General features: G+C 73.4%; 56 protein-coding genes (2 of these 56 cut by a window edge). 33 read left to right on the forward strand and 23 right to left on the reverse strand.

Annotated features, from left to right (window positions below):
- Window positions 1-149, reverse strand: partial view of a maleylpyruvate isomerase family mycothiol-dependent enzyme gene (locus HCN51_RS02490; protein WP_168006460.1) — the 5' end (the start) only. 643 nt of this gene lie to the left of the window's left edge; 149 of the gene's 792 nt are visible here — the first part of the coding sequence; it begins with the start codon at window positions 147-149; its stop codon lies off the left edge, out of view.
- 66 nt (window positions 150-215) lie between these two features.
- Here HCN51_RS02490 and HCN51_RS02495 point away from each other — a divergent pair, with 66 nt between their 5' ends.
- Window positions 216-1,130: a MerR family transcriptional regulator gene (locus HCN51_RS02495; RefSeq protein ID WP_206066413.1), complete on the forward strand. Its 915-nt coding sequence runs from the start codon at window positions 216-218 to the stop codon at window positions 1,128-1,130.
- Here the strand turns inward: HCN51_RS02495 and HCN51_RS02500 are convergent.
- On the reverse strand, window positions 1,120-2,097 hold the full coding sequence (locus HCN51_RS02500) for an NADP-dependent oxidoreductase (RefSeq protein ID WP_168006244.1): 978 nt from the start codon (window positions 2,095-2,097) through the stop codon (window positions 1,120-1,122). The genes HCN51_RS02495 and HCN51_RS02500 overlap by 11 nt on opposite strands.
- Window positions 2,098-2,390: 293 nt before the next feature.
- Here HCN51_RS02500 and HCN51_RS02505 point away from each other — a divergent pair, with 293 nt between their 5' ends.
- Window positions 2,391-3,353 (forward strand): ArsR/SmtB family transcription factor, encoded by a 963-nt coding sequence (locus HCN51_RS02505; RefSeq protein WP_168006246.1) that lies wholly within the window; start codon window positions 2,391-2,393, stop codon window positions 3,351-3,353.
- 113 nt (window positions 3,354-3,466) lie between these two features.
- Here the strand turns inward: HCN51_RS02505 and HCN51_RS02510 are convergent, their stop codons facing one another.
- Window positions 3,467-4,840, reverse strand: coding sequence for an MFS transporter (locus HCN51_RS02510; RefSeq protein WP_346433504.1), 1,374 nt, complete (start codon window positions 4,838-4,840; stop codon window positions 3,467-3,469).
- 66 nt (window positions 4,841-4,906) lie between these two features.
- Here HCN51_RS02510 and HCN51_RS02515 point away from each other — a divergent pair, with 66 nt between their 5' ends.
- The 3 genes from HCN51_RS02515 (at window position 4,907) to HCN51_RS57940 (ending at window position 7,515) form a co-directional block, all read left to right on the forward strand.
- Complete coding sequence (locus HCN51_RS02515; protein WP_168006248.1) at window positions 4,907-5,875, forward strand: LysR family transcriptional regulator; 969 nt, start codon at window positions 4,907-4,909, stop codon at window positions 5,873-5,875.
- A 29-nt stretch (window positions 5,876-5,904) separates the two neighbouring features.
- Window positions 5,905-6,243, forward strand: coding sequence for a hypothetical protein (locus HCN51_RS02520; protein WP_168006250.1), 339 nt, complete (start codon window positions 5,905-5,907; stop codon window positions 6,241-6,243).
- Between the two features lie 210 nt (window positions 6,244-6,453).
- Window positions 6,454-7,515 carry an AMP-binding enzyme gene (locus HCN51_RS57940; RefSeq protein ID WP_346433505.1) on the forward strand — a complete coding sequence of 354 codons (1,062 nt, stop codon included), beginning with the start codon at window positions 6,454-6,456 and terminating at the stop codon, window positions 7,513-7,515.
- Window positions 7,516-7,543: 28 nt separating this feature from the next.
- Here HCN51_RS57940 and HCN51_RS02530 read toward each other — a convergent pair whose 3' ends face one another.
- The 8 genes from HCN51_RS02530 to HCN51_RS02565 all read right to left on the reverse strand — a co-directional run bounded on the left by HCN51_RS02530 (window position 7,544) and on the right by HCN51_RS02565 (window position 15,039).
- Window positions 7,544-8,113: an SAM-dependent methyltransferase gene (locus HCN51_RS02530; protein WP_168006252.1), complete on the reverse strand. Its 570-nt coding sequence runs from the start codon at window positions 8,111-8,113 to the stop codon at window positions 7,544-7,546.
- Window positions 8,114-8,310: 197 nt separating this feature from the next.
- Window positions 8,311-9,831, reverse strand: a complete 1,521-nt coding sequence (locus HCN51_RS02535; protein ID WP_168006254.1) for an acyl-CoA synthetase — start codon at window positions 9,829-9,831, stop codon at window positions 8,311-8,313.
- A 33-nt stretch (window positions 9,832-9,864) separates the two neighbouring features.
- Entirely contained in the window at window positions 9,865-10,857 is a 993-nt protein-coding gene (locus tag HCN51_RS02540) for an LLM class flavin-dependent oxidoreductase (protein WP_346433506.1), read from the reverse strand.
- Between the two features lie 14 nt (window positions 10,858-10,871).
- On the reverse strand, window positions 10,872-11,630 hold the full coding sequence (locus HCN51_RS02545) for an aminotransferase class IV (RefSeq protein ID WP_168006256.1): 759 nt from the start codon (window positions 11,628-11,630) through the stop codon (window positions 10,872-10,874).
- Between the two features lie 6 nt (window positions 11,631-11,636).
- Window positions 11,637-12,638: a hypothetical protein gene (locus HCN51_RS02550; protein WP_168006258.1), complete on the reverse strand. Its 1,002-nt coding sequence runs from the start codon at window positions 12,636-12,638 to the stop codon at window positions 11,637-11,639.
- Between the two features lie 13 nt (window positions 12,639-12,651).
- The gene (locus HCN51_RS02555; RefSeq protein ID WP_346433507.1) at window positions 12,652-13,089 is read right to left on the reverse strand and encodes a sigma-70 family RNA polymerase sigma factor; all 438 of its coding nucleotides are present in this window, start codon (window positions 13,087-13,089) and stop codon (window positions 12,652-12,654) included.
- A 166-nt stretch (window positions 13,090-13,255) separates the two neighbouring features.
- Complete coding sequence (locus HCN51_RS02560) at window positions 13,256-14,257, reverse strand: adenylate/guanylate cyclase domain-containing protein (protein ID WP_080040499.1); 1,002 nt, start codon at window positions 14,255-14,257, stop codon at window positions 13,256-13,258.
- 29 nt (window positions 14,258-14,286) lie between these two features.
- Window positions 14,287-15,039, reverse strand: coding sequence for a FadR/GntR family transcriptional regulator (locus tag HCN51_RS02565; RefSeq protein WP_080040498.1), 753 nt, complete (start codon window positions 15,037-15,039; stop codon window positions 14,287-14,289).
- A gap of 87 nt (window positions 15,040-15,126) precedes the next feature.
- On the opposite strand from HCN51_RS02565, the gene HCN51_RS02570 reads away from it, so the two are divergent.
- Genes HCN51_RS02570 through HCN51_RS02605 form a run of 8 tightly spaced genes read left to right on the forward strand, consistent with a single transcriptional unit; the run spans window position 15,127 to window position 23,877 of the window.
- Window positions 15,127-16,623: an ABC transporter substrate-binding protein gene (locus tag HCN51_RS02570; RefSeq protein ID WP_168006260.1), complete on the forward strand. Its 1,497-nt coding sequence runs from the start codon at window positions 15,127-15,129 to the stop codon at window positions 16,621-16,623.
- Window positions 16,620-17,558: an ABC transporter permease gene (locus HCN51_RS02575; RefSeq protein ID WP_080040496.1), complete on the forward strand. Its 939-nt coding sequence runs from the start codon at window positions 16,620-16,622 to the stop codon at window positions 17,556-17,558. The genes HCN51_RS02570 and HCN51_RS02575 overlap by 4 nt, the downstream gene beginning before the upstream one ends.
- Window positions 17,555-18,388, forward strand: a complete 834-nt coding sequence (locus tag HCN51_RS02580) for an ABC transporter permease (RefSeq protein ID WP_168006262.1) — start codon at window positions 17,555-17,557, stop codon at window positions 18,386-18,388. Before HCN51_RS02575 ends, HCN51_RS02580 begins: the two co-directional genes overlap by 4 nt.
- Window positions 18,375-19,289 (forward strand): oligopeptide/dipeptide ABC transporter ATP-binding protein, encoded by a 915-nt coding sequence (locus tag HCN51_RS02585; protein ID WP_168006264.1) that lies wholly within the window; start codon window positions 18,375-18,377, stop codon window positions 19,287-19,289. Before HCN51_RS02580 ends, HCN51_RS02585 begins: the two co-directional genes overlap by 14 nt.
- Entirely contained in the window at window positions 19,258-20,058 is an 801-nt protein-coding gene (locus tag HCN51_RS02590; protein ID WP_168006266.1) for an ATP-binding cassette domain-containing protein, read from the forward strand. Before HCN51_RS02585 ends, HCN51_RS02590 begins: the two co-directional genes overlap by 32 nt.
- Complete coding sequence (locus tag HCN51_RS02595) at window positions 20,055-21,233, forward strand: ArgE/DapE family deacylase (protein ID WP_168006268.1); 1,179 nt, start codon at window positions 20,055-20,057, stop codon at window positions 21,231-21,233. The genes HCN51_RS02590 and HCN51_RS02595 overlap by 4 nt, the downstream gene beginning before the upstream one ends.
- On the forward strand, window positions 21,233-22,459 hold the full coding sequence (locus HCN51_RS02600; RefSeq protein WP_206066415.1) for a P1 family peptidase: 1,227 nt from the start codon (window positions 21,233-21,235) through the stop codon (window positions 22,457-22,459). Before HCN51_RS02595 ends, HCN51_RS02600 begins: the two co-directional genes overlap by 1 nt.
- A complete protein-coding gene (locus HCN51_RS02605; protein WP_168006270.1) occupies window positions 22,456-23,877 on the forward strand; it encodes an aldehyde dehydrogenase family protein in 1,422 nt (473 codons plus the stop codon). Before HCN51_RS02600 ends, HCN51_RS02605 begins: the two co-directional genes overlap by 4 nt.
- 196 nt (window positions 23,878-24,073) lie before the next feature.
- Here the strand turns inward: HCN51_RS02605 and HCN51_RS02610 are convergent, their stop codons facing one another.
- The 4 genes from HCN51_RS02610 to HCN51_RS02625 form a co-directional block, all read right to left on the reverse strand.
- On the reverse strand, window positions 24,074-24,646 hold the full coding sequence (locus tag HCN51_RS02610) for a DUF4142 domain-containing protein (RefSeq protein ID WP_168006272.1): 573 nt from the start codon (window positions 24,644-24,646) through the stop codon (window positions 24,074-24,076).
- Between the two features lie 58 nt (window positions 24,647-24,704).
- Window positions 24,705-25,466, reverse strand: coding sequence for an SDR family NAD(P)-dependent oxidoreductase (locus HCN51_RS02615; RefSeq protein ID WP_168006274.1), 762 nt, complete (start codon window positions 25,464-25,466; stop codon window positions 24,705-24,707).
- 143 nt (window positions 25,467-25,609) lie between these two features.
- Entirely contained in the window at window positions 25,610-26,155 is a 546-nt protein-coding gene (locus tag HCN51_RS02620) for a GNAT family N-acetyltransferase (RefSeq protein WP_168006276.1), read from the reverse strand.
- A 10-nt stretch (window positions 26,156-26,165) separates the two neighbouring features.
- A complete protein-coding gene (locus HCN51_RS02625; protein WP_206066416.1) occupies window positions 26,166-26,846 on the reverse strand; it encodes an HAD-IA family hydrolase in 681 nt (226 codons plus the stop codon).
- 71 nt (window positions 26,847-26,917) lie between these two features.
- On the opposite strand from HCN51_RS02625, the gene HCN51_RS02630 reads away from it, so the two are divergent.
- Entirely contained in the window at window positions 26,918-27,442 is a 525-nt protein-coding gene (locus HCN51_RS02630; RefSeq protein ID WP_168006278.1) for a type II toxin-antitoxin system prevent-host-death family antitoxin, read from the forward strand.
- Between the two features lies 1 nt (window position 27,443).
- Here the strand turns inward: HCN51_RS02630 and HCN51_RS02635 are convergent, their stop codons facing one another.
- Window positions 27,444-27,635 (reverse strand): DUF1918 domain-containing protein, encoded by a 192-nt coding sequence (locus HCN51_RS02635; protein WP_080040485.1) that lies wholly within the window; start codon window positions 27,633-27,635, stop codon window positions 27,444-27,446.
- A gap of 91 nt (window positions 27,636-27,726) precedes the next feature.
- Entirely contained in the window at window positions 27,727-28,368 is a 642-nt protein-coding gene (locus tag HCN51_RS02640; protein WP_206066417.1) for a TetR/AcrR family transcriptional regulator, read from the reverse strand.
- A 59-nt stretch (window positions 28,369-28,427) separates the two neighbouring features.
- Between HCN51_RS02640 and HCN51_RS02645 the strand changes: the two genes are divergently transcribed.
- From HCN51_RS02645 to HCN51_RS02660, 4 genes are all read left to right on the forward strand, one after another.
- A complete protein-coding gene (locus HCN51_RS02645) occupies window positions 28,428-29,396 on the forward strand; it encodes an NAD(P)-dependent alcohol dehydrogenase (protein ID WP_240972311.1) in 969 nt (322 codons plus the stop codon).
- Between the two features lie 74 nt (window positions 29,397-29,470).
- Window positions 29,471-29,977 (forward strand): methyltransferase family protein, encoded by a 507-nt coding sequence (locus HCN51_RS02650; RefSeq protein ID WP_168006280.1) that lies wholly within the window; start codon window positions 29,471-29,473, stop codon window positions 29,975-29,977.
- A gap of 114 nt (window positions 29,978-30,091) precedes the next feature.
- Entirely contained in the window at window positions 30,092-34,093 is a 4,002-nt protein-coding gene (locus HCN51_RS02655; RefSeq protein ID WP_168006282.1) for a hypothetical protein, read from the forward strand.
- 58 nt (window positions 34,094-34,151) lie between these two features.
- The gene (locus tag HCN51_RS02660; protein ID WP_168006284.1) at window positions 34,152-34,610 is read left to right on the forward strand and encodes a pyridoxamine 5'-phosphate oxidase family protein; all 459 of its coding nucleotides are present in this window, start codon (window positions 34,152-34,154) and stop codon (window positions 34,608-34,610) included.
- Between the two features lie 27 nt (window positions 34,611-34,637).
- Here the strand turns inward: HCN51_RS02660 and fxlM are convergent, their stop codons facing one another.
- The gene (gene fxlM / locus HCN51_RS02665) at window positions 34,638-35,789 is read right to left on the reverse strand and encodes a methyltransferase, FxLD system (RefSeq protein WP_168006286.1); all 1,152 of its coding nucleotides are present in this window, start codon (window positions 35,787-35,789) and stop codon (window positions 34,638-34,640) included.
- Window positions 35,790-35,929: 140 nt separating this feature from the next.
- On the opposite strand from fxlM, the gene HCN51_RS02670 reads away from it, so the two are divergent.
- Window positions 35,930-36,217, forward strand: coding sequence for a HesB/IscA family protein (locus tag HCN51_RS02670; RefSeq protein ID WP_080040479.1), 288 nt, complete (start codon window positions 35,930-35,932; stop codon window positions 36,215-36,217).
- Window positions 36,218-36,281: 64 nt separating this feature from the next.
- Here HCN51_RS02670 and HCN51_RS02675 read toward each other — a convergent pair whose 3' ends face one another.
- The gene (locus HCN51_RS02675; protein ID WP_168006288.1) at window positions 36,282-37,268 is read right to left on the reverse strand and encodes an acetylxylan esterase; all 987 of its coding nucleotides are present in this window, start codon (window positions 37,266-37,268) and stop codon (window positions 36,282-36,284) included.
- Between the two features lie 113 nt (window positions 37,269-37,381).
- On the opposite strand from HCN51_RS02675, the gene HCN51_RS02680 reads away from it, so the two are divergent.
- The 4 genes from HCN51_RS02680 to HCN51_RS02695 all read left to right on the forward strand — a co-directional run bounded on the left by HCN51_RS02680 (window position 37,382) and on the right by HCN51_RS02695 (window position 41,077).
- Window positions 37,382-37,657, forward strand: a complete 276-nt coding sequence (locus HCN51_RS02680) for a hypothetical protein (RefSeq protein WP_168006290.1) — start codon at window positions 37,382-37,384, stop codon at window positions 37,655-37,657.
- A 376-nt stretch (window positions 37,658-38,033) separates the two neighbouring features.
- Complete coding sequence (locus HCN51_RS02685; RefSeq protein ID WP_168006292.1) at window positions 38,034-39,308, forward strand: alpha/beta fold hydrolase; 1,275 nt, start codon at window positions 38,034-38,036, stop codon at window positions 39,306-39,308.
- A gap of 148 nt (window positions 39,309-39,456) precedes the next feature.
- A complete protein-coding gene (locus tag HCN51_RS02690; protein ID WP_168006294.1) occupies window positions 39,457-40,005 on the forward strand; it encodes a DUF4142 domain-containing protein in 549 nt (182 codons plus the stop codon).
- Window positions 40,006-40,135: 130 nt separating this feature from the next.
- Entirely contained in the window at window positions 40,136-41,077 is a 942-nt protein-coding gene (locus tag HCN51_RS02695) for a DUF2382 domain-containing protein (protein ID WP_168006296.1), read from the forward strand.
- A gap of 74 nt (window positions 41,078-41,151) precedes the next feature.
- On the opposite strand, the gene HCN51_RS02700 is transcribed toward HCN51_RS02695, so the two are convergent.
- Entirely contained in the window at window positions 41,152-42,849 is a 1,698-nt protein-coding gene (locus tag HCN51_RS02700; RefSeq protein WP_168006298.1) for an exo-alpha-sialidase, read from the reverse strand.
- A gap of 251 nt (window positions 42,850-43,100) precedes the next feature.
- On the opposite strand from HCN51_RS02700, the gene HCN51_RS02705 reads away from it, so the two are divergent.
- The 6 genes from HCN51_RS02705 to HCN51_RS02730 all read left to right on the forward strand — a co-directional run bounded on the left by HCN51_RS02705 (window position 43,101) and on the right by HCN51_RS02730 (window position 49,943).
- Complete coding sequence (locus HCN51_RS02705) at window positions 43,101-44,018, forward strand: hypothetical protein (RefSeq protein WP_168006300.1); 918 nt, start codon at window positions 43,101-43,103, stop codon at window positions 44,016-44,018.
- Window positions 44,019-44,087: 69 nt separating this feature from the next.
- Entirely contained in the window at window positions 44,088-44,342 is a 255-nt protein-coding gene (locus tag HCN51_RS02710) for a hypothetical protein (protein WP_168006302.1), read from the forward strand.
- Between the two features lie 67 nt (window positions 44,343-44,409).
- Window positions 44,410-45,810: an FAD-binding oxidoreductase gene (locus tag HCN51_RS02715; protein ID WP_168006304.1), complete on the forward strand. Its 1,401-nt coding sequence runs from the start codon at window positions 44,410-44,412 to the stop codon at window positions 45,808-45,810.
- 73 nt (window positions 45,811-45,883) lie between these two features.
- On the forward strand, window positions 45,884-47,476 hold the full coding sequence (locus tag HCN51_RS02720) for an MFS transporter (RefSeq protein WP_155128006.1): 1,593 nt from the start codon (window positions 45,884-45,886) through the stop codon (window positions 47,474-47,476).
- 26 nt (window positions 47,477-47,502) lie between these two features.
- Window positions 47,503-48,678 carry an FAD-dependent monooxygenase gene (locus HCN51_RS02725; RefSeq protein ID WP_168006306.1) on the forward strand — a complete coding sequence of 392 codons (1,176 nt, stop codon included), beginning with the start codon at window positions 47,503-47,505 and terminating at the stop codon, window positions 48,676-48,678.
- A gap of 227 nt (window positions 48,679-48,905) precedes the next feature.
- Window positions 48,906-49,943: a fatty acid desaturase family protein gene (locus tag HCN51_RS02730; RefSeq protein ID WP_346433508.1), complete on the forward strand. Its 1,038-nt coding sequence runs from the start codon at window positions 48,906-48,908 to the stop codon at window positions 49,941-49,943.
- Here HCN51_RS02730 and HCN51_RS02735 read toward each other — a convergent pair.
- A complete protein-coding gene (locus tag HCN51_RS02735; protein WP_168006308.1) occupies window positions 49,933-50,223 on the reverse strand; it encodes a hypothetical protein in 291 nt (96 codons plus the stop codon). The two genes, HCN51_RS02730 and HCN51_RS02735, sit on opposite strands and share 11 nt — an antisense overlap.
- A gap of 182 nt (window positions 50,224-50,405) precedes the next feature.
- On the opposite strand from HCN51_RS02735, the gene HCN51_RS02740 reads away from it, so the two are divergent.
- From HCN51_RS02740 to HCN51_RS02750, 3 genes are all read left to right on the forward strand, one after another.
- Entirely contained in the window at window positions 50,406-50,945 is a 540-nt protein-coding gene (locus HCN51_RS02740) for a hypothetical protein (RefSeq protein WP_168006310.1), read from the forward strand.
- Between the two features lie 126 nt (window positions 50,946-51,071).
- Window positions 51,072-51,689, forward strand: a complete 618-nt coding sequence (locus HCN51_RS02745) for a copper resistance CopC family protein (RefSeq protein WP_168006312.1) — start codon at window positions 51,072-51,074, stop codon at window positions 51,687-51,689.
- Window positions 51,679-52,680 carry a hypothetical protein gene (locus HCN51_RS02750; protein WP_168006314.1) on the forward strand — a complete coding sequence of 334 codons (1,002 nt, stop codon included), beginning with the start codon at window positions 51,679-51,681 and terminating at the stop codon, window positions 52,678-52,680. Before HCN51_RS02745 ends, HCN51_RS02750 begins: the two co-directional genes overlap by 11 nt.
- A gap of 40 nt (window positions 52,681-52,720) precedes the next feature.
- Here HCN51_RS02750 and HCN51_RS02755 read toward each other — a convergent pair whose 3' ends face one another.
- Entirely contained in the window at window positions 52,721-53,713 is a 993-nt protein-coding gene (locus HCN51_RS02755) for an aldo/keto reductase (protein WP_168006480.1), read from the reverse strand.
- Window positions 53,713-54,312, reverse strand: a complete 600-nt coding sequence (locus tag HCN51_RS02760) for an NADPH-dependent FMN reductase (RefSeq protein ID WP_168006316.1) — start codon at window positions 54,310-54,312, stop codon at window positions 53,713-53,715. Before HCN51_RS02760 ends, HCN51_RS02755 begins: the two co-directional genes overlap by 1 nt.
- 103 nt (window positions 54,313-54,415) lie before the next feature.
- Here HCN51_RS02760 and HCN51_RS02765 point away from each other — a divergent pair, with 103 nt between their 5' ends.
- A protein-coding gene (locus HCN51_RS02765; protein WP_168006318.1) for an MmyB family transcriptional regulator crosses the window boundary here: on the forward strand, window positions 54,416-55,141 show its 5' portion. It continues 132 nt past the right edge of the window; only the first 726 of its 858 coding nucleotides appear in the window; the start codon lies at window positions 54,416-54,418; its stop codon lies off the right edge, out of view.

Genomic DNA, 55,141 nt, shown 5'->3' on the forward strand with positions numbered 1-55,141 from the left:
AGCCCGATGTGCGCGACCAGCGTCCGCAGCCGCCACTCGGGACACGTGGGCACGACCGCCTCAGGATCGCCCCCGGCCACCGCCTGCGCGAACCCCTCCGTCTGCTTCCGCAGCCCCTCCATGAGCCGCCCAAAACCCAGCCCCGGCATCGACGTCACCCCTTTCCTGTCGGATCACGCCGCTACCGTAGGAACTCCAGTCCAGTGGAGGTTCAAGTGCCGCTGCGCGAAGAAACGCTCGGGATCGGCGAGCTGGCCCGGCTGACCGGCGTCCCCGTGCGCACCATCCGCTTCTACTGCGACGAGGGCATCATCGCGTCGGTGCGCAGCACGGGAAACCACCGCAGGTTCGACGGGGCGGCCGTGGAGCGGCTCGCCCTCATCAGGCGGCTGCGCGGCCTCGGGGTCGGCCTCGCCTCGATCGCGCAGGTGCTCACCGGCGAACGCTCCATCGCCGAGGCCGTCTCCGCCGAACGGGCCGCGCTCGACGAGCGGCTGGCCGAGCTGGCCTGGCGGCGCGCCTCGCTCCGGGCCGTCGAGGAGGCCGGGCCGGGCGAGCGTACCGGCAGGCTGGAGCTGCTGGCCGCCGTCGAGGACGCCGGCGCCGCACGCGAGCGGCTGCTGCGGTTCTGGCGGCAGCAGATGGTCTCGCCCGTCTCCGACGGGGTCTACGCCGCGTTCCTGTCCATGGCCGTCCCCCAGCCGCCCGCCGACCCCACCCCGCTCCAGGTCGTCGCGTACGCCGAGCTCGTCCACCTGGTCGGTGACCGCTCGCTCACCTCCGGCCTGCGCACCAGAGCCCTGGCCAACGCCCGCACCATCGGCGACGAGGACACCCTGATGCACGGCGTCGGCGAGGCCGTCACCCTGGCCGCCCCCTGCGTGCTGGCCGGCGAGCCCCCGCGCGAGGGGCCCGAGCTCGACCGCTTCGTCGCCGCCCACGCGACGGTCCGCCGCAGCACCGACACCCCGGCCTTCCGCCGCGAGCTCCTCGGCCGCGTCGCCGCCGACCGCGACCCGCGCGTGCGGCGCTACTGGCGGCTGGTGGGGGAGGTGAGCGGCGAGCCCGCCACGATCGGCACCATGCTCGCCTGGCTGACCGACTCCCTCGAACGCTCCGTCACACCTTGACGATCATCTTGCCCGTGTTGCCGCCCCGCAGCATGGTCAGGAACGCCTCCACCATGCCGTCCAGCCCCTCGGCGACCGTCACGTCCGCGACGACGCGGCCGCTGCGCAGGTGCGGGAGCAGGAACTCCTCCAGCTCGGGCTGAAGATGCCCGTGCTCGCGGACGAGGAAGCCCTCCAGGCGCGCCTGCTTGCCGACGATCTCGTACAGGTTGCGCGGCGCGGGCGGCGGGGCCGCCGCGTTGTACTGGCCGACCGCACCGCACCAGGCGATGCGCCCGCGCTCGCGCAGCACGCCGATCGCGGCCTCCAGGTGATCGCCGCCCACGTTGTCGAGGTAGACGTCGATCCCGTCCGGGGCCGCGGCGGCCAGCCGCTCGGGCAGGTCGCCCGCCGTGTAGTCGAGCGCCACGTCATAACCCAGGCGGGCCGTCAGGTGCGCCGCCTTGGCGGCCGAGCCCGTGCTGCCGATCACGCGGCCCGCCCCGAGCAGCCGGGCGAGCTGACCCGCGGCGCTGCCCACCCCTCCGGCCGCCGCCGAGACGAACACCGTCTCCCCGGGAGCCAGCCGGGCGACGTGCTTGAGCCCCACGTAGGCCGACAGGCCCGTCCCGCCCAGCACGCTCAGGTACGCCGTCAACGGCACATCCGGCTCCTCCGGCACGATCCGCGCGTCCTGCGGCCTGACCACCGCATGACTGCGCCACCCCTGCCGGTGCAGCACCACGTCCCCCACCGCCAGCCCGGGGGCCCGCGAATCGACCACCCGGCCCAGCGACCGCCCCTCCATGGGCACGCCGAGGCCGGTGAAGTCCATCAGCTCCCGCATGTACGGGTCCACCGACAGGTAGAGGTTCTCCACCAGCGCCTCACCCGGACCGGGCACCGGCATCGGCACCTCGACGTAGACGAACTGGTCGGCGCTCGGCCACCCCTGGGGCCGGGCCACTTGATGCACAACGACAGCCATGGCGGAGCAGTCAACCCGGGGCGCCCGCACCGGCACCAGTGATTTAGCGTATGCCTCAATGATTACGTATCGGCTGTCCGTACACGATCTCGCGAGCCTCTGTCGATGATCACCTACCGGCTGTCTGTGAACGGCCCCGCTAGCGTCCGCTGATGATCACCTACCGGCTGTCTGTGAACGGCCCCGCTAGCGTCCGCTGATGATCACCTACCGGCTGTCTGTGAACGGCCCCGCTAGCGTCCGCTGATGATCACCTACCGGCTGTCTGTGAACGGCCCCGCTAGCGTCCGCTGATGATCACCTACCGGCTGTCCGTGGACGACCTCGCCGGCGTCCGTTTCGCCTGCTCACCGCTGCTGGAAACGGTCACCAGCCTGTGGGCGCTGCGCCGGCCGGAACGCCACACCGTCCACCTGCCGTGGATCAGGCGGACCCGCGCCGCGCTGGCCGACCTCCCGCCGGCCGACCTCGCCGTGCTCGACAGCCTCCTCGGCCCGCAACGCGACTGGCTGCCCGACTTCCTCACCCCGCGCCCCGGCACCCCGCTGCCCGACCTAGCCGACGAGCTCGACCGCCTGCGCGCCACCCCACCGGACACCGCCCTCGCCGACTTCAGCGCCGTCTACGGCCCGCACCCGCTGCCCGCCACCACGAACCCCGAGATCATCGCCGCCGTCCTGGAGCGGTACTGGCGGCTGGCCATCGCCCCCCACTGGCCGCGGATGCGGGCGGTCCTGGAGTCCGACCTGCTGTACCGGGCCCGCCTCCTGAGCAGGGACGGCGCCGCCGCCATGCTGCACGAACTCGACCCACGCGTCCGCTTCGCCAACGGCGAGCTACGGGTCTACGCCGGCCACGCGCTCAGCTACGACGCGACCGTGGCGGGACGCGGCCTGTGGCTGGTGCCCGCCCTGTTCGTGCCCCAGACCATCGCGCCGGTCGGCCCCGACGAGCCGCCCACCGTGATCTACCAGTGCCGCGGCATCGGCACCCTGTGGCAGTCACCCACCGCCCGCCCGCCGCAGGCACTCGCCGACCTGATCGGATCGGCTCGCGCCGCCCTCCTGGCCACCCTGGACGGCCCCACGTCGACCACGGAACTGGCCCACCGCCACGGGGTCACACCCGGCGCCATCTCCCAGCACCTCGCCGTACTCCGGCGAGCCGGCCTGGTCTCCCGCACCAGGGCCGGCCGCCTGGTGCTGTACGCCCGCACGGAACTGGCGGACCTCCTCATGGCCGAGCACACCGGCTGACCCCTCTGGCCCTGCTTCCCCACCCCGTGCCCGGTACTCGACCTCAAGGCCACGCGCGTGCGGCGACCGGCCAGCCCGACCGGCCAGCCCGACCGGACCGACGCGGTGCGGGATCACGCTTGGCCTGCGGGCGCGCTGGTCGGTGCGTGATCGCCTTCGGGCAGCGGGCGCCGTCGGCGGTGAGGGCCGCCTTCGGCTACCGAACGCCTCCCGCGGTGCAGGAGCACTGCCAGGGCGGCCAGCAGCAGCCAGGCCGACGTCATGGCGACCAGCCACGTCCAGCCCGCGCGGCCGTACACGAGCGCGCCCGCCGTGCCGCCAGCGCCGCTGCCCAGGTAGTAGCAGAGCGTGTACGTCCCCGCGGCCCTCCCCCTGGCGGCCGGGGGTGCGTCGGCGGTCACCCAGGCGTTGGCGATGGCGTGCGCGGCGAAGAACCCGGCGGTCAGCACCCCGAACCCGAGCGCGATCACGGGCAGCGACGGGTGCACGGTCAGCGCGGCCCCCACCACCGTCACGATCAGCGCCGTGACGAGCGCCGCCGTCCGCCCCAGACGCGCGGCCAGCCGACCGGCGGCGGCCGAGGACGCGGTGCCCATGGCGTACGAGAGGAACACCAGCGAGGCGGCGGCCGGGCTCAGCGAGATGGGCGGCGCGGCCAGCCGGAACCCGGCGGCGTTGTACAAGGCCACGAACGCCCCCATGGCCAGCGCCCCCACGGCGAACGGCGCCACCGTCCCCAGTTTGCTGGCGGTGCTCGGTGTGCTAGTGACGCTCCCTGCGCGAGCGGTGCTCCCTGCGCGAGCGGTGCTCTCTGCGCTAGCGACGCTCCCCACGCTAGCGGCGCTCCCTGTGCTAGCGACGCTCCCCACGCTAGCGGTGCTCTGTGCGCTAGCGGTGCTGGGCGTTGCTGGGCGGGGGAGGGTCGCGGTCGTGAAGAGGGCGCATGCCAGGGCCACTGCCGCCACCGCGATCAGCGCGCCGTGCCATCCCAGGGGTTCGGCGGTGAAGCCTGCGCCGAGGCGGCCCAGCATGCCGCCGACCGAGTTGCCGGCGATCATCGCCCCCACCGCGGCGGCCAGGCGGGAGGTGCCGAGGTGGTCGGCCAGGTACGCCGCCGCCACCCCGGCGAAGCCGGCGATGGCCACGCCCTGGACCCCGCGCATTGCCAGGAACACGGGGAAGGACGGTGCCAGGGGCAGCAGGAGCCCGAGCACCGCTGACACCACTACCGACCACAGGATCACCCGCCGACGGCCTACCACGCCGGCCAGCCAGGCCAAGGGGAGCACTGCGACGGCCAGGCTGGCGGTCGCTACGCCGATCGCGAGTGAGGCGGTGCCCGGGTCGAGCCCGTATGCGGTTGCGAGCTGGGGCAGCACCGGTTGCGGGGCGTACAGGAGGGCGAAGGACGACAGCCCGGCCGCTGCCACGGCCGCGCTGACGCGCCGGGTGTCGACGGTCGGGTCGGAAGCCTGGAGAACCACCACCTCACAAACGCTAAGCAAGGCTAATAAATACGTCTAATACGTTGATGGGCGATAATTCATACGGTGATGGATGAATCCGATGACCGGCTGGCCGCGCGGCTTGCGCCGGCGCTCGCGTTGCTGGCCGCCGTGGGGGAGACCCGGCACGTGACGCGGGCGGCCGAGTTGCTCGGTATCCCGCAGCCCACCGCCAGCCGGCGCCTCGCCGCGCTGGCCGAGATCGTGGGTGCGCCGCTCGTTCTCCCGTCCGGGCGGGGGATCCGGCTGACCAGGGCGGGGCGTACCCTCGCCGCCGCCTCCACCCGTGCGCTGGGCGGTATGACCGCGGCCGCCCGCGAGGTGCGGGAGGAGATCGATCCGGGCAGCGGGCGCATCGTCCTCGGGTTCCTGCACCTGCTGGGGCGGACGCTGGTGCCGTCCCTCATCGGCGGGTTCCGCGAGCGGAACCCGGGCGTCCGCTTCAGCCTGGCGCAGGGGTCGCGGCAGGACATGCTCGACGCGCTCCGCGACGGCGAGATCGACCTGGTGTTCGTGGCGCCCATGCCGCTCGACGACCCGGCCCTCGTCAGCCGCCCGCTCGCCGACCAGGAGCTCGTGCTGTGCGCGCCGCCGTCCCACCGCCTCGCCCGCCGGGCGCGGGTGCGGGCCGCTGAGCTGGAGGGGGAGGAGCTGGTGACGCTGGAGCACGGGTACGGGCTGCGGCAGATCACCGACGACCTGTGCGCGGCGGCGGGGTTCGAGCCGAGGATCGCGTTCGAGGGGCAGGAGTCGGAGACGGTGCGGGGGCTGGTGGCGGCCGGGCTCGGCGTGGCCGTCCTGCCGCGGTCGGATCAGCCGGTGACGGGCGGCGTGGTGGAGATCCCGCTGTCACCGCCGCTGTTCAGGACGGTGGGGGTGAGCTGGCCGGCGGGGGAACGGCTGACGCCCGCCGCCCGCGCCTTCCGCGACCATGTCTGCTCCCACTCCACCGACCTCGGCCCCGCCTTCCGCCCGCCCCGTCACCCTCCCGCCCGGGGCGGCGGGAAGTCGCCCTAGCAGGGGTGATGCTGCGCCAGACTGGGCGCATGACACATGACGGCGATGCGGGAGTGCCGGGGTCCCTGGCGCGGGTCCTGGCGGAGGTGGCGGCTGAGCGGGCGGCGCAGGACGCTCGGTTCGGGATGCAGTTGCTGCCCGACGGCACCGGCGGTGAGGGGACGGTCGATGCTTCCGACCTGGCCAGGGATGCGACGGATGCGGCGGCCAGGGGAGGGGCGCTGACCTGGCGGCACATTCTGGCCGAGGAGGTCATGGAGGCGTTCGCCGAATCGGATCGGGACCGGCTGCGGGCGGAGCTCATCCAGGTCGCGGCCGTGGCCGTCAAGTGGACCCAGGCTCTCGATCGCCGCCCGCCCCAGTCCTGAAGTGAAGTCCACCGCGCCTCCTTGATGTCCAGGCCCAAGCCCAGGCCAGGCCCAAGCCCAGGCCCAGGCCCAGACCCAGGTTTGGGTGCGGGGCCAGGTTCGGGCCGGGGGCTGAGGTCGGGGGAGGGTCGTGGTGCCGGCCCTTTCCCGCCGTCCTCTCACGTTCTACAGAAGCTTGACGCAGCATGCGACGGTTGTTGAACTTGAGGGGTGACCGGACAGCCGCAGGTGTCCTTCGACACCGATCCCGGCAGGTACCGTCACCTCCGCCTGGAGATCGACGGGGAGATCGCCTGGATCGTGCTGGAGGTGGACGAGGGCGCCGGCATCGTCCCCGGGTACGACCTCAAGCTCAACTCCTACGACCTCGGCGTCGACATCGAGCTGCACGATGCCGTGCAGCGGCTGCGGTTCGAGCACCCGGAGGTGGGTGCGGTCGTCGTCACGGGTGCCCCGGGTGGGGTGTTCTGCGCGGGGGCGAACATTCGGATGCTCGCCCGGTCCGACCACTCCTGGAAGGTGAACTTCTGCAAGTTCACGAACGAGACGCGCAACGCCATCGAGGACGCCACCGCCCATTCCGGCCAGACATGCCTGGCGGCGATCAATGGGACGGCGGCCGGTGGCGGAAAGACCTCGCCGACGTGTTCGCCACGCGCAGTGAGGGGATGCGCGGTCGGGTGGCGGAGGAGTGGGGGCTGGTGGACGAGGTGGTGCCGCGCAGCCGGTTCGAGGAGGTCGTGCGGGTGCGGGGCCCGGGAGGCGGCCGCGCGGTCGCGGTCGGTCAGGCCCGCTGGAGTAGAGCCGGTTCCCCTGCCGCCGGTGCGGAGCGAGGGTTACGTGTACGGGACGGTCGCGGCGGAGCCGGGCGAGCACGCGGTCGCGATCAGGGTGCGCGGGCCGGAGGCGGGGGACGAGGGCTGGTTCCTGCGGATGACGAGGGAGCTCGACGACATGAGCAAGGGGGGCGGGATCTGGGTGTCGCCGATGGAGGTGGAGGCGCGGCTGCTCCAGCACGAGTCGGTGGGGGAGTGCGCGGTGGTGGCGTACATCGACGGTGACGGGCTGGAGAAGCCGGTGGCGTGCGTGGTGCCGGCGGCGGGCCGGGTGGTGGACGCGCGGGAGCTGATCGCGTTCTGCCGGGACGGGCTGGCCTCGTTCAAGCAGCCCCGTGAGGTGGTGGTGCTGGAGGAGCCGCCGAAGACGGCCACGGGGAAGATCCAGCGCGGGGTGGCCCGCCGCCTGGCCGCCGACCGTCTGGGCAAGGACTGATCCCGCACCACCCGCCTCGCGAGGAGGATCAGACGGAAGAGGCGCCGTAGACGGTGACGGCGAACGGCCGGGGCGAGGCCTTGTAGACCTCCTCCCCGATCCGCTTCAGCCCGTGGTGCGCGTCCAGGTACCCGTGCAGCCGGTCGGCCTCGGGCCACGGATGCACCGCCACCAGCACCCCGCCGGGCGCGAGCAGCGCGCCGAGCTGCTCGGAGGCCCGTTGCAGCCGCTCGTGCCGCCCGAGGTAGTAGAGCGTCTCGGAGCAGAACGCCAGGTCGAAGTGCGGCTCCGCAGGATGGGTCAGGATGTCGGCCTGGACGAACCGGACCCGGCCGCCCTCCTCCGGCACCCGTTCGCGGGCCCGGGCGAGGGCCCGCCCGGAGACGTCCATGCCGGTGATCTCGGCGTCGGGGTAGGCCGCCGCGAGCGTTCGGGTGAAGACGCCCTCGGCGCAGCCCACCTCGACGATCCGCCGATACGGCCGGGCCGGAACATGCTTAAGAGTAGAGCGATATTTGTCCTGCTCGTAGCTGTCGGATGCCAGTTTCCAAGGATCGGGGGTTCGGTGCCACCAGTCGAAATAGCGCTGCAGGATCACACCCTGTTTCTTCGGTGACAGCAGCGACAACGTCCGGAACAAGGTGCGATGGGCAAGCTCGGGCAGACTGGGCACAGGCGGCCTCTCCGGGTCGGGGACAGGGGGTCGTCCATGACGTGAGGTGCGGTCGTCGTCAAGGGGAAATGCCCGTTGAACGAATGGACAATGCCCAATCGTGCCCGAAAACAGGACCGGAATTAGGAAATGCTGCTTCTCAGTTCGCGCTTCAGTACTTTCCCCGAGGCATTTTTAGGAAGTGATTCCAGGAAAACCACGCGTTTGGGCGTTTTGAAGGGCGCCAGCCGTTCCCGCAGGAATGCGATCAGCTCCTGCTCCGTCACCCCGCCCCCGTCGCGCAGCACGACGGCGGCGGTCACCGCCTCGATCCACTTCTCGTCCGGCACCCCGAACACCGCCGCCTCCGCCACCGCCGGATGCTGGTAGACGGCCTCCTCCACCTCCCGGCTGGCGACGTTCTCCCCACCGGTCTTGATCATGTCCTTCTTTCTGTCGACCACCGACAGGTAGCCGTCCTCGTCCATGACGCCCAGGTCGCCGCTGTGGAACCAGCCGCCACGGAACGCCTCGGCGGTCTTGTCCGGGTCGTTCCAGTAACCGAGCATGGCGTGCGGGCTGCGGTGCACGATCTCGCCGACCACGCCGGGCGGCACCGGCTCGCCCGCGTCGTCCACGATCCTGGTCTCGACGTTCAGCGCGGGCCGCCCGGCCGAGCCCAGCCGGGTCAGCTGCTCCTCCGGGCCGAGGATGGTCGCGACCGGCGCCATCTCGGTCTGGCCGTAGAAGTTGAACAGGCGCACGTCCGGCAGCCGCGTGGCGATCTCCTTGAGCACCTCCACCGGCATGATCGAGGCGCCGTAGTAGCCCTTGCGCAGCGACGACAGGTCGCGGCGGTCGAAGTCGGGGTGGCGCAGCAGCGAGATCCAGACCGTCGGCGGGCAGAACAGCTTGGTGGCCCGCTCGCCCTCGATCGTGGCCAGGATCGCCGCCGGGCTCGGGCCGGGCAGGATGATGTTGGTGGCGCCCAGGAAGATCCCTGGCGTCAGGAAGCAGTGCAGCTGCGCGCAGTGGTAGAGGGGCAGCGCGTGCACCTCGACGTCGCCGGCGCTCATCTCGCCGTCCACGACGCACGTCACGTACTGGGCGATGAGGCTGCGGCTCGACAGCGTCGCGCCCTTGGGGCGCGCCTCGGTGCCGCTGGTGTACATGAGCTGGATCGGGTCGTCGTCGGCGATCTCCACCTGAGGCTCGGAGGCGTCCTCGAAGGCCGACCACGCGGTGAACGGCTCCCACCCGTCGCGCCCGGCGCCGATCACGCCGCGCACCCGCACGTCGTCGGTGACCGCCGCCCGCGCGACCGGCAGCAGCGCCTCCTCGGCCAGGATCCCGCTCGCGCCCGAGTGCCCCAGGATGTACGCGACCTCCTCGGCCCCCAGCATGAAGTTGACCGGCACGGAGATCGCCCCCAGCCGGGCCAGCGCGAAGTACGCCACCACGAACGCGTGGTTGTTGTGGCTGAAGACGGCGAACCGGTCGCCCTTGGTGACGCCCCTGGCGGCCAGCGCGTTGGCCGTCCTGTTCACCGCGAGGTCGAGGTCGGCGTAGCTCTGCCGCAGGTCGCCGAAGACGACGGCGGTCTTGGAGGGGTGCCGGGCGGCGGTGCGCCGCAGAAGGTCACCGATGGCGTGCTGACGGATCATGCGAACACCCTTCAGAACGATGTTCGGGTGATCCTAACCCGGGAAGACCGCCGCGAGGCGCCGGTAGGAGTCCAGCCGCCGGTCGAGGTCGTAGGTGTTCATGGTGACCAGCACCTCGTCGGCGCCGCTCGTCGCGACCAGGGAGCCGAGCGTCACCGCGACCTCGCGCTCCGTACCGCTGATCCTGCCCTTGAGCGCCTCGTCCAGGTACGCGCGCTCCCGCGCGGTCAGCTCCTTGCCGGCGATCTCCTCGGCGGGCTCCAGCGGCGGGAAGGAGCCGCCCGTGCGCGAGCGCACGGTGGCCCACGCCTCGGGGAGCTGCAGCAGCGCCGCCTCCTCCGCGCTCGCGCCGACCGCGACGTCCACCGCGACGATCACGTACGGCCGCGCCGCCCACGCCGACGGCCGGAACGCCGCCCGGTAGCGCGCCACGGCGTCGTGCATGCGCGGCCCGCCGCCGATCACCATCGGCAGCCCGTGCTCGGCCGCCAGCTCCGCCCCCGCCCCCATGGCCAGCACGAACACCTGGGGCCGCAGCCCCTCGGCGGGCAGCGCGTGCACGCCGGGGTACGCGTTTTGCGTGCCGTCGAAGTACCCGAGCAGCTCGGCGAGCTGGTCGCCGAACCGGTCCGCGTCGTCCTTGCCGTGGCCGAGCGCCCTGCGGATGCCCCCGGTGAAACCCACCGAACGCCCCAGCCCCATGTCCACGCGGCCCGGATACAGCGACTCCAGCACGCCGAACTGCTCGGCCACGACCAGCGGCCGATGGTTGGGCAGCATCACGCCGCCGGTGCCCACCCTGATCCGCGACGTCGCCGCGGCGACGGCCGCCGCCAGCACGGTCGGGGCCGACCCCGCGACGCCGGGCACGCTGTGGTGCTCCGACACCCAGAACCGGTGGTAGCCCAGCTCCTCCGCCCGCCGCGCGAACTCCACGGTCTCGCGCAGCGCGGCGGCCGGGGTCGAGCCACGGCGGACGAGTGAGCGGTCGAGAATCGAGTAGGCGGTCATGTACGGGTGCAACACGCCCGCCCCCCGGATCAATCCACCGGCTCGCCGGGAACGCCCTCGTAGTGCTCGACCAGCCGCGCCAGCAGCCCGGCGTCGTGGCGCAGCGGCACGCCGCCGACCCTGCCGACCGGCATGATCCCCCACGAGTTGCAGAGGAACACCAGGTCGAAATCGGGCAGGTCGGACACCCTGACCGGGCGCCGCTCCTGCGGCACGTCGAGGTCCTGCAGCAGGCTCATCGTGACGCCGCGCAGCATCGGCGCGTCCGGCCACACCAGCCGGCCGCCGGCGAACCCGCCCAGGTTCGTGATCGCGCCCTCGCTGATGAGGCCGTCGGCGGTGGTGAGCAGCGCCTCGTCGAAACCCTCCGCGCCGGCCACGCGCAGGATGTGGGCCTGCTGGAAGCCGGACGCCTGCTTGATGTGCGGCAGGTAACGCTGGTAGACGACCGGTTTGACGTGCAGCGGCCCGGCCAGCGGGGCGTGCGGCGGGTACGCGGCGGCCACGATCCTGGGCCGGCCGCCGTGCTCCACGACGTACACGCGCACCCCGGCGTCGCGCACGCCGCCGTCGAGCACGGTCTTGATCGAGGCCAGCACCGCCGCGTCGTCGAGGCCGGTGCCGAACAGCTCGCGGTTGGCCGCCTCCAGCCGGGCGAGGTGCCGGCCGAGCCCCTTGACCCGGCGATCCCGCACCTGCATGGCGGTGAAGTGCCCGTAGCGGGCATCCAGCATGAGGCGCGCCTCGGCGCCGACCGGCTCGCCGTCTACGGCAGTGCGTCCCGTCACGGCGACCTACTTTACGTACAGGCCGATCGACCAGCGAACCGGGCGGTTCGTCCCCGCGCCCCACATCCCCGTCCGCACGGTCACCGTGACGCGCTCGCCCTGCTTGGTGCCGAGGTCGAGGCCGGCCTTCGGGAACGGGCCGTCCGTCCAGACGGGGCAGCCCTGCTGCGTCCGGCTCAGTCTGCCGTTCACCCGCACCTCGAACCACATCCGCGGGGCCAGGTCGCCCGAGCAGACCACGTCGAGGGTCGTGGCGCCCCGGCCCGACAGGGTGACGGTGGCGGCTCCCGGCCACCTGCCCGACGCGCTGTCCGCCAGCCGCCCGCCGTCGAGCCGGCGGGGCAGCGCCTTGACGCGCGGGGGCTCGATCGTCATGGCCGGCGGCGTCCACTCGTAGACGGCCACCTCGCGCGCGCCGCGCTCCGGCCCGCACGCCCCCGCCGGCGCGTCGCACCCCCGCTCGGCGAAGGTGAGCGTGACGTCGGCGGCGCCCTGCGGCACGTCCAGCGGCAGCAGGTGCAGGCCGCTGTCGCCGCAGGAGTCCTCGCGGCCGTTGACGCGGCGGGAGTCGACAAAGACCTCCGGCATGGAGCTGAAGACGCCGTCGCACGGCGTGGCCACCTCCAGCGGGTTGCCGGAGACCGGGACCGTGACCGACGCCCGCGCCTCGGTGAGGGTGGCCAGGCCGATCCGGCGGTACTCCGTCCCGTCCCGCGTGACGAACCGCTCGGGCAGCCCGGCGGCCGGCTGCGCCGCCGGCGGAACCTCGCCCGGCACGAGCCCGTCCCGGCCGGGCAGCAGCCCCGGCGCCGGCAGCGGCCCGTCCTGGCCGGGGACCAGCAGGGCGGCCACCACGACGGCCGCCAGCGCCGCCGCGCCCGCCGCCGCCCTGCGGCGCCGCCGGACCCGGCGGACGCGCGCGTGCACCTGGTCGTGGCGGTGCGGGTTCGCGGGCGCCGGGCCCTCGGCCCGCTCCCGCAGGACGTCACGCAGATCCTGGACGCTCATCGGCGCGTCTCCTTCACGATCGACTCGTCCACTCGCAGCTTCGCCAGGGCCTTGGCCGTCTGGCTCTTGTGCCCTCCTGGCAGCCCAGCAGCCTGGCCACCTCGCCGACCGGCAGGTCCTCGTAGAAGCGCAGCACGATCACGGCGCGCTGCCTGGCCGGCAGCCGCCCCACGGCCCGCCACAGCTCCTCGCCGTCACGAGCCAGGTCGAGGGCGGCGTCGAGGGCGGGCCGCTCCGGCAGGTCGTCGCTGGGCAGCTCCCTGCGCCAGCGCCGCCGCCACCAGGAGACGTACGTGGTGACCAGCACCCTGCGCACGTACGCCTCGGGCTCGTCGATGCCCGGCCACGCGAACCACGCCTTGGTCAGCGACTCCTGCAGCAGGTCCTCCGCCACACCCCAGTCGCGGGCCAGCAGGTACGCCGTCCGTAACAGCCGGTCCGACCTCGTCACCACGAAGTCCTGAAAAATTGCCCTGTCCGCCAACTTCGGCGATCCTCCTGTGAGAGCGGCTAGCTGACGCTAGTGACGCATCGTCGTCCCGCTCAGGTTGCCGCCGATGAGAAAGAGCCGATGAGAAAGAGCCGCTGACGACGAGCCGCTGCCAACGAGCCGGCGGTCAGGCGCTGCCCGCCCGCATCACCGTGTACGGCGCCAGCTCGCCCAGCCCGCGCACCGACAGCCGGTTGACCTCCCGCAGCCGGAAGGCACGATCGCCCTCCAGCTCCTCGGCGAGCTGCGGGTCGGCCAGGATCGTTCCCGGCAGGGACAACGCGGTCAGCCGGCTCGCCAGGTTCACCGTCGTGCCGAAGACGTCGCCCATGCGCCACACCACCGGCCCGGAGGCCAGCCCCACGCGCAGCTCCGGCATGTCCCTGCCGCGCGCGTGCGTCTCCACCAGCCGCAGCGCGATCTCCGCCGCCACGTGCGCCTTGTCGCTCACGAACAGCACCGAGTCGCCCAGCGTCTTGACCACCCGCCCGCCGGAGGACGTCACGATGTCGGCCGAGCGCCCCTCGAACCTGTCGATCAGCCGGGCCAGCTCGCTGCCGGTGATCTGCCTGCTCAGCCGGGTGAAGGCGACGAGGTCGGCGAACCCGACGGCGAGCCGTACGGAGCTCATGTCCTGCTCGGCGATGCGCCCGGCCGCGGCGGCGAGCTGGCGCTGCCAGGCGTAGACCAGCAGCCGGGCCAGGTCGGGCACCACCCGCTCGGCCCGCCTGCGCCAGGCGCGCGGCCGCTCGGCCAGCGGCACGCCCGCGGCGTCGAGCGCCTCCGCGCCCAGCTCGGCCTGCGACTCGGCGAGCCGGGTGGTGGCCCGGCCGAGTGAGCGGGCGATGAGCAGCACGTGCTCCTCGTCGTAGACGCCGGAGGTGACCATGCCGAGCAGCGTTTTGAGCGCCTCGACGTCGGAGTCGGTGAACTCGACGGCGTCGTCGGGCACGTTGGCGAAGCCCAGGGCGCGCCAGAAGCGCCGCGCCCGATAGACCGGCACCCCCGCCATCTCGGCGACCTGGTGACTGGTGTATCGGCGCGGCTCACGCAGGAAGGCTTCTGTCAGCCCGCCCGCCACTGCGTCCCCGACCGTGTCCCCGACCCGGTCCCCGTCCACGTGCGCCACCCCGGCAACATAACACCCTGTGGGCCAGATCACTCCAAGAGCGCCCTCAGGGCACTCCGCTCACCTTCACCTACATACCCGGCGTAATAGTCATACATCGCCTTCCTCGACAAACGAGCGGCCAGCGGACCGTCGCCGGCCCGGATGGCGGCGATGACCTCCTCGTGGTGGCGGATGCTGCGCCGCATCAGCTCCTCCCGGTCGGGCGCGGCGGCGATCCGGTCCGCGATGAGCTTGACCACGATCGAGCGCACCACGTCGGTGCAGATCTGGATCAGCTTGTTGCCGCCGGCCCGCGCCACCGCGTCGTGGAAGGCCACGTCGGCCGCCCCGAACGCCTCCTCGTCGGTGCCGGCGGCGGCCCGCATCGCCGCGACCGCCGCGCCCATCTCGGCCAGCTGCTCCTCGGTGCGCAGCCGCGCGGCCAGCAGGACGGCCGCCCCGTCGAGCACCATCCTGAACTGCACCAGCTCCCCGAGCGACAGCTCCGCCACCCGGGCCAGCGTGGTCATCGACTTGTGTAATGCGGCGGGCGAGAACGGCAGCACCTCCGCCCCGTTCGGATCGCCCGGCCGCGAGCGCACCAGGCCGCGCGCCTGCAGCACCCGCAGCGCCTCCCGCACGGTGGACCGGCTGACCGAGAACTGCACCATCAGCTCCCGCTCGCTGGGCAGCCGCTCGCCGGGCGAGAGCGCGCCGCTCTCGATGGCCTCCTCGACCTGCTCCACGACCCGCTCGTAAGCCCGCACGGTACGTACCGGCTCGAAGCGCGGACCACCCATCAAGCCCCCTTGACCCGAGCCGTCGCCGACTGGCAATGTGCGTAGCCTACTGGTCAGACCAGTGCACTAGCCAGGAGGCTGTAGGACATGAGGCGCATCGGCATCTGGATCGCCGCCGGCGGTCTCCTGCTGGCCACGGCAGCCTGCGGAGGCAGCCCCGGAAACGGAAGCGGGAGCGGCGGCGGGGCGAAGGCCCAGTCGTTGTCGGTCGGCGCGGTGGCCGAGCCCGCCAACCTCGACTTCACCTCCACCGAGGGCGCCGCGATCCCGCAGATCCTGCTCGTCAACGTCTACGAGGGCCTGGTCAAGCTCGACCAGAACGGCGAGATCGTCCCCCTGCTGGCCGAGAAGTGGGACGTCTCCGGCGACCGGAAGACCTACACCTTCACCCTGCGCAAGAACGTGAAGTTCAGCAGCGGCGCCCCGTTCACCGCCGACGACGTCGTCTTCTCGCTCGGCCGGGTGAAGACCGACTGGAAGCTCAAGATCAAGACCCAGCTCGACGTCGTCGACAAGGTCGAGAAGAAGGACGACAGCACCGCCGTCGTCACGCTCGAACGCCCCAGCAACGGCTTCCTCTACGCGATGACCAGCAGGCTCGGCGCCATGTTCAGCCGCACCGGCGTCGCCGACCTGGCCAACAAGCCCGTCGGCACCGGCCCGTACGTGCTGGGCGCCTGGCGGCGCGGCGACTCCATCCGGCTCGACGCCAACCCCTCCTACTGGGGCACCAAGCCGGCGCTGTCGTCGGTCACCATGAAGTACTTCAAGGACGCCACCGCGATGAACAACGCGCTGCTGACCGGCGGCATCGACGTCATCTCCAGCGTCCAGGCGCCCGAGTCGCTGCAGCAGTTCGCCGACCCGAACCGGTTCCAGACCGTCGAAGGCACCACCAACGGCGAGGTCGTGCTGTCGATGAACAACGGCCGCCCGCCGTTCGACGACAAGAAGGTCAGGCAGGCCGTGCGGCACGCCATCGACCACAAGGCGCTGCTCGACACCGCCTGGGCCGGGCGCGGCCAGCTCATCGGCTCGATGGTGCCGCCCACCGACCCCTGGTACGAGGACCGCACCGGCGACTACGCGTACGATCCGGCCAAGGCCAAGGAGCTGCTGGGCGGCAAGACGTACGCGGTCAAGATGCGCATCCCCAACCTGCCGTACGCGGTCAGCAGCGCGCAGGTCGTCAAGTCGCAGCTCGCCCAGGTGGGCATCAACGCCGAGATCGAGCCGCTGGAGTTCCCCGCGCGGTGGCTGGACCAGGTGTTCAGCAAGGGCGACTACGACTTGTCCATCATCAACCACGTCGAGCCCCGCGACATGGGCATATTCGCCGACAAGTCGTACTACTTCCATTACGACAACCCCGAGTTCGGCAAGCTGCTCGCCTCCGCCGACGAGGGCACCGAGCAGCAGCAGGCCGACGACCTCAAGCAGGCCGCCAAGCTGCTGTCCGACGACGCCGCCGCCGACTGGCTCTTCCTGTTCCCCAACCTGATCGTGGCGAAGAAGGGCGTCACCGGGCTGCCGAAGAACGCCATCGCGGAGTCCTTCGACTTCACCGCGCTCGCCAAGCAGTGATCCTGTACCTCGTCAAACGGCTGGCGGTGCTGCTCGCGAGCACCGTCGTGGCCGCCGTCGCGGTGTTCGCGTTCATGGCGCTGCTGCCCGGCGACCCGGCCGAGATCGCGCTCGGCGTCAACGCCACCCCCGAGGCGGTGGCCGACCTGCGCCACCGGTTCGGCACCGACCGGCCGCCCGCCGTGCAGTTCCTCGACTGGTTCGGCGGGCTCGTCCAGGGCGACTTCGGCACCTCGTACGTGACCAGCGCCCCCATCGGCCCGCAGATCTCCGACCGGCTCGGCGTCACCGCCGTGCTCGTACTCGGCGGCATGGCCGTGGCCCTGGTGCTGGCCGTGCCGCTGGGCACGTTCGCCGCCGTGCACCACCGCGACCCCCTCGGCGCGGCGATCAGCGCGGCCAGCCAGGTCGGCATCGCGGTCCCCGCGTTCCTGGCCGGGATCCTGCTCGTGTTCGTCTTCGCCGTGCAGGCCCAGGTGCTGCCCTCCGGCGGCTACGTGCCCATCGCCGACGACCCGGGGGAGTGGCTGCGCGGCCTGCTGCTGCCGTGGCTGTCGCTCGGGCTCGTGCAGGGCGCCGTGCTCACCCGCTACGTGCGCAGCGCCGTCCTCGACGTCATGCGCGAGGACTACCTGCGCACCGCCCGCGCCAAGGGCCGCGGCCGCACCGGCGCGCTGTGGCGGCACGGGCTGCGCAACGCCTCCGTGCCCGTCGTCACCGTGCTCGGCCTGCAACTGGCCACGCTGCTCATCGGCGCCGTCGTCGTCGAGCGGGTCTTCGTCATCCCCGGGCTCGGCGACCTGCTGCTCAACGGCGTCGCCGGGCGCGACCTGCTGCTCGTCCAAGGTGTGGTGATGGTGCTGGTGGCGGCCGTCCTGCTGATCAACTTCGTGGTGGACGTGACCTACCACCTGCTCGACCCGAGGCTGCGATGAGAGGCCGGCCCAACCTGGCGCTGCTGACCGGCGGCACGCTCGTCGGGCTCGTCGTGCTCGCCGCCGCCGTCTCCTTCTTCTGGACGCCGCACGACCCCACGCTCGTGGACGCCGCCCGCAAGCTGCGCGAGCCCGGCGGCGGCTACCTGCTCGGCGCCGACAAGTTCGGCCGCGACACCTTCAGCCAGCTCATGGTCGGCGCCCGCACCACCCTGTACGTCGGCGTCGTCGCGGTCGGCATCGCCGCCGTCGTCGGCACCCCGCTCGGCGTGATCGCCGGGATGACGCCGCGCGGCTGGCTGTCCGAGCTGATCATGCGGGTCAACGACCTCGTCTTCGCCTTCCCGGCACTGCTGCTGGCCGTCATGCTCGGCGCCGTGTACGGGCCCGGCACGCTCACCGCGATGATCGCGATCGGGGTGGCCACCGTGCCCGCGTTCGCCCGCGTGGCCCGCGCCGCGACGCTCCAGGTCATGGTGACCGACTACATCCTGGCCGCCCGGGCCGCCGGGCGGCGCCGGCCCGCCATCGCCGTCCGGCACGTGCTGCCGAACATCGGCTCCGTGCTGATCGTGCAGGCGTCGGTGTCGTTCGCGATCGCGATCCTGGCCGAGGCGGCGCTGTCGTTCCTCGGCTTCGGCACCCGCCCGCCCATCCCGTCGTGGGGCCGGATGCTGCAGGAGTCGCAGGAGCTGCTGTTCTCCACGCCGCGCCTGGCGCTGTGGCCCGGCCTCGCGATCGCCCTGGCCGTGCTCGGCTTCAACCTCCTCGGCGACGGCCTGCGCGACCACCTCGACCCCAAGCTCAGGAGGATCCGTGCTGACGGTTGAGGGCCTGCACGTGCGCGCGGACGCCGTCGAGCTGGTCCGCGACGTGTCCTTCAGCATCGCGCCCGGCGAGCGGGTCGGCCTCATCGGCGAGTCCGGCTCCGGCAAGTCGCTCACCGCGCTGTCCCTCATGGGCCTGCTCCCCGAGGGCGTCACCGCCTCCGGCCGGGCCAGGCTCGGCGAGCGGGACCTGGTCGGCGTGCCGGAGAGCCGCGTCAAGGACCTGCGCGGCCGGGCCCTGTCCATGGTCTTCCAGGAGCCCATGACCGCGCTCAACCCGCTCATGCGCGTCGGCGCCCAGGTGGCCGAGGTCATGACCCTGCACGGCCGCCCCCGCCAGGAGGCCCGCGAGCGCGCCGTCGAGCTGCTGGAGCGCGTACGGCTGCCCGAGCCGGGACACATCGCCCGCGCGTACCCGCACCAGCTCTCCGGCGGCCAGCGCCAGCGCGTCATGCTCGCCATCGCCCTGGCCAACGGCCCCGAGCTGCTCATCTGCGACGAGCCCACCACCGCGCTCGACGTCACCGTGCAGAAGCAGATGCTCGACCTGATCGCCGAGGTCGCGCCCGCGCTGCTGTTCATCACCCACGACCTGGCCGTGGTCGCCTCCATGTGCGAGCGGGTCCTGGTCATGTACGGCGGCCGCGTCGTCGAGTCCGGCCCCCTCCGCGACGTCTTCACCCGCCCCCGCCACCGCTACACCCAGGGCCTGCTCGCCGCCAGCAGGCTCACCCCGCGCGGCACCCGCCTGCCCACCATCGCCGGCAGCGTCCCCCCGGCGGGCCGCTTCCCCAGCGGCTGCGTCTTCCGCAACCGCTGCCCGCACGCCACCCCCACGTGCGAGACGACTCCCGCGCTGACAGGAGACGGCCATGCCCACGCATGCTGGCACCCCGCTGATTGAGGCCCTCTCCCTCAACCGGGTCTACCGGCGCCCCCGCACCTCGCTCACCCGGCCGGGCGCCGCCGTGCACGCCCTGCGCGACGTCTCCCTGACCGTCGGGCGCGGCGAGCGCTACGGCATCGTCGGCGAGTCCGGCTCCGGCAAGTCCACCCTGCTGCGCCTGCTCTGCGCCCTCGACCAGCCCACCAGCGGCAGCATCCGCTTCGACGGCCAGGAGATCACCGGCCGGCCCGAGCGGCGGCTGCGCTTCCTGCGCGAGAACCTCCAGATCGTCTTCCAGGACCCGATGAGCTCGCTCGACCCCCGCATGCGCGTGCGCGACCTCGTCGCCGAGCCGCTGGCCGCCCTCGGCCTGCCCGCCGGCGACCGGGTGACCGAACTGCTCGACGCCGTCGGGCTGCCCGCCGGCGCGGCCGACCGGTACCCGCACCAGTTCTCCGGCGGGCAGCGGCAGCGCATCGCCATCGCCCGCGCGCTCGCGCCCCGCCCGAAGGTACTGGTCGCCGACGAGCCCGTCAGCGCCCTGGACGTCTCCGTACGCGGGCAGATACTCAACCTGCTGGCCGACCTCGTGGACGAGCTGGGGCTCACACTCGTGTTCGTCTCGCACGACCTGTCCGTGGTACGGCACGTGTGCGAGACGGTCGCGGTCATGAGCAAGGGCGAGATCGTGGAGACCGGGCCCGTGGACGACGTCTGGGCCGCGCCCGCCCACCCGTACACGCGGGCGCTGCTGCAGGCCGTACCGACCCTGGAGGGACTGCTGTGATCGAAGTCGACGCCGACGGAGTGGTGGCGTTCACGCAGGCGCTGGTGCGCATCCCCAGCACCAACGACCCGGCGCGCGGCCGCTCCGAGCGGTCCGCCGCCGAGCTCGTCGAAGCGCGGATGCGCGAATGGGGCTGGGACCCCGTCGTGTACGAGGCCGCGCCCGGCCGGCCCAACGTGGTCGCCGTCGTCGAGGGTGGCGGCGGACCCGGGCCCACCCTCATGTTCGAGGGGCACACCGACGTCGTCACCGAGGGCGACCTGTCGTCCTGGACCGTCGACCCGTTCGGCGGGGAGATCCGCGACGGCAAGCTGTGGGGGCGGGGCAGCGCCGACATGAAGTCCGGCCTGGCCGCCGTCCTCTACGCCACCCGCGCCCTGCAGCTCGCGGGAACGTTCCCGGGCCGGATCAAGGTGTGCGCGCTCGCCGACGAGGAAGGCCTCATGCTCGGCGCGCACCACTTCGTCAATGCGGGCCTCGCCTCCGACGTGGACGGCGCCATCGTCGCCGAACCGGAGGCCGGCGAGATCTGCGCCGTCGCCAAGGGCGCGCTGCGGCTGCGCGTCGACCTCACCGGCCGCATGGCCCACGGCGCCATGCCGCAGCACGGCCGCAACCCCATCGCCGCCGCCGGCGCCCTGCTCGTCGGGCTGCGCACGCTCCAGGAGGAGCTGCAGCGGCGGCATCCCGCGCACGAGCACCTCGGTGAGGTGTACGTCACGCCGACCGTCGTGCGGGCCGGCTCCGAGGAGCAGGTCAACGTCATCCCCGCCACCGCCTCGGTCTTCGTGGACGTACGCACCGTGCCCGGCGCCGACCACAAGGAGATCGCCGACCGGGTGGCCGCCCTCGCCACCGGCGACGGCATCTCGGCCGAGGTGACGGTGCTGGTGGACCGGCCGCCCGTGGACGTCCCCCGCACCCACCCCGTCGTCGCCGCGCTCGCCGCCGCCCACCGCGCCGTCACCGGCGAGGAGCCCGTGTACGGCGGCGTGCCCGGCACCACCGACGGGACCGTCCTGACGCACTGGGGCGGGGTGCCGTCGGTCGTGTACGGGCCCGGCGGCAAGTGGATCGCCCACCAGGCCGACGAGTTCGTGGAGGTGGCGGACATCGTCCGCTGCACCCGCGTCTTCGCCGAGGCCGCCCGCCGCTTCCTGCACGGGGACCACTGATGCTCCCCATGTGGCGGGCCGGGGCGACGAACTCGCTGGTGGACGTGGCGGGGCTGCGGGTCGGGCACGCCCACCGCGTCGGCGGCGGCTACCGCACCGGCACCACCGTCGTCCTCGCCCCCGCCGCCGGCGCCGTGGCCGGGGTGGACGTGCGCGGCGCCGCCCCCGGCACCCGCGAGACCGAGCTTCTGGACCCCCGGAACCTGGTCGAACGGGTGCACGCCGTCGTCCTGTCGGGCGGCAGCGCCTTCGGGCTGAGCGCCGCGTGCGGGGTGATGTCCCGGCTCGCGGACGCCGGCGCCGGGTTCCCGGTGGCGGGCGGAGTGGTGCCGATCGTCCCGGCGGCCGTCATCTTCGACCTGGGCCGCGGCGGCACCTTCCGCGCCGTCCCAGACGCCTCCCTGGGCGCCGCCGCCTACGACGCCGCCACCCCCTGCACCTGCCCCGCCACCGCACCCGCCAGCGTGCCCGCCGTGCCCGGCAGCGCCGTGCCTGCTGGCGCCGCCTCCGCCTGCGCCGTCTGCGGCTCCGGCGGTGCTGCGGCCACGGGCGGCGGTCAGCCGACCGGCTCGGCGGGCACCACAGTCCCTTTCCCTTCTTCCGACGAAAGGACCCCGGCCCCGGACGGTGCCGTCGTGTGTCACCGGGGACCCGCGCGGGGGTCGGTCGGGGCGGGGACCGGGGCGGTGGCGGGTGGGCTGGCCGGGGGCGTGGGGACCGCCAGTGCCGTGCTGCCCGATGGCAGCACCGTGGCCGCCCTGGCCGTGGTCAACGCCGCCGGGTCCGTCCTCGATCCGCGTGACGCGACCCTCGCGGGCGCCCGGTACGGGCTGCCGGGCGAGTTCGACCACCTTCGCCCTCCGACGCCGGACGAGGCCGCGGCCTGGAACCCGGAGAGGGCGCCCTCGTTCAACACCACGATCGGGATCGTGGCCACCGACCGCACGCTCACGAAGGCGCAGTGCGGCAAGCTGGCCGCGGTCGCGCACGACGGCCTGGCCAGGGCGATCAGGCCGGCGCACACGATGACCGACGGCGACACCATCTTCGGCCTGGCCACCTGCGCCCGCCCCGCCCCGCGCCGCGACACGTTCCAGGACGTCCTGGCCGCCGCGGCGGACGTGTTCAGCCGCGCGGTGGCGGACGCCGTGCTGACCGCCACCGGACGCCCGGACGCCCCTGCCTACCTCGACGTGTTCCCGAGCGCACTGCGGAGCCGACCATGACCTTCAAGCAGAGCTGGCCCGCGGGCCTGCCCATCGGCGACGGCTGGGTGGAGACCCCCGGCACCACCGACGTGATCTTCCCGTACGACGGCTCCACGGTGGCCACGGCGCCGCTCGGCACGGCCGAGCTGGCCGCCAGGGCCCTGGAGGAGGCGCTGGCCGCGGCTGCGGTGACGGCGGCGCTGCCGTCGCACGCCCGCCGCGCCGCCCTCATGGGCGCCCATGACGCGCTACGCGAGCGGCGGGCGGAGTTCGAGCGGCTGCTCGTGCTGGAGACCGGCAAGCCGCTGGTGGACTGCCGGGTCGAGGTGGCGAGGACGCTCCTGACGCTCGCGACCGCCGCCGAGGAGGTGGCGCGGCTGCACGGCGAGACGGTGCCGCTCGACCTGCTGCCGTCCGGCGAGGGCCTGGTCGGGTTCTGGACGCGGCGGCCGATCGGCGTGGTCGTCGGCATCACGGGCTTCAACTATCCGCTCCTCCTCGCCGCCCACAAGATCGCGCCGGCCGTGGCGGCGGGCTGCCCGGTCATCGTCAAGCCGGCCCCCGCGACCCCGCTGGCCACCCTGTGGCTGGCGCACCTGCTCAGGGACGCGCTGCCGCCCGCCGCCGTGCAGGTCGTGACCGGCGGGGCGGAGGTCGGGCGGACGCTGGTGGAGGACCGGCGGATCGGCGCGGTGTCGTTCACCGGCTCGGCCGCCACCGGCCACGCCATCGCGCGCGCCGCCGCCCCCACGAAGGTGCTGCTGGAGCTCGGCTCGAACGCGGCCCTCGTGGTCGCGGCCGACGCCGACCTGGAGGCCGCCGCCGACGCGGTGGTGCGCGGCGGCTACTACGCCTCGGGGCAGGCGTGCATCTCCGTGCAGCGGGTGCTGGTCGAGGAACCGGTCGCGGACGCGTTCCTGCCGCTGCTGGCCGAGCGGGTCAAGAGCGTCACGGTCGGCGACCCCCGGCTGCCGGAGACCCGCGTCGCCCCGCTGATCGACCGAGCCGCGGCCGAGCGCGTGCTGGAGTGGATCGCCGCCTCAGGCGCCGAGGTGGTCGCGGGCGGGCACCGCGACGGCGCCGCCATCGCGCCGACGGTGCTGGCCGGCGTCCCCGACGGGGCCGCCGCCTGGGACGAGGAGATCTTCGGGCCCGTCGTGTGCGTGCGCCGGGTGCCGGACGTGGACGCCGCCTTCGCCGCGGTCAACAAGTCGAGGTACGGCCTGCACGCGGCGGTGTTCACCCGCTCGCTGGCCACGGCGTTCGCGGCGATCGAGCGGATCGAGGCGGGCGGGGTGGTGGTCAACGACGTGCCGGGGTTCAGGGCCGACAACATGCCGTACGGAGGGGTGAAGGACTCGGGGGCGGGACGCGAGGGGCCGCGCTTCGCGATCGAGGAGCTGACCGTCACCCGGATGGCGATCATCCGCCCGTGACGCCCCGAAGAGCCCGGTAAAGCCCCGGAGAGCCCTGTAAAGCCCTGAAGGGGCTGAGGTGCCCGGAGCCCGGGGCCTGAGGTGCCCGGAGCCCGGGGCCGCCGGGGTCAAGGAGTTTCTGAGACCCTTGCGCGGCGGCCCCGGGCCCGGGCACGGCTGCTGACCGGAACCAGCCGGTCAGATCAGGGGACGTGGGTCACATCTCGGCGCGGACCGCGCGGAGATGGTGGCGGATCACCGGGGCGCTGTCGCGCGCCAGGTCCTTCACCCACTGGGAGTGCCCGCGCCGCAGCTCCCGCTGCCCCAGCCAGAGCGCGTGCTCGTGCGACTCGGCCTGCAGCCGCAGCCAGGCGCGGTCGAACCGGTGACCGGACCTGGACAGCACCACTCGAAGGTCGTGGCGCTGCTCGGCGCTGGGGGAGCCGGGGAGGCGGACGTCGAGCCGGTCGGCGACCCCGCGCAGCCGGGCGTCCAGCTTGCGGTGGTCGCGGATCAGCCGCCAGGCCAGGCCGCGGACGTCCCGGTCATGGGACTCGCGCAGCGCCGCCTTGCCCGCCTCGATCTCGGCGAGGTTGCCGCGGTGCGCCGCCCTCAGGTACGCCGCGTCCTGGCGCGACGCGTGCAGCGCCGTCGCGCTCTGCTGCGTCGCCGTGACGCCTGCCTGGGCGGGGACCGCTGCCCGGGTCTGGGCCTGGGCGGCGGCCGGGGTCATGGTCAGTGCCAGCACGGCCGCGAAGCCCGCGGGTGCTAACTTCCGTGCTGTTCTCATGGGTTCCTCCTTTCGTGGAACCCGTGCCCGCTGCCCGATTCGGCCGGAAGTATTCGGCTTAATTCGGCGGGTCGAAACGGCCGTCCACCGCGGTCCAGCCGCCGTCCACGTACAACACCGAGCCCGTCACGAAGCTCGCGGCGTCGCCGGCCAGGTAGACCACCGCCCCGGCCAGCTCGTCGGCCGTCGCCCACCGGCCGAGCGCGCTCTTGGTCGCGTACGCCGCGTACCAGCCGGGGTCGTTTCTGATCTGCCGGGTCAGCGGCGTCTCCACCACGCCGGGCGCGATGGCGTTCACCCGCACCCCGTGCGGCCCGAACTCGGCGGCGGCCGTGCGCAGGAGCTGCACCAGCCCGGCCTTCGTGGCCGAGTACACGCCCTGGCCCGGCTCGGTGACCGACGCCCTGATGGAGGCGAACCCGATGATCGAGCCGCGGCCCCGCTCCACCATGCCGGCGCCGAACGCGCGTACCAGGTCGAAGGAGGCACGCAGGTTCAGCGCGACCACCCGGTCGAACTCGTCGCCGGAGTAGTCGAGCAGCCGCTTGCGCACGTTCGTGGCCGCGGTGAACACCAGCACGTCGGCCGGCGCCTCGGTGGCCAGCGCGCGCACCGCGTCCGCGTCGAGCACGTCGAGCAGCCGGGCGTCGCCGCCGCAGCCGGCGGCGGTCTCCTCGGCGGCGGGCAGGTCGCGGTCGGCGCAGACCACCGAGGCGCCGTGCGCGGCCAGCGCGAGCGCGGCCTCCCTGCCGATCCCGCTCCCCGCCCCGACCACCACGGCCCGCCGCCCGTCCAGGCGGAACAGCGCGTCATATCCCATACGACGCACCCTAACGACTGGTCCGACCAGTACACCAGCCCGACCGGCATCACGGCCCGGGGCCGGCTCGGGCGGCTGGGGCCCCGCTCAGGGGGCTCGGCCGGTGCGGCACATGCGGGCCGGTGCGGCACCTGCGCGCCGGCTCAGCTCTTGTGGGCCGCCTCCCAGTCGGCGCGCAGCAGCTCGTACTCGACCTCGCCGTGCTCGGTGCCCTCGATGGGATCCGGCCAGTCCATGTGGAAGGTGCGCACGTGCCGCAGCCCGCACTTCTCCATCACCCGCCGCGAGCCGAGATTCACCGCCATCGTCTGCGCGAACACCCGCCGGGCGCCCAGCTCGGCGAACGCCTTGCCGATCAGCGCGAGCGAGCCCTCGGTCGCGTACCCCTGCCCCCAGGCCGCCTTGTGCAGCCGGTAGCCCAGCTCGGGCTCCTCCTGCGGGCCGCCCTCGGGCGCGCGCAGGTGGAACCAGCCGAGGAAGTCGCCCGAGCGCCGCTCCAGCGCCGCGAAGAAGCCGCTCTCGATGAACCGGGGCAGGGTCCGGTCGAGGATCACCTGGCGGGGCGTGGGCTTGCCGCCGTTGAGGTACCGCATCACCTCGGGGTCGTTGTGCAGGCGGAACAGCTCGTCCGCGTCGGACTCGGCGAAGCGGCGCAGGGCCAGCCGCTCGGTCTCCAGGTAGATGTGCACCCGGGGCACGTTAGTCGGCGGCGCCTGACCTCTTCGACCGGTTTTCGGCCATCCGCCGGACGGCGGCGACCAGCTCCGGCATCGTCCTGACCTCCTGCTCCGGCGCGGCCCCGCCGTCCGGGTGGGCGGCGGTGTCGTCGCTGTGGAAGAGGATCGTCCGCATCCCGAGCGCGCGGGCCGGCGCCAGGTTGGCCGGGCGGTCGTCCACGAGCACCACCTGCGCGGGCGGCACGCTCAGCGCGGCCGGCACGGCCCGGTAGGCGGCGGGGTCCGGCTTGCGCGCGCCCAGCTCCGAGCTGATGAACCAGCGTCCGATGTGCCGCTCCAGGCCGAACCTGCGGCGGACGAGGGCCGACCAGGCGGCCGCGTCGTTGCTCAGGCAGGCCAGCTCCAGCCCGCCGCCCTCCAGCCCGTCGCCCGCCAGCTCGGCCAGTGCCTCGCGCACGCCGCCGGTGAGCGTGTGCCGCAGGCAGTAGTCCTCGTCGGTGGCCGCCGCCGCGCCGAGCGCCGCCCAGAAGGCGGCGGTGCTCGTCCGGCCCAGCGTGACGTCCCGGTAGGCCGCGCGAATGTCCTGCTCGGGGGCCTGACAGCCGCGTTCGCGCAGGTACGGGACGAGCACCCGGCCCTGGACGTTCCCGTCGCGGTAGAGGACGCCCATCGCGTCGAGGACGACCACCCTGACCTGATCCACCCGGCCAAGCCTAGTCACGGCCGCGGCGGGCGGGGTTGCCGAAGTTTTGTAAGGCGGCTTACGATTCTTGCATGATCAACACGGATCCGTCCGTCTATGAGGCGTTGCGCGACCGCTTCGGCGCCCCCGTCGGCGTGGAGGAGGCCCGCGCCCAGTGGGGCTCGCTGGTGCGCGCCGCCAGGAGCGGCACCACCACGCTGATCACCCGCGAGCGCTACGAGTGGGCCGCGCTGATCCCGTTGTCGGAGGTGTACGGGCTGCTCAGCGGCCTGCCGGTGGTCTCGCTCTCGACGGCGCGGGGCCGGCTCGGGGATCTCGTCCGCCAGACCGCGGGCCCGTACGACGAAGGGCCCGTGCTGCTGACCCGCCACCGCACCCCGGTCGCCGCGCTGGTCGCGGCGGTGCGCCTGCTCGACCGGCCCGCCGCCCGGCGCGGCCCCGGCGCGGACGAGCTGCTCGCCAGGGGCCACACGATCACGCTGGCCCGGGGCCCGGTGGACGGGATCACCGCCATCGCCCGCGACCGGGACGGCAACGAGGTCGCGGCCGGCTCCGGCCGTGACGCCGCCGCCGCCCTCGAGTCGCTGGCGTATTGACTTATTCGGGCTCGGCCGGCTCGACCACGGAGTCGGGGCCGGGGAACATGAGCTGCTCGTGGCCGTCGTCGAAGCGCACGAGGTACGGCGGCGCGCCGTCCTGGCCCCGCACCTCGACGATCTCGCCCTTCCTGTCTCCATGGCCGACCACGTGACCGTGGATGATCAGCAGGTCACCGACGTTCGCGTGCATGGTGGGCTTCCTCTCAGCCGGGCTCTGGCAACCTTGAGGTTCCCTCCCACCTTGCACCAGAGCGGCCGTCCCGAAAAGCGCGTCGAAGAGGTCAGCGCGCGGCCGTGGCGTGCAGGTGGCCGAGGGTGAGGGGCGGCGCGGGCGGCAGCGGCTCGGCGTGCTCGGCGCGGAAGGACTGCAGCAGGTACGCCACCAGCCGCCGCGACGCCGCCGCCGCCTCCTCCGGGCTGCCGGTCGCGACGCCGCAGTTGGCCTTGAGCAGCAGCACCAGGTCGGCGGGCGCGAAGTCGGCGCGCAGCCGCCCGGCGGCCTTGGCCCGCGCCATCACCTCGGCCAGGCCGCGCTCGGCGCGCGTCCGCGTCCGCTCGAAGTCGACCGCCTCGGGGAACGCCGTCAGGAACGCCTCGGTGAACCCCCGGTCGGCGACCTGCATCGCGCACACCTTCTCGACCATGACGCGGAACGCCCGCCACGGGTCGGGATCGGCCAGCGCCTCGTCCACGACGGATGCGCACGCGGCCAGCTCGTCCCCGAACACCTCCGTGATCAGTGACTCCCGCGAGGGGAAGCGCCGGTAGAGCGTGGCCACCCCCACTCCGGCGCGCCGCGCGACGGCGGCCATGGGCACGTCGAGCCCGCGCGTGGCGAACGCCTCCCGGGCGGCGTCGAGGATGCGCTCCCGGTTGTTCCGCGCGTCCGCGCGAAGCGCCATCTGAGAGGTACGACCAGGCATGTTTCTCACATTAGCGTAAATGGACGGCCCCATCCGTTTAGCGCACTAGCGTCACTTCCATGGAGACGAAAGAGATGCGCGCGGCCCTGTTCGACCGGTACGGCCCCCCGGAGGTCCTGTACGTGGGCACAGTGCCCAAGCCGGCCCCCGCGCCCGGCGAGGTGCTGGTGCGCGTGCACGCCGCCAGCCTCAACGGCGGCGAGCTGCACGGCCGGGCGGGCAAAGTGCGGCCGGTGACGGAGCTGATGCAGCGCGGCTGGCCCAAGCGGATGGGGCTGGACTTCACCGGCGAGGTCGTCGCCCTGGGAGAGGGCGCGACCGCCCCGAAGGTCGGCGACCGGGTGTGGGGCGTGCTGGGCCGCACGTTCGGCAGCAACGCCGAGTACGTGGCGGTCCGACCGCGCCGCCTGTCCCTGGCGCCGACGGGGCTCGACCTGGTCGAGGCGGCCGCGCTGCCGGTGGGCACGACGGCGATCACGGCGCTGCGCGACAAGGCGCGGCTGCGCCCCGGCGAGCGGCTGCTGGTGCGCGGGGCGAGCGGCGGCGTGGGCGTGGTGGCGGTGCAGCTCGGCAAGGCGCTCGGCGCCCACGTCACGGCCCTGGCCGGGGCGCGCAACCTCGATCTCGTCCGCGACCTCGGCGCCGACGAGGCGTACGACTACGCGACTACGGCCCCGGCGGACCTGGGGCGCTTCGACGTCGTCATGGACACCGTCGGCACCGACCATCCCGCCTACCGCCGCCTGCTGACGCCGTCCGGGCGCATGGTGGCGATCGCCTTCGACCTCGGCCGGCCCGCCGCGTCCCTGGCCTACATCGCGGCGTCCACCGTGCACGGCAGCCGCCGCGTGCGGGCGTTCAGCGGCGACCCGTCCCACCGGCTCTTCGCCGACCTCGCCCGGTACGTGGAACGCGGCGACCTGCGCCCGGTCGTGGACACGGTGTTCCCCCTGGAGGAGGTGGCCAAGGCGCATCGCGCGCTGGAGGCGGGCGGCGTGCGCGGCAAGATCGTGCTCCGCATCGCCTGAAAGTGCCAACAGGCGTTGACGTTGTCGTGGCGGGCCGCCTAAACTCATCACAGGATGAATTAGGAGCGATGCCCATGCGCAGAACGCCCGCAGCCGCCGTCAGCGCCACCTTCTTCGCCGCCGGCCCAGGAGTCGTCGCCGTGCTCGTCCCGTACTGGATCAGCGGCTGGCGGCTCCGCGACCCCTTCCCCGGCCCGGTCATGATCCCGCTCAGGGCGCTCGGCGCCGTCCTGGTGCTCGCGGGGCTGGCCGTGCTGGTCCACGCGTTCGTCAGGTTCGTGATCGAGGGGCTCGGCACGCCGATCCCGGTCGCGCCGCCCGACCGGCTGGTGGTCGGCGGCTTCTACCGCTACGTCCGCAACCCCATGTACGTCGCGATCTTCGCCGCCGTGATCGGCCAGGCCATGCTCCTCGGGGACCCCTGGCTGCTGCTCTACGCCGCCGTCCTGGTGATCCCGATCTGGTCCTTCGTCCACTGGTACGAGGAGCCGCACCTCAGGCGGAAGTTCGGCGCCGACTACGACACCTACCGGGCGCACGTGCCGGGGTGGTGGCCGCGCCTCCACCCGTACCGCGCCTGACAAAAATTGGGGCCCCATGTCGAGTCCTGTTTGACTCCCCGTGAGGAAATGTGGTCGTCTCGTGGCCAATGTTTCTGATGGGATGAAATAGACAGGTCCGGGGGAGAACGCTTCATGCCGCACGCCCTCACGCGCGTGCTCGCTTCGACGACCATCGCCGGTACGGTCCTCGTCGCCGTACCGACCGCCGCCGGGGCACAAACCCCCGCGCCCGCCGCAGCAGTAGCCACCGCAGCCACCTTGACAGCGCCCGTGCCCGCCGTGCAGGAGCCGCCGCCCGCCACCGTCACCGTGCCCCGGCGCGCCTCGCTGGCGCTGCGGCCCACGGGGGACGAGCCGGTCGGGCCGGGCGCGCCCGAGGTGACCACCCCGGCGGGGCCGGGGCTGACCGACGAGATCACCTCGGCCGCCGCCGCCGTCCAGGAGGCCCAGGGGTTCGGCCGGCAGGCGCCCGACGTACGGGACGTGCTGCCGGACACCTCGCAGGCCGAGCCGCTCACCGTGAGCAAGCCGCTCGCCGCGATCGCCAGGACGTTCGAGGGGCTCGGCCGGGCCGTGCCGGGGCTGACCTACCGGCTCTGCGTGCGGAGCGCGGCCGTGCCGGTCGCCTGCTCGATCCGGCAGCCGGTCGGCGTGCCCGTGGCCGCCGACGTGACCGGCGACGCCCGGCCCGACCTGGCCGCTTACCTGGTGCCGGCCGCCGTCCCTGGCGAGGGCGCGGCGGGCATCACGTTCGCCGTCAGGCGGCTCGCCAGTGAGAGCGTCAAGGCGCAGGTCTGGGCCGAGTACGACGACAAGGTGTCGGTCGGCTTCGACGGCCTGCGCCGCGGCTCGTCGCTGTCGGCGTCCGACCGGGGCACGTTCACCGTGGACCTGGCGGGCAAGCGCGTCAAGGCCGTCGTCGAGCGCAAGGAGCCGGGCCAGAGCGCCGCCGTCGTGGCCGGGCTGACCGGCCGCAGCGCCGTGAGCCTGCGCCAGAGCCCGGCCACCGGCCGGCTCACCGTCGACGCCGCGCTCGGCACCCCCACCCTGAGCCTCACCGCCTCGGCGCCCGCCGAGGTCGAGGCGGTGGCCGTGACGGGCAGCCGGTTCACCCGGGCCGTGCTCGACCGCATGCCCACCCGCGCCGAGGTGCGGCTGTCGGGCGGCGAGGTGCGCTTCACCGGCCCGTCCGCCGTCTCCCGCGCCCAGGTGCACGACCTGACCTACCGCGACGGCCGCCTGTCCAGGGTGGTGGAGGCCGGGCTCGACCACGTCCCGCCGTCCTTCACCGCGAGGTACGGCACCGCCGGCGGGAAGCAGACCCTCGCCGTCGCCACCGGCTCGGGCCGGGCGAAGGCGGCGCGGCTGCGGTACTACGACCGCTCCGCGGCCGGCACCGTGCTGACGGCCGAGCTCAGCGGGCTGCCCGCCGAGCTGCGCCTGGTCAACGACCTGGCCGCGCACCGGGTCACGCAGACGGCCAGCTCGCCCATCGGCCGCTTCGCCGTCGTGCTGCAACGCGGTCAGGGCGCCGTCTCCACGCCGCGCGGCGGCCACGTCACCATGATCAAGGACGGCGCCGCCCTCGGGGTCTCGGGGCTGCTCGACGGCCTGTCCGGGTTCGACGTCACGTACGGGGCCGCGCCGCACGTGCACCTGGCCGTGGCCGCGAGCGGCCGCCCGTTCGTGGGCGCCGCCAGCATCGACCGCACCCGGCTGGCCCGCATGGAGATCTCCAACACGCCCGCCACCGTGGACGTCATGCTCGACCCGGCCGCCAGGAAGGCCGTCTACCAGGCCAGCGGCACGATCGAGAAGCTGCGTGCCGCCTACACCGACCTCGCGTCGGGGCCGACCGTGGACGGCACCGTGCTCGGCGTGCGCGACGACGTGAAGGCGTCGTGGGAGCTGGGGGAGCGCTCCGCCGTCAAGGTCACCAGCAGCGCCAAGCTCCAGGAAGTGCGGATTTATGCCAATAAAGCGCCCGTCACGCGGGCGACCGGCGAGGACCTGCGCGTCACCGTCAAGGGCGTGCGCAAGCGGGCCGAGCTGATCGCCGACACCAAGGCCAGAACGCTGAGCTGGACCTCCGACGGGCCGATCGAGCGAGTGTCCGCCCTGGCCAGGGCCAAGCTCGGCGACCGGTACGCCAGGGCCGCCGCCGAGGTCACCGGCGTGCCCGCGAGGTTCGACGCCTCCTGGGACGCCGCCGCGTACCGCTTCCGCGGCCTGTCCGGGCCCGTGCGGACGGCCGCGCTCGCCTTCACCAACCACGACGGCGCCCAGGCGCCCACCGGGCCGCACCTGGCCGCCCACTACGACCAGGCCACCGGCGACCTCGACGCCAGCGTCCTGGTCAACCGGCTCTCCCACGTCGCGTTCACCCCCGCCGCGCGGGGTTTCACCGCCGACTTCCGCTCCGCCACGCAGACCCTCGCCGTGGACGCCGACGTCCGGCAGGGCGACACCCGCTTCGGCCTCATCGGCACCGTCGGGCCCGTCCCCGGGCGGCTGGCCGTCACCTCCGACGGCGGCCGGCTTACCTACTCCGGCTCCCGCCTCGACGTGCGCGCCCGCGCCTGGCTCGGCACGGCCGCCGCGCTGGACCGCATGCGTGCCGCGCCCGCCGTCGCCGGCGGCGTCTCCCTCGTGGACGGCGGCTGCGCGGCCGGATCGCCCGGCTGCGCGCCCGGCCCCTTCTGCGCGCCGCCGCGCGGCTGCTACGGGCTGCAGGGCTACCTGGACGTCACCGGCCTGCCCGACCAGGTGACGGTGGACCTGCCCGGCAGGACGTTCGCGTTCTCCGGGTTCCGCCCCAAGCGGCGCAGCCTCGGGGTGTACCTGAACAGCAGCGTCCTGTCGCCCGTGCCGGTCAAGGCCAGGGCCACGCTCACCGGGCTGCCGTCCCGGATCACCAGCATGTCCGTCGGGCCGTTCGGAGTGGGGGAGGGGAACGCGGTGCGGGCCGCGTACAAGATCGAACCGGCTGCCACGCTGGGCGCGCTCGACGTGCACGCCGAGGCGGGCGGGCTGCGCGGGCACGTCGCCATCGACCCGGTGCCCGCGGCAGTGAGCGTCGAGGGCACGTACGGCGCGCGGACCCGCATCCGCGTGCACAACTCCGCGGCCGTCGAGCACCTGACCGCCAAGGTCACGCTGCCCGGCAAGGGCACCGGCGAGCTGCGCTTCTCCGACGTGCCCGCCGTCTTCGGCGTGGACGCCGACGCCTCGGCCGCCGGGCTGAGCGTGCCGGCCGTCACGTACAAGGCGCTCGGCGGCGCCAGCACCCTCGACGGCCGGCTCGCCGTGGAGGGCGGCCTGGTGGACCCGTCGGGGCGGCTCGGGGACGTGGCGTTCGCCGTCAAGGACCTCGCGGCCGACACCACCGTCAGGCTCAACCCCGACCAGTCGCTCGACCTGGTCTCCCGCCCCGTGCCCACGGGCCGCATCGCCCTGCGCGCCGGGCTCCGGGTGGACGCCGTGGCCCCGCAGCGGCTCGCCGTGAGCAAGGAGGTCCCGTACACGGGCGGGTTCCTCACCTACCACGTCGGCGGCCGGTTCGGGCTCGGGAAGAGCTCGATCGAGCGGCTCTCCCTGACCATCGGCCGCGTGTCGTGGCTGCGCGTCCGGCCGGGCCGGATCCCGTTCGGCATGAAGGCGCCCGCCGCGCTCGGTTACGTCACGCCCGGCTTCGAAGGCGACTACGGCACCGTGAAAGTCACGGCCAAGGGCGTGGACCTGCGGCCCGACGTGCGGCTCGACGTGAGGCTGAGCCGCGAGGTCGGCGCCGACGCCTTCCACGAGTCCGTCCGCATCGGCCCCACGACCGCGCTCGCCTTACGCCGCTACGACCAGCGGATGCGCCGCATCGGAGCCAGACAGGAGGTCATGGCGGCCGGCATCAGCCTCGCCTGCGTGACGGTGGACGCCAAGCCCGGCTTCGCCGCCGCCGGTCGCGACACCATCACGCTGCGCGGCGCCGACGGCCCCCAGATGCTGTCCCTGCTGGACCCCGGCGGCCAGGTGCCCGACTACGCGGTGGACCTGCTGACGCACTTCATGAGCCCGTTCCCCGGAGCGGACTGGAAGGTGGCCGGCGCCGGCGCGGGCTCCTGCCCGGATGACCGGCGCTGATCATCCTCAATAATGGCGAAAGCGACCGAACCGTTGTGACCCACGAGAGCGAGGCACCATGTCCGCCCTGCCCACCCCGCGCACCGCCGAGCAGCGCAAGCGGGACACCCTGCACCGCCTGGAGCACGACGTGGACTGCTGGGTGGCCACCGCGGGGGCGGACGGGACGCCGTACATGGTGCCGCTGTCGTTCCTGTGGGACGGCACGGCGCTGATCCTGTCCACGGCCACCGCCAGCCCCACCGCGCGCAACCTGCTGGTCGGCGGCCGGACGCGGATCGCGATCGGGCTCGTGCGCGACGTCGTGCTCATCGAGGGCACGGCGCGGGCCACCCCCGCCACCGAGATCTCCGCCGAGCTCGGCGACGCGTTCGCGGAGAAGGCGGGCTTCGACCCGCGCAAGGAGGCCGGCGCCTACCACTACTTCCACGTCACGCCCGTGCGGCTGCAGGCGTGGCGCGAGGCGAACGAGCTGGCCGGGCGCGACCTCATCCGCGACGGCGCCTGGACGGTCTAGCCGAAGCCCTGCCACTTGACGGTTCGGTCAGCCGAAGCGCAGCACCAGCGTGGTGTGCCGCTTCTCGAGGACGACCCCGCCGGGGGGCTCTTCGGGGGCCTTCGTGCCGCGCGGGTAGGCCTCGACGCGCAGGGTGCCCGCCTCGGGGCGGCCCGCCTCGTCCCATGCCCTGACGTGGCCGGCCAGCTCCGCCGCCAGCCGCGCCCCGCCGGCCCCGTACCCGCGGGCGACCAGCGCGCCGTCGGCGGCGAGCAGCGCGATGCCGCCCGGCTCGACGAGCCCCGCCGCCATCCCGGGGCCGCGGCCGAGGTCGCCGGCCACCGCGCACCAACGCGGCTCGTGCAGCGCCAGCCACAACGACAGCCCCATGGTGACCGTGGCCGCCGGCGCGGCCTCCTCCCGCCTGATCGTGATCTCCGCCGGTACGGTGTCCAGCGCCGCGAGCACGTCGCCGCTCTCGCGCGGCTCCGGCAGCACCAGCATGACCATCGGATCCCGGCGCACCACCGTGACGGACTCCGTCCCCGCGAACGACCCCCGCATCCGCATGAACCCGCACGGCGCCACCGACCGGCTCACCCACCGCTCGCCGTCGCGCTCCATCGCCGCCGACACCTGCACGCCCCGCAGGTCCAGCGGCACCACCAGCCGCCCGCCCGGGGCGAGCTGCGCCAGCCAGGCGGGCGCGAGGTCCCACACGCCGACGGTGGCGATCAGCCGGTCGTACGGCGCCAGCTCGGGATACCCCTCGGCCCCGTCGCGGCACACCACCTCCACCCCGCTCACCCCGGCGGCGGCCAGATGCTCCCTTGCCTGCTCCACGGTGTCGGCGTCGATGTCGAGGGCCACCACGCGCCCGCCGGGCCGCACGAGACGGGCCAGGAGCGCCGCGTTGTAGCCGGTGCCCGCGCCGATCTCCAGCACCCGGTGGCCCGGCTCCACGCCGAGCTGGCCGAGCATGGTCGCCATGATGGCCGGCTGCGAGGACGAGCTGATCGGCCGGCCGCCGTCGTCGAGCTTGGTCACGATGGGCTCGTCGCGGTAGGCCGCCTCCGGCTCCACCCCCGGCACGAACAGGTGACGAGGCACCGCCAGCATCGCCTCCGCCACCCGCTCGCCGACGTCCTGGGCCTGCCTGAGCCGCGCCACCAGGGCGTGCCTCTGCGCCGCGAAGTCCATGACCCTCATTGTCGCCGGGCCCTCGCCGGGCATGGCAGCGGCCGGGAATTCTCGGTAAAGAAATCGCCGGAGAGGGTTGAGGCCGAAAAGAGCGGGAAGGGCAGGCAACTCCTGTACGTCGACCGTGAGGAGGAGCCGTAGTGCTCACCCTGACAGCCAACGCAGCCCAGGCCATCCGCGACCTGACCGCGAATGCGCCCGAGCCTACCCAGAGCGGGATTCGCATCTCGTCCCAGGGAGAGGGTGCCAGCTCGCTCACCCTGACCCTGGCCACCGCCCCCGAACCGGCGGACGCGGTGGTCGAGGCCGAAGGGGCCCGGGTCTACCTCGACCCGGTGGCTGCGACTGTGCTGGACGACAAGTCCCTGGACGCCGGTGCCGATGACCAGGGGAGCGTGTCGTTCCTGGTCACCGAGCAGACCGCTTGACGCGCGCCGCCGCGCCGGAGGATATGGGCACTCCGGCGCGGCGGCCCGCTCCCCAGCTCTCGCCTCAGCTCTCGCCCTTGCCGAGGAGCTTGTGCAGGTAACGCACCTGCTCCTCCGACTGGTAGCCGCCGCCGCCCTCGTGGTTGTTCCACGGCCAGACGGTGATCTCCTTCGGGCCCTGCCAATGGTTGTAGGCGGCGAACACCGTGGACGGCGGGCACACGTCGTCCATCAGCGCCACCGAGTAGAGCGCCGGCACCGTCGCCCGGGCCGCGAAGTTCAGCCCGTCGAAGTAGGACAGCGTACGGAACACCTGCTCGGCGGCGTCCCGCCGGGTCGCGAGGAACCGCACCAGCTCCTGGTACGGATCGCGGCCCGTGATCTCCACCGCTCGCCGGAAGTGCGACAGGAACGGCACGTCGATCAGCGCCGCCTTCACCCCCGGACGCAGCGCCGCCGTCGCCTGCGCGATCGCGCCGCCCTGGCTGCCGCCCGCGACCACCACCCGCTCCGGGTCCACGGCCGGATGTGCCGCCGCCGCGTCCACCGCCCGCACCGCGTCGGTGAACACGCGCCGGTAGTAGTAGTCGGCCGGGTCGAGGATGCCCCTCGTCATCATGCCGGGCGCCTGCGGGCCCGCGCTGCCGTGCGGGTCGCCGGTGGTGCCGGGGCTGCCGACGTTCGCGCCGCCGTGGCCGCGCGTCTCCATCACGAACACCGCGTACCCGGCCGCCGGCCAGAGCAGGTGGTCCTTCGGGAACCCGCGCCCGCCGCTGTAGCCGATGTAGTGCACCACGCACGGCAGCGGCCCGTCCGCGCCGCGCGGCAGCAGGAACCAGCCGTTGATCCGGTGCCCGCCCCATCCGGCGAACGACACGTCGAACACGTCCACGCCGCTCAGCGGCAGGTCGTACGGGACGTACTCGGCCGCGAGGTCGAACTCCCTCGCCTCGGCCAGGGTCGCGGACCAGAAGGCGTCGAAGTCGGCGGGCTCGTCACGGTCGGGGCGGTACTCGCGGAGTTGGTCGAGCGGCAGGTCGAACAGTGGCACAGTGGTACTCCAGCCTGTAGAAAAGGTTGCTGACATTTCACCCCATACCGCCGGAAAGCGCTATCCCGGGGTGGCTTCCGCTAAGGCCACGAGATCTGGGTAGACGTCCGCCCGTGATCGAGCATGTCATCCAGGTTCCCCACTCCCACCTGTATCCCGGCCTGATCCTCGACGCCCCCGCCGACGCCCACGACTTCCTCGTCCTGTTCGGCGACGAGTCCGAGTCCCGCGCCCAGCTCCTGCGCGACGACACGGGCCGGCCGGTGCTCCGGATGGGCGGCTACATGACGGCCAGGGGCACGGTCGTGGACGAACGCGTGTGGACGGTACGCGAATCCGTGCAGCGCGGCGATCGCATCCGGCTACGCCTGGGACGGTCACTTCCCTGACCGGGGCACGACTCGGCCACTTCCCTGACCGGGGCACGACTCGGCCACTTCCCTGCCTGTGGCGTGACTCGTGCACTAACGTCCCCTTCGTGGCATTCAACCCGCGGCCTTCCCCCGCCGCCACCCCCTCCCGCCACCCGCCCATCGCCGCCACACCGAGCCACGCACGTACTCTCCTGACGTCGCCCGCTCGGGACGCGCCGGGCGAGACGTCTGCGCGCCTGTCCTTGCCCGCTTGGGCCGCGCCGGGCGAGGCGCACCGGCATCCGGCGCCGGGCGCCGGCAGCGCATCGGAAGAGGCCCCTTGGGGCCGGATGCCGCCCGGCGACGCCAGGGTGGGCAAGCCTGCCGCGGGGCCAGGGACGGTGCTGGGCGGATGAGCGGGCGTGGTGCAGCGCGGGTGGCCGGGCGGAGGGGCGGGCGCCGGGGCCGGCGGGTGGTCGGGCGTGTGGTGGCGGGTGGGCTGGTGATGGGGCTGGCGCCGGTCGCCGGGCTGGCCGCGCTGGCCGGGATGGCGCTGGTCGGGGCGGGGCCTCAGGTGTTCGTGGTGGTGGGGCTGGCGGTGTTCGGGGCGGTGCTCTTTCTCGGGCTGCTGCTGTGCGTGCCGCGCCCCCGCCCGCCCTGGGGGCGCTGGGTGCGGGCGGTGGCCGTGCTCGGGGTGGAGGCGGCGGTGGTGTGGCAGGTGGGTGCGGCGACGCTGAGCCCGCCCGTCCTGCCGCCGGGCCCGGGCAAGGTGGCGGGGCAGCGGGAGTGGCGGCTGCCGACCGGGTCGCGGCTGGCGTACGTGCGGATCGCGCCCGAGCGGGTCACGCGGGCCGAGCCGGTGATCTTCCTGCACGGCGGGCCGGGCGTGGCCGACCTGGAGGGCGACGCGGAGTTCTACGGCCGGCTCGCGTCCGCCGGTTTCCAGGTGTACGTCTACGACCAGCTCGGCGCCGGCCGCTCGGCCCGCCTGGCCGACCCCCGCGGCTACGGCCTGGCCAGGGACGTGGCCGACCTGGAGGCGATCCGCCGCACCGTACGGGCCGAGCGGCTCAATCTCGTCGCCCGCGACTACGGGGCGCAGCTCGCGGCCGCGTACCTGGCGGCGCATCCGGACCGGGTGGCCAGGACGGTCCTGTACGCGCCGGCCGGTCTCGCCCCGGCCCGCACCCCGGCCCGGCCCGCCCTCTCGGCCGTCGCCCTGGGGGCCGGCGGGCTGCCGCACCCGCGCGCGCTCGCCGTCGCGACGCTGCTGCGGGTGGATCCGGTGAGCGCCCACGCGTTCGCCGGCGACCGGGAGCTGGACGCCCGGCTCGCACTCCTCCTCCGCCACCCGCCCCAGCCCACGTGCCCCTCCTCCGGCCCCGCCCCTGGGTACGGAGGTTACGTGGCGCTGGCCGGACGCGCCGCGCCCGCGTCGCTGCGTACCGGCTCGGCGGGGTTGGCCGCGCCTGTGCTGGTCGTCAAGGGTGCCTGCGACGCCGAGCCCTGGTCGGAGGTCAGCGCGTTCCGGCGCGTGCTGCCGCACGCTCGCCTCGCCTACGTCGGCGACGGCGTCCCTCCTGGCCGCACCGACGCCTACCTGGAGGTGCTGCGCGCGTTCCTCACCGACGGCCAGGTGAACGCCTACGAGGGCGACGGCCCTCCGCCCGGCTACCGCGGCCCCTGACGCGACACGCGCGCCGCGTCCGTCGTCACCGCGCGTGGCCCTGGCGCTCGGCGTCCTGACGCGCCCGGGCAGGGGGAATGCCGGGTCATCCGGCCGACGACAGTTACTGTATGTAGCGGAGATGTATCACTATGTCATAGGAATCCTCATGCGTACCACCAGTCTGACCCTGCCGCTGTCCGTCGCGGCCCTGGCCGCCGTTCTCGCCGGTTGTGCCGCCGACGTGGCGCCGAATCCCGAGGCCGCGGCCGTACGGACCGACACCCAGCCGTCCGAGCAGGACAGGGAGTGGATGAAGACCATCCACCAGGGCAACCTGTCGGAGGTGCAGGCGGGCCGGCTGGCGATGGGCAAGGGCACCACCAAGCAGGTCAAGTCCGTGGGCAAGATGCTCGTCGAGGACCACACGAAGCTGGGCACCAAGGTCACGCAGGCGGCCGCGCAGCTCGGCATCGAGCTGCCCACCTCGCCGTCGAAGGCGCAGCGGGCCGAGGTGGCGCGGCTGCAGGAGGTGACGGGGCAGGACTTCGACCAGGATTTCCTGTCCGGCATGATCAAGGCGCACAAGGAGGCGCTGGCGGCCACCAAGACGGAGGTGTCGAAGGGGGCCAATCCGACGGTGAAGGCGCTGGCCGGGACGGCGCAGCAGTCGCTCCAGCAGCATTTGAACGCGCTGAAGAAAGCCCAGGCCGGCTGATTCGCGGGGGATCGAGAGTCGTTCCGTGAATTAGGCGGAAATGTGCCCCACCCATGTGTGGCGATATGGCGATTTAGGGTATTTGTCCCTTTTGAACCAGGACGAACACATCGGGGGGATCGTCGTGGCTATGCAAACAGAGATCCGCAGCCTGCTCGACTGCCACGTAGTGGGGTCGGACGGACAGTCGATCGGGAAGGTCGGCCAGGTCTACCTGAACGACCACACGGGAGAACCGGAGTGGGTGACCGTGCGCACGGGGTTCTTCGGCATGAAGCAGACCTTCGTGCCGCTGGCCAACTCCCGTCGCTCGGGCGAGGAGATCCGGGTCCCCTTCGACAAGGAGATGATCAAGGAAGCGCCGAACATCGACGTCGACGACCGCCTGTCCCTGGAGGAGGAGGCCGACCTCTACCGCTACTACGGCATGCAGCCGACCGACATCCCACGCCAGCGCACCGGCGAGACCTCCATGCGGGGCCCGACCGGCGGACGCGGCGGCATACCGCAGGAGCGTGGCGGCATGACCGGCGAGACCACCGGACTGACCGGCGACACCACCGGCATGACCGGGGAACGCACCGGCATGACCGGGGAAAGGGCCGGCATGACCGGCGGGATGCGCGGCGGCATGACCGGTGACCTCACCGGTGACCGCGACATCGAGATGACCCGGTCGGAGGAGCAGCTCCACATCGGCAAGGAGAGCAGGGAGTCCGGCCGCGTACGCCTGCACAAGTACGTCGAGACCGAGAACGTCCAGCAGAAGATCCCGCTCTCCCACGAGGAGGTCGTGATCGAGCGCGAGCCCATCCGCGACGGCGACGTGACGGGCCCGCACGAGATCCACGGCGAGGACCGCGAGATGATCCTGCACGAGGAGCGCGCCGTCGTCGGCAAGGAGACCAAGCCGGTCGAGCGCATCCACGTGCGCAAGCAGGACGTCCAGCACGAGGAGACCGTCGAGGGCCAGGTCCGCCGGGAGCGGCTGGAGATCGACGAGGAGGGCGTGACCAGGGACGACAAGGACGAGCCCTTCGGCCACGGCGGTGGCCTGCCGCCCAAGCGGTAGGGGGCTCGCGGAAAGTCACGCGGGGGCGCCGGCAAGGGCCCCCGCGGGCGTGTCGGAACAGAACGCCAAGCGCGTCAGGTGAACAGCTCGACCTCGTTCAGGACGGAGCACTTGCGGCCGATCTCCGCGTCGCACCCGGCCGACGGCTCCGTCACGATCTTGACGTGCCGGGCGGTGCGCCCGAGCTCGTCGTAACGCAGCGCGTGATCGATCCGGTCCTTGATCGTCACGACCGGCTCGCCCCAGGAGCGGCCGTTCTTGGACACGTACACGCGCGCACCGGCCGGATGCCCCGGGCGCAGGCTGAGGCCGATCCTGGCCAGCCGGTACGGCCGGTCGAAGTGCAGCTCGTAGTGGCCCCGGCCCCGGGCGATGGCGCTCGACCAGTAGCCGGTGCTGCCGTCCAGCGCCCCGCCGGGCCCGGTCCGCGGTCGTTCGGGGCTCGTCCAGCGCATGTCGGTGGTGACGCGCAGGTCGCCGCGGCGGCGCAGCGCGGCCAGGTCCAGCCGCCGGCCGGGCGTGGCCACGTCGAACAGCAGCCGTTTGACCGCGTACCGGCCGCCGAACTCGAAGCGCCCGTGCGCGGGGCAGGCGGTCTCGTCGAGCAGCCCGTCGGGCCGCACGCCGGGCAGCTTGCAGTTGTCGAACACCTGGATGAACCGGTGCGGCCCGACGGCGGCCAGGCCGGTGTAGCCGGAGGAGCCGCGCGTGTCCACGATGCCGTCGCGGTTGTGGTAGGTCACCCGGGGCTCCCGCCATTCGGTGCCGAGCCCGTCGGGGGAGACGGCGAGCCAGTTGTCGGGCCGTCCGGCGCTCAGGATGAGCGCGCCGCCGGGCATCAGCAGCAGGCGGGGTGCGACGCCGCGCACCACGCAGTCGTAGCCGGCCAGGCGCAGCCCGCGCACCGGTTCCCAGGTGCGCCCGTCGTCGGTGGAGCGGGTCTGGTGCAGGGTCGAGTACCGGCCGCCGTCGTGCCGCAGCACCGCCACGAGGCTGCCGTCGACCGCCTGCTCGATGGCCGCCTCGTTGAAGGCGAACCCGGGCTCGGGTGCGGCGATGACCCCGCGCCGCTCGAAGGTGCGCCCGCCGTCGTGGCTGGCGTACACCTCCGCCTGGTACGCCCCGGTGTCGCTGTAGCGGGCGTAGGCCGTGATCAGGATGGTCCCGTCGGCGAGCTGGATCGGCGCCCCGTGCGCGGCCCCGCCGGGGAGCAGATCGCCGGGCGTGGTCAGGACGGCCTCGGAGCGCAGCCAGCTCTCGCCGTCCTCCAGCGTGGACGAGGTGAGCACGCCGAGGCGGGCGGTGTGCGGCCCGGTCCTGTTCAGGTAGTACTCGGTGGCGAAGAAGCGGCCGTCGTGCAGCTCGATGGGGGATTCGCGCAGCGGTGTCGGCCCGGACGGGCCGAAGGTGCGCCCGCCGTCCTCGGAGACGGACGCGGAGCTGGTGAGCGTGACGACCTTGTCCACGTTGGTGGTGAAGGTGGCGATCACCTTGGTCTCGGGGCGGCCGCGAGGGCCGGTCACGTCGAGGGCCGACACGTTCGGGAACCCGGCGAAGTCGAGCCGTTCGGCGCCTTCCGGCTCCGGCTCGGCGGGCGGCGGATTGGGATGAATCCAGTCTAGGAAGGAAGCAGTGGCCACGAGGTAAGGGCCGGACTGAGCGGGATGATCGGGTAGCACGCAGTAACCGCCTCCGGCCTGCGTCGCACCCGGGTACGCGGGCAGCCCGGCGGCCATCGACACGGCCGCGACCACGGCTCTATGCACCGGCACTGGCTCGCTCCTCGCCTGTCGTCCGCCATCGGGGGCACCGTTCGGACTCTAGATCATTCACGCCCCGTAACCCCGCATTCACCTGCGGGAAGTCGCGGGTTCACGAGCGTGCCCCTTCGGGGCGCGGCTCACTCATGCTGGATCAGTTAAGTGGCAGTTGACAGGAAAGGCCGGTCTGACGACGATCGGGGCGGCACTATTAAGTGTCAATTTACGTAGGTCGAGAGACCTCGGGTCAGGAGGTGGCCCAGATGAGCATCGAGCCACGGGCGAAGGTCGCCCCGGAGCGCGTGCTGCCAGGCCCGGCGCCCATGGCGCCGGAGAGCGTCGCCCAGGAGCGCGTCGTCCGGCGGATCTGCGCCCGGGTCGCGCCCGAGGGCATGGACGTCGGGGTCGCCGAGCTGCCCCCCGGCGGCCTCCAGGTCTGGATCGACACCCCGATGCCGGTCGGCGAGCAGGAGTCATGGGTGCTGCACCACCGCATGGCCCGCGAGGTGGCGCTGGTCGGCTGGCACTGCGAGGCCGACGCCGACCGCCTGCTGGTGCTCGGCTGGAGCGCCGCGTGCCTGCACAACCGGGTCCGCCTGCTGCAGAGCGGCCTGCGCCGGCTCGCCGACTTCGAGCCGACCGCGCAGCGCGCCGTGCAGCTCGACGGCCGCGCCCCCGGCGACACGCCCGCCGCCCAGGTGGTGAGCGAGGTGTGCGCCGCCATCGAGCGGCGGCTGCGCTGGCCGGAGCGGCTGGCGGAGCTCGACGGGTTCGAGCGCGGCTCGGCCCTGCCGCACCTGCAGCTGCTCCTCGCCCAGGTCACCGGCCTGGAGGCGAAGGTCGCGGGCGCCTGCCAGGAGCACCTCGTCATGGCACGGGTGCTGGCGCGGGCCGTCTGCGAGCACTACGCGCGCCACACCGACCTCGCCCGCGCGCAGCGCGAGGTGCTGGCCGAGTCGCGCCGCTGGGTGCACGCCAGCTCCATGATCACAGGCTCGGCCGGCGCCCGGCCGGGCTCCTCCGGTGCCGGCCGCCCCCACATGGGGCTGGCGGAGCGCCGCATCGCCGCCAGCGTCATCAACCACGGCGTGCCCCGCGTCACCCCCGCGGCCGTCGCTCCACGGGTCGCCCCACGGGCCGGCTACCCCGGCTTCGAGGAGACCGAGGAGGGCGCACGCTGACCACCAGCCGCTCAACGGCGAGCGGTCGCCAGGAAACCCCCCATCCAGTCCGGTAGGAGAGCTCCCGTCATGCGAACCCCCCCGCACCTGCCCGCCCGGACCCGGCGCGAGCACACCGAACACGTCCGCCGCCACCCCTACGGCCCGCACGACGTGCCCGCGCAGACCGCGCCCCGCGGCACGCTCGACTTCCCCGGCCCACTCACTGGCACCGCTGCGCCCCTTGAGGAAACCGTCTACACCGAGCAGCGCCTGCTCGGCATCAGGGAGCTGTCCAACCAGGCCATCGGCTCCATCGACGACCTGCTCCAGCACACCGCCTGACGTGTGCCCGCACAGCGGCTCCGCCGCAAAAGAGCCGGAAGAGCGAATCTCACCCTTGAGGAGAGCCATGCAGGGATCGTCGAGACTGGAGCTGCGGTCGGGTGACGTCGGAGGTCACCGGCCGCGCTCCGTGGCGGGCGTCGAGACGCCGCGCAGCCTGGACGAGGTACGCGCCCTCGTCCGCCAGGCCACGGCCGAGCGCCGCCGCCTCTATCCGATCAGCACGGGCAGGAACTGGGGCATGGGCTCGGCCGTGCCGGTCACCGACGACAACGTGGTCGTGGACCTCGGCGGCATGAACCGCATCCGCGGCCTCGACCTGGAGGCCGGCTTCGCGGTCATCGAGCCGGGCGTCACGCAGCGGCAGCTCGCCGCCGTGCTGCGGGACACCCCGTGGATGCTGAACGTGACCGCCTCGTGCGCCGACACCTCCGTCCTCGGCAACGCCCTCGACCGCGGCGACGGCTGCGTCCGCTCCCGCGTCCACGACGTGGCCGGGCTGGAGGCCGTGCTGGCCGACGGCAGCGTGATCACCACCGGCGGGCTGGACCCGGCGGGCCGCTACCACGGCCGGGTCGCCGGGCCCGACCTGACGCAGACGTTCGTCCAGCACAACCTGGGCATCGTCACCGCCATGGCCGTGGCGCTGGTGCCGCGCCCCGAGACCATCGGGCTCGTGCACGGCCGCATCCCCCGCGACCAGGCCGGCGTGGCGCTCGGCGCGATGACCGCCTTCCTGCGCCGCGGCAACCCGGCCGACGGGCTGATGCGCGTCCGCGAGCTGTCGCTGGTGCCCGGTCACGGCGACTGGATGCTGCCCGCCGGCGTGGACCCGGGCCTGTTCACCATCCTCGGGCCGCTCATGGGCAGCGACGCCACCGTGGAGCTGGCCGAGGAGCTGCTGCGCAAGGCGCTCATCGAGGTCGAGGGCGCCGAGGCGGTGCGGGTGGTGGACGCGGCCGAGGTGAGCCCCGACGACCCGCTCTACCCCAGGGCCCTGATGGCGCAGGGCATCCCCACCTGCCGCGGCGTGCACAACGCGCTCGGCGTGACGTCGTGCGACCGGATCGACGAGGGCGCGATGGGCTTCCTGGCGCTGCTGCCGCTCATGCCCATGCACGCCCGCAGGACCGAGCAGATCCTGGACGCGCTGCAGACCGCCGTGGACCGCCACACCACGGCCCTGATGATGGAGTGGAACCTCGTCAGCAAGCACCTGGCCAACGGCGTCATCCAGATCTTCTTCGAGCGCGGCGCGCCCGGCGCCCCGTACCGGGCCCACCAGCTCCGCAACGACGGCAACTGCGTGCTGCGCGGCCACGGCTGCGCCATCTACCGCTCCGACATCGATCACGCCGCCGCCGACGTCTGGTCCGAGACCAGCACCGCCGGCCTCGGCATGCTGCACAGGCTCAAGACGGCGCTCGACCCGGACGGCATGATCTCGCCCGGCCGGTACGGCGCCTGACCCCCCGACACGTCAGCTTCGCCCGCGCGCCCGCCGGAGGGCACGCGAGGCGGGAACACCCATAGGAGGACACGTGCGTTCGTCACCAGCGGCCGTCACGGGGACGGGCACGACCGGCGCCGGCCGGCGTCACGGCGTGATGCTGCGCCTGGTCGGTGCGGGTGTCATGTTGACGGTGATGGCCGACACCACGGCCACCACCCTGGCAGTGGGAGTGCTGCGGTACGCGCCCGCCGGCGCCGGCATGCCCCTGGGTGACCTGGTCTGGCTGACCAGCGCGGCGTTCATCCCGATCGCGGCCCTGCTGGCCACCGCCGGCCGCTGGGCCGACCTGTTCGGCCGCCGCCGCGTGCTAGCCGTCGGGCTCGTGGTGTTCGTGCTGGGCGGGATCGCCACCGTGACCGTGGAGCCCTGGTCGTACGTGCTGGCCGCACGGGCCGTCCAGGGCGCCGGGGCCGCGGCGATGATCCCGGCCAGCCTCGGGCTGCTGCTCGGCGAGCTGCCGGAGTCGCAGCGCCGCGGCGCGATCGCGCTGTGGAGCTCCGCCTCCGGCCTCGGCTGCCTGCTCATGCAGGCCGGCGGCGGGTGGCTGGCCGCCACCGTCGGCTGGCGGGCGCTGTTCGTGCCGGACGTCGTCATCGGCGTCGCGCTGCTGGTCGCCTGCGCCTGGCTGCCGCCGGGCCGGCGGGCCGGCGCCAAGGGCGTGCCCGACGTGCTCGGCGCCTGGCTGCTGGCCGCCGGCATCGCCGTCGTGGTCCTGGCCATCTCCAAGGCCATGGCCTGGGGCCTGGACGTGGTGTGGCTGGCGCTGGCCGCGCTGGCCCTGCTCGGCGGCGCGCTCGCGCAGGCCAGGCACCACCGGCTGCCCGCGATCGACCTGGCCCTGTGGCGGCGGCCCCGGTTCGTCTGGGGCTGGCTGGCGACCTGGGGCTTCGGCGCGCTGTCGTACGGGCTGCTCACCGTGCAGCCGCTGTACCTGCTGCACCTCGGCTACCCCATGCTCGAAGTGGCCATGTGGCTGACCCCCACGTCGGTGGCCGTCGTCGTGACGAGCTTCCTGGCCGGAAAGGTCGTCAAGCGGGTCGGCGCGTACGGCCTCATCTACGCCGGCTCGCTGCTGTGCGGCGGCGCCTGCGTGATCGTGCTGACGCAGGCGGGCCCGACCGTGTGGGGCCTGGTCGCCAGCGTCGTGGTCGGCATGGGGGTCGGCGCGCTCGCGCCCGGCACCTCCGTCGCCACCACCCTGGCCGCCCGCCCCCACCAGTACGCCTCCGCCGTCGGCGCGGCCACCATGGCCCGCATGGTCGGCGGGGCCGTCGGCGTCGCGGTCGTGTCCGTCGTGATCGACCACCCGTTCATGACCGGCCCCTTCGCCGGCCTGGCGGGCGCGCTCGCCCTGTGCGTGGCCATCTCCGTGCTCATCGGGGCGCTGGCCCTGACCAAGATCACCCGACTGCGGCCGGACCCAGGTGACGTCATGATCAAGGTGCCGCGCCGGCTGCTGCTCGAGCTGCGCATGACCCTCGCCACCGTGGCGGCCGAGGCCGACGCGCTGCTGCCGGTCGAGACCCGCACACCCCCCGCAGACCCCTACAAGGACCCGGTCCCGCGGCCGCGGACGGCCGAACCCGGCCCCCTCGCCGGCACGCGCGGGCATACGCACTAGTTCAACCATTCGAAAGGGCTCTCGTCATGGCAACCACATCGTGCGACGTAGCCATCGTCGGCGCCGGACTCGGCGGCTGCTTCCTGGCCTTACTGCTGGGTCGCCGCGGCCGGCACGTCGTCGTCATCGAGCAGGGACCGTCCGTCCCGAGCGCGGGCGCCGACTTCCTCAAGCCCCCCGGCTTGCGGGTGCTGGCCCGGCACGGGCTCGCCGACCTCGTCGAACGCCATGGCCTGCGACGCGACACCATCCGCTACTACCACGATGGCGACCCCATCCAGGAATGCCGTTTCCCCGGTGGCGGGTTCCTCGTCCGCCCGTACCGGGAGCTGGTCGAGCTCATCTACACCTCCTGCGCGATGCAGGGCGTCGAGTTCTGGTTCGACGCCGGCATCGCGGACATCGCGGTCGGCGAGGGCGCGGTGGAGGAGCTTGTGCTCGATGACGGAAGGAGGTTGCGGGCCGGGGCGGTGATCGGCGCCGACGGCACCAAGTCGGCCGTGCGCCAGGCGCTGGGCATCGAGCAGATGACGATGCCGTACGAGCGGTTGCTGATGCGGGTGGCGACCGTGCCGCTCAGCGCCAGCGTCGCCCAGCTCAACCGGCTCTACTTCAGCTCCGAGGGCTGGCTCACCTACCTCTATCCGATCAACAGGGACCAGGCCCGCGTGTTCGTCGGCCTGCCGCCCGAGGACGACAAGGAGATCTTCCAGGACGGCATCCCGGCCCTGCTCGACGAGCTGAAGAAGTTCGTGACCGACAGCTCGGACGCGTTCGACTTCCTGCAGCCCGCCACCTGGCAGCGGATCAAGGTGTCGAGCCTGCGGGTGGCGGCGTACCACAAGGGCAACGCCGCCCTGCTCGGCTCGGCCGCGTTCGCCTGCCACCCCATGACCGGCATGGGCATGAGCTACACGCTGCACGACGCCGAGATCCTCGCGGAGGTCATCTGCGCGGCCGGGGACGATCCGGAGCTGCTCGACCGGCTGCTGCACGCCCGCTACGAGCCGCGCAGGCACGCCCACCGCCAGCTCATCGACTACGGCGACGCGCTGGCCTCCACCTTCCGCGACCGGGAGGCGTACCTGGCGGCCTTCCGCCCGGACCTGCACGTTCACGGGACGGCCGCAGTACCGGAGCAGGTACCGGAGCCGGTGCCGGAGCCGGTGTCGGAGCAGCCGCCCGCCCTGCAGCTCGCCTGAGCCGGCGTCCCCGCCGCCCGCCATTCCCCACCAGGTGAGAGTCGTCGTCCAGTGCCACGCTGAGTGCGATGGGCCGGCCCGATCCCAGGCGGCGGGGGCGTCCCGCGGCGCTCGATGGTAGGGCTCGCCCTACCGTCAGGACGGGTGACAGCGGGGGTCCGCCAGGCCACCCTTTGTCGCGATGCTGAGGAGCGATCACCTACTCCTCGGCATCGGAGACGAACGACGTGACTGTGGCAGAGACCTCCCACCCGGCCCCGCCGCGACGAGGCAGCGACTTCGCCCGCCTCTCGCGGCGCATCGCGGAAGCCGGGCTGCTCGACAAGCGCCCCGGCTACTACGCGCTGCGGATCAGCCTGGTGGCCGCCCTGTTCGCGGGCACGTGGGCGGCCTTCGCCGCGCTCGGCGACTCCTGGTGGCAGCTCGGCCTCGCCGTCCTGATGGCGATCGCCTTCGCCCAGGTCACCCTGCTGGCCCACGACCTCGCGCATGGGCAGATCTCCCGCTCCCGGCGCGTCAGCAGGATCGCCGGGCTGGTCGCCGGCAACCTGGCCGTCGGGCTCAGCTACGGCTGGTGGATGGACAAGCACACCCGCCACCACGCCAACCCCAACCACGAGGAGCACGACCCCGACGTCGCGCCCGACATCCTCATCTGGTCACGCCGGCAGGCCGAGGCCAGCGAGGGGCTGCCCAGGTTCATCGGCCGCTGGCAGGCGTTCCTGTTCTTCCCCCTGCTCACGCTCGAAGGCGTGAACCTGAAGGTGTCGAGCTTCCGCGCCCTGCGCAGGAAGTCACTCAAGAGCCGCGGCACCGAAGCGGCGCTGCTGTCGGCCCACGTGCTGGCCTACCTGGGGGCGGTGTTCCTGGTGCTGCCCCTGCCGAAGGCGCTGCTGTTCCTCGCCGTCCACCAGGCGTGCTACGGCGTCTACCTCGGCTGCACGTTCGCGCCCAACCACAAGGGCATGCCCGTCCTGACCGCCGAGGACGAGCTGGACTTCCTGCGCAAGCAGGTGCTCACCTCCCGCAACGTACGCGGCGGGCGCCTGGTCAACACCGCGCTCGGCGGCCTGAACTTCCAGATCGAGCATCACCTGTTCCCCAGCATGCCCACCGCCAACCTGCGCAAGGCCCAGCCCATCGTGCGCGACTACTGCGCCTCGCTCGGCGTCGACTACGTCGAGTGCGGGCTGCTGGAATCATGGGGGCAGGCGCTGCGCCACCTGCACGAGGTGGGCCGGCCGCTGCGCGAGGTCAGGACGTGACGACCAGCTCCAGCCCGTTGAAGTCCTCCCTGACCTGATGGCCCGCCTCGACCAGGACCGTCCGCAACGCGAGCAGGACCGCTGAGCGGATGGTCGCGTGCCGGACGAGCTGGTCGGCCGAGGTACCCCAGGTGACGACCACCCCACGCGTGGGGTCGTGCCAGACTCCGAGCCCGCCATCGGCGGACATCAGCGACGGTTCGACGGTGAAGCCCGCGTCCATCAGCTCCCGGCGGACCGCGCTTTCCAGGTCCTGGCCGGCGCTCGTGGCGATGTCCATCGAAGTCCGCTGCCCTCACACGCGCGTTCCGAACCTCAGCGGGCCAGGAACCTTGTGAAAAGATGGCGGCTGTGTCCATCCCGCCGATCATCGCGCGCCCCTGGGGGCCGCCTTCCGGGCCGCCTTCCGGGCCGCTTTCCGGGCGGCTTCTCGGGCGGTCGCGGGTTCCGGCGGCGTCCGCGGTGCTGCGGTTGTGGCGGGCCGTCGTGTTCGCGACGGTCTGCGGCGCCGTGTCGGCGGGCGGGCACGCGCTGGCCGGGGGAGGGCCGGTGCCGTTCCAGGTCTGCCTGGCCGGGGTGCTGGCCGCGCTCGGGCTGGCGTACCTGATCGACGGGCGCGAACGCGGCCCCGCCGCCGTCCTGACCGCCACCGTCAGCACCCAGATGGTGCTCCACCAGCTCTTCGAACGGCTCGCGCCCGGCCCCGCTGCCGAGCCGGGCCACGGCCATCCCGCGCCCGGCATGGTGCTCGTCCACCTCGTGGTGGCGGGGCTGACGGCGTGGTGGCTGCATCGCGGCGAGAGCGCGTTGTGGCTGATGATCCGTCTGTACGGGGCGCCGCGCCCGGCCGTACGGCTGCTCGTCACCGCGCCCGTCGAAGAGGGGACTGGGGCGCCGCCGCTCCGGTGGCGGCCGTTCACCCCCTGCCCCGGCATCACCCCCGGCCGGACGGTCTCCGGCGCGATCACCAGGCGAGGGCCGCCCGCGACGGCGCGTCACTGACGCTCCTCCGCACTCTTCGGCCCGGCGTCACCACGTGCGGCGACGCCGCTGCCTTCGCCCTTGCCCGTGTCCGGACGCCCGGCGCCTCGGGCCCGGTCGTCCGGAAGATCGTTCTGGAGACCTGTCATGACCACCTCGCCACGCCAGGGCGCCAAGAGCGCCACAGCCGTGCTCGGCGTGCTGTCCCTCCTCGCCCTGCTGCTCGCTCTGCCCGCTTCGCCCGCCTATGCCCACGACTCGCTCAAGCGCAGCTCGCCCGCGAAAGACGCGGAGGTCTCCTCCGTCGAGAAGATCGAGCTGGAGTACAGCGCGAGCGTCAAGTTCCCGTTCGTCGTCCTGCACGACGCGGCCGGGAAGGAGGTCGCGCTCGGCGAGCCGCGACTGGACGGGCCGCTCGTGACCGCCGACGTGCCCCAGCCGCTCGCGCCCGGCTCGTACGCGATCGCCTGGCGTGTCGTTTCCTCCGACGGACATCCCATTGAGGGCGAAATTCCCTTCAGCGTGAAAGGATCATCTTCGGCGTCGGCCTCGCCCACGGGTGAGGCGTCCGTAGCGCCGTCCAGCGCGGCCCCCGCCACGGGGGCGGCCCAGCCTTCGGCAGCGGGCGCGCGGTCGGCCTCGGAGCCGGCCGGGGTGCCCGGCTGGATCTGGGCCGGGCTGGCGGCGCTGGTGGTGCTGGGCGCGTTCGTGCTGTTCAGGAGCGCGCGCCGGAGGCCCGATCGGGAGGAAGTGGATGCGGATTGAACAGGCCAGGCAGATCGCACAGGAGTGGGTGCGGGAAGAGGGCGCCGGGCTGCCCGGGTTCGGCGGGGCGTTCCTGACCGGGTCGGCGTTGTGGGCCGACCCGGGTGAGGAGCTGCCGCCGACGTCCGACGTGGACGTCATGGTGGTCGAGGAGACGGCCGCCCGCATCCACCACGTCGGGAAATTTCCGTACAAAGGGGTGCTGCTGGAGGTCTCCACCACCACCCCGCCCGGCTCCCCGCACGAGGTGCTGAGCGACTACCACCTGGCGGGCAGCTTCCACCTGCCGTGCGTGCTGGCCGACCCGTCCGGGCGGCTCACCGAGCTGCAGCGGATCGTCTCCCGCGACTTCGCCGAACGCCCCTGGATCCTCGCCCGCTGCACCAACGCCATGGACCGGGTGCGCGGCTGGATCAACGGCGTGGACGAGAGCGCGCCGCTGCCCGACCAGGTCAGCGGCTGGCTGTTCGGCACGGGGGTGACCGCGCACGTGCTGCTGGTGGCCGGGCTGCGCAACCCCACGGTCCGCCGCCGGTACGCGGCCGTGCGCGAGCTGCTCGCCGAGCACGGGCGGCTCGACTTCCACGAGAGCCTGCTCGACCTGCTCGGCTGCGCGGACCTCGACGCCGCCCGGGTGCGGCAGCACCTGGCGGCGCTGGCCAAGGCGTTCGACGCGGCCGCCGCCGTACGGGCGCCCGGCTACCGGTTCGACTCCGACATCTCCGCCGCCGCCCGGCCGGTCGCCATCGACGGCACCATGGAGCTCATCGAGCAGGGCCTGCACCGGGAGGCCGTCTTCTGGCTGGTGGCCACGTACGCCCGCTGCCTGGCCAAGCAGGCGGCGGCCGGGGTGCCCGTGCGGTACGAGGAGGAGTTCCACGAGCTGCTGGCGGACCTGGGCGCGCAGACGTTCACCGACCGCCGCCGCCGCGGCGACCGCGTCCTCGCGGCCCTCCCGGGCCTCTGGCAGACCGCCATGGCCCTCTGCTGACCGTCCCCCGCCGCGCATTCACCGGTGAGCGCCGGCGGGGTCAGCGGCCGTCGAGGAGGGGGAGGGCGTCGCCGTAGATGTCCGGGCTGCGGTCCGCCGCGCCGACGAAGTCGCCCGGGAAGCCCAGGTCGAAGTCCACGGCCGACTCCAGCCGCCGCATCACCTCCTCCGGCAGCTCCCGCGCCAGGTCGCAGGCGCCCAGGTCGTCCTTGAGCTGCTCGGCGCCGCTCGTCCCGAGGATGGGATGCACGCCGCGCCGCAGCGCCCACGCGATCGCGAGCCGCGCGGCCGTGACCCCCAGCTCGCCCGCCACCTCCAGCACGACGCGCACCCCGGCCCGGTCCCGCTCGCTGATCGACTCGGGCGACACGCGCCCGGCGGGAGCGCCGGGGGAGGCGTACCGGCCGGACAGGACGCCGTGCGCGAGCACCCCCCACGCCGCCACGCTGATGCCGAGGGCCCGCGCCATCGGCAGCAGCTCCCGCTCGATGTCGCGCCGCAGCAGGCTGTACGGCACCTGCAAGCCCGCGAACGGCGTCCACCCTCGCCACTCCGCCAGCGTGTCGGCCCGGCTCACCACCCACGCCGGCGCGTCCGAGATGCCCACGTACAGCACCTTCCCCGACCGGACCACGTCGTCCAGCGCCCGCATCGTCTCCTCGATCGGGGTGTGCCGGTCCCACACGTGCACCCAGAGCAGGTCGATGTAGTCGGTGCGCAGCCGCCGCAGGCTCCGCTCCAGCGACAGGACGAGGTTCTTGCGGTGGTTGCCGGCCGCGTTGAGGTCGGTGCGGTCGCGGGTGGGCGTGTATTTGGTGGCCAGCACGAAGCGGTCGCGGCGGCCCTGGAGCAGCTCGCCGACGACGTCCTCGCTGTCGCCGTACATGGAGGCGGTGTCCACGACGTTGCCGCCGGACTCGGCGTACAGGCCGAACACGCGCCGCACCTCCGGCGTGGCCTCGCGGTAGGTCATCGCGCCGAGGAACAGCTCCGACACCCTCAGGCCGGTACGGCCCAGCAGCCGGTACCGCATCATGCCGCCTGGTAGGGGACGGCGAGCCGGGCCCGGCGCAGCGCCGTGCTCCACCAGCCGAGCTGGTCGAGCAGGGCCTTGGCGGCGGCCTCGGCGCCCTCCACGTCGCGGATGAGCCGGCCGTCGGTGTCGAAGCGGGTCCAGTGCTGGTCGAAGCTGATCCAGTTGCGGATCGGCACCGCGTGCAGTTCGCCGAACACCTGCCGCAGGTGCTCGGCCGCGCGGATCCCGCCGCCCTGCCCGCCGTACGAGATCAGCGCCACGGGCTTGGCCTGCCACTGCGTCAGGTGCCAGTCGATGAGGTGCTTGAGAGCGGCGGGGAAACTGTGGTTGTACTCGGGCGTCACCACCGCGAACGCGTCGGCCCGCTCCAGCCGGTCCGCCAGGTGCCGCAGCTCCTCCGGCCGGCCGGACACGTCGGCCAGCTCCACCGGCGAGAGCGGCAGCGCCGCGGGCAGGGGCGTGTCGGCCGGGTCGATGACGTCCAGGTCGAACAATCCGTGCGTGCTCGCCTGCTCGCTGAACCACCGCGCGATGCCCGGCCCGTAACGTCCCTCACGGAGGCTGCCCGAGATCACCGCCAACTTCATCTTCGTCATGGCCGTCAGCCTGCCGAACCGCCGCCCGCCGAGAAAGGCCGTGCCCAGACTGGCCCCGGCAGGGCCACGATAACCGCGCCCGCCTGTCCGTAGACTCGGGGCCGTGAGCGAGAACGAGCTGGGCGCCTACCTGCGCTCCCGCCGTGAGGCACTCAAGCCCGCCGACGTCGGCCTGCCCGGCGGCGGCCGGCGGCGCACGCCGGGGCTGCGCCGCTCCGAGCTGGCCACGGTGGCGGGGGTGAGCGTCGAATACCTGACCAGGCTGGAGCAGGGCCGCGACCGCAACCCGTCCGTGCAGGTGCTCGTGTCGCTGGCCGACGCCCTGCGCCTGACGCCCGACGAGCGCATGCACCTGCGCCACCTCGCCAAGGTGACCAGCGGCGGCGTCGCGCTGTGCCCGGCCGCCTCGCAGGCGCCCGCCCGCGTCGTACGCCCGGCCGTGCGCGCCCTGCTCGAACGGCTGGAGCCCGCGCCCGCCGCGCTGTTCAACCGGCTGGGCGAGGTGATCGCCCGCACCACCGGCTTCGAGCGGCTCTTCGGCCCCATCGGCCTGCTCGACGACGAGACGCCCAACCTGACCCGCTACGTCTTCACCGACGTCCGCGCCAGGATCGCCTTCCCCGACTGGGACAAAGCGGCCGACGAGCGAGCCGCCGCACTCAAGTACGAGGCCGGGCCCGACGACCCGTGGGCGGGGGAGCTGATCGACGTGCTCACGTTCGCGGCGGGCGAGGCGTTCACCGCGCGCATGGCCGCCTCCACCGGGCCGCCCCGCCTGGCGCCCGTGCAGCGCATGGCGCATCCGGGGGCCGGCGAGCTGCGGCTGGCC

Source organism: Nonomuraea composti (genome assembly GCF_012034275.1).
GTDB lineage: Bacteria > Actinomycetota > Actinomycetes > Streptosporangiales > Streptosporangiaceae > Nonomuraea > Nonomuraea composti.

What these genes read in the sequence shown, in the direction of transcription:
- HCN51_RS02630 (WP_168006278.1), top strand. Translation starts at nt 26,918, where the DNA reads ATGATCAACACGGATCCGTCCGTCTATGAGGCGTTGCGCGACCGCTTC.
- HCN51_RS02600 (WP_206066415.1), top strand. Translation starts at nt 21,233, where the DNA reads ATGCTCCCCATGTGGCGGGCCGGGGCGACGAACTCGCTGGTGGACGTG.
- HCN51_RS02570 (WP_168006260.1), top strand. Translation starts at nt 15,127, where the DNA reads ATGAGGCGCATCGGCATCTGGATCGCCGCCGGCGGTCTCCTGCTGGCC.
- HCN51_RS02760 (WP_168006316.1), bottom strand. Translation starts at nt 54,312, where the DNA reads ATGACGAAGATGAAGTTGGCGGTGATCTCGGGCAGCCTCCGTGAGGGA.
- HCN51_RS02660 (WP_168006284.1), top strand. Translation starts at nt 34,152, where the DNA reads ATGTCCGCCCTGCCCACCCCGCGCACCGCCGAGCAGCGCAAGCGGGAC.
- HCN51_RS02685 (WP_168006292.1), top strand. Translation starts at nt 38,034, where the DNA reads ATGAGCGGGCGTGGTGCAGCGCGGGTGGCCGGGCGGAGGGGCGGGCGC.
- fxlM (WP_168006286.1), bottom strand. Translation starts at nt 35,789, where the DNA reads ATGGACTTCGCGGCGCAGAGGCACGCCCTGGTGGCGCGGCTCAGGCAG.
- HCN51_RS02690 (WP_168006294.1), top strand. Translation starts at nt 39,457, where the DNA reads ATGCGTACCACCAGTCTGACCCTGCCGCTGTCCGTCGCGGCCCTGGCC.
- HCN51_RS02535 (WP_168006254.1), bottom strand. Translation starts at nt 9,831, where the DNA reads ATGATCCGTCAGCACGCCATCGGTGACCTTCTGCGGCGCACCGCCGCC.
- HCN51_RS02505 (WP_168006246.1), top strand. Translation starts at nt 2,391, where the DNA reads ATGATCACCTACCGGCTGTCCGTGGACGACCTCGCCGGCGTCCGTTTC.
- HCN51_RS02710 (WP_168006302.1), top strand. Translation starts at nt 44,088, where the DNA reads ATGCGAACCCCCCCGCACCTGCCCGCCCGGACCCGGCGCGAGCACACC.
- HCN51_RS02755 (WP_168006480.1), bottom strand. Translation starts at nt 53,713, where the DNA reads ATGCGGTACCGGCTGCTGGGCCGTACCGGCCTGAGGGTGTCGGAGCTG.
- HCN51_RS02715 (WP_168006304.1), top strand. Translation starts at nt 44,410, where the DNA reads ATGCAGGGATCGTCGAGACTGGAGCTGCGGTCGGGTGACGTCGGAGGT.
- HCN51_RS02705 (WP_168006300.1), top strand. Translation starts at nt 43,101, where the DNA reads ATGAGCATCGAGCCACGGGCGAAGGTCGCCCCGGAGCGCGTGCTGCCA.
- HCN51_RS02520 (WP_168006250.1), top strand. Translation starts at nt 5,905, where the DNA reads ATGACACATGACGGCGATGCGGGAGTGCCGGGGTCCCTGGCGCGGGTC.
- HCN51_RS02750 (WP_168006314.1), top strand. Translation starts at nt 51,679, where the DNA reads ATGCGGATTGAACAGGCCAGGCAGATCGCACAGGAGTGGGTGCGGGAA.
- HCN51_RS02610 (WP_168006272.1), bottom strand. Translation starts at nt 24,646, where the DNA reads ATGAGAACAGCACGGAAGTTAGCACCCGCGGGCTTCGCGGCCGTGCTG.
- HCN51_RS02580 (WP_168006262.1), top strand. Translation starts at nt 17,555, where the DNA reads ATGAGAGGCCGGCCCAACCTGGCGCTGCTGACCGGCGGCACGCTCGTC.
- HCN51_RS02550 (WP_168006258.1), bottom strand. Translation starts at nt 12,638, where the DNA reads ATGAGCGTCCAGGATCTGCGTGACGTCCTGCGGGAGCGGGCCGAGGGC.
- HCN51_RS02695 (WP_168006296.1), top strand. Translation starts at nt 40,136, where the DNA reads ATGCAAACAGAGATCCGCAGCCTGCTCGACTGCCACGTAGTGGGGTCG.
- HCN51_RS02500 (WP_168006244.1), bottom strand. Translation starts at nt 2,097, where the DNA reads ATGGCTGTCGTTGTGCATCAAGTGGCCCGGCCCCAGGGGTGGCCGAGC.
- HCN51_RS02650 (WP_168006280.1), top strand. Translation starts at nt 29,471, where the DNA reads ATGCGCAGAACGCCCGCAGCCGCCGTCAGCGCCACCTTCTTCGCCGCC.
- HCN51_RS02640 (WP_206066417.1), bottom strand. Translation starts at nt 28,368, where the DNA reads ATGCCTGGTCGTACCTCTCAGATGGCGCTTCGCGCGGACGCGCGGAAC.
- HCN51_RS02745 (WP_168006312.1), top strand. Translation starts at nt 51,072, where the DNA reads ATGACCACCTCGCCACGCCAGGGCGCCAAGAGCGCCACAGCCGTGCTC.
- HCN51_RS02615 (WP_168006274.1), bottom strand. Translation starts at nt 25,466, where the DNA reads ATGGGATATGACGCGCTGTTCCGCCTGGACGGGCGGCGGGCCGTGGTG.
- HCN51_RS02515 (WP_168006248.1), top strand. Translation starts at nt 4,907, where the DNA reads ATGGATGAATCCGATGACCGGCTGGCCGCGCGGCTTGCGCCGGCGCTC.
- HCN51_RS02655 (WP_168006282.1), top strand. Translation starts at nt 30,092, where the DNA reads ATGCCGCACGCCCTCACGCGCGTGCTCGCTTCGACGACCATCGCCGGT.
- HCN51_RS02565 (WP_080040498.1), bottom strand. Translation starts at nt 15,039, where the DNA reads ATGGGTGGTCCGCGCTTCGAGCCGGTACGTACCGTGCGGGCTTACGAG.
- HCN51_RS02645 (WP_240972311.1), top strand. Translation starts at nt 28,428, where the DNA reads ATGGAGACGAAAGAGATGCGCGCGGCCCTGTTCGACCGGTACGGCCCC.
- HCN51_RS02635 (WP_080040485.1), bottom strand. Translation starts at nt 27,635, where the DNA reads ATGCACGCGAACGTCGGTGACCTGCTGATCATCCACGGTCACGTGGTC.
- HCN51_RS02590 (WP_168006266.1), top strand. Translation starts at nt 19,258, where the DNA reads ATGCCCACGCATGCTGGCACCCCGCTGATTGAGGCCCTCTCCCTCAAC.
- HCN51_RS02605 (WP_168006270.1), top strand. Translation starts at nt 22,456, where the DNA reads ATGACCTTCAAGCAGAGCTGGCCCGCGGGCCTGCCCATCGGCGACGGC.
- HCN51_RS02725 (WP_168006306.1), top strand. Translation starts at nt 47,503, where the DNA reads ATGGCAACCACATCGTGCGACGTAGCCATCGTCGGCGCCGGACTCGGC.
- HCN51_RS02735 (WP_168006308.1), bottom strand. Translation starts at nt 50,223, where the DNA reads ATGGACATCGCCACGAGCGCCGGCCAGGACCTGGAAAGCGCGGTCCGC.